General features: G+C 43.8%; 42 protein-coding genes (1 of these 42 cut by a window edge). 31 read left to right on the top strand and 11 right to left on the bottom strand.

Annotation, left to right across the window (positions count from 1 at the left end; all coding sequences use genetic code 11):
- Positions 1 to 3: 3 nt before the first annotated feature.
- The 3 genes from KFK88_RS07935 to KFK88_RS07925 all read left to right on the top strand — a co-directional run bounded on the left by KFK88_RS07935 (position 4) and on the right by KFK88_RS07925 (position 4,357).
- Complete coding sequence (locus tag KFK88_RS07935) at positions 4 to 927, top strand: M23 family metallopeptidase (protein WP_223578387.1); 924 nt, start codon at positions 4 to 6, stop codon at positions 925 to 927.
- Positions 928 to 1,259: 332 nt separating this feature from the next.
- Complete coding sequence (gene secA, locus KFK88_RS07930) at positions 1,260 to 3,974, top strand: preprotein translocase subunit SecA (protein ID WP_223578385.1); 2,715 nt, start codon at positions 1,260 to 1,262, stop codon at positions 3,972 to 3,974.
- Between the two features lie 5 nt (positions 3,975 to 3,979).
- Positions 3,980 to 4,357, top strand: coding sequence for an NUDIX domain-containing protein (locus tag KFK88_RS07925; protein WP_223578383.1), 378 nt, complete (start codon positions 3,980 to 3,982; stop codon positions 4,355 to 4,357).
- On the opposite strand, the gene yacG is transcribed toward KFK88_RS07925, so the two are convergent.
- On the bottom strand, positions 4,358 to 4,558 hold the full coding sequence (yacG, locus tag KFK88_RS07920) for a DNA gyrase inhibitor YacG (protein ID WP_223578382.1): 201 nt from the start codon (positions 4,556 to 4,558) through the stop codon (positions 4,358 to 4,360).
- Between the two features lie 530 nt (positions 4,559 to 5,088).
- Between yacG and KFK88_RS11925 the strand changes: the two genes are divergently transcribed.
- The 7 genes from KFK88_RS11925 to zapD all read left to right on the top strand — a co-directional run bounded on the left by KFK88_RS11925 (position 5,089) and on the right by zapD (position 12,795).
- Positions 5,089 to 5,529 carry a pilin gene (locus KFK88_RS11925; RefSeq protein ID WP_263296390.1) on the top strand — a complete coding sequence of 147 codons (441 nt, stop codon included), beginning with the start codon at positions 5,089 to 5,091 and terminating at the stop codon, positions 5,527 to 5,529.
- Between the two features lie 68 nt (positions 5,530 to 5,597).
- Positions 5,598 to 7,334, top strand: coding sequence for a PglL family O-oligosaccharyltransferase (locus KFK88_RS07905; RefSeq protein WP_223578381.1), 1,737 nt, complete (start codon positions 5,598 to 5,600; stop codon positions 7,332 to 7,334).
- Positions 7,335 to 7,406: 72 nt separating this feature from the next.
- On the top strand, positions 7,407 to 9,119 hold the full coding sequence (gene pilB / locus KFK88_RS07900) for a type IV-A pilus assembly ATPase PilB (RefSeq protein WP_223578380.1): 1,713 nt from the start codon (positions 7,407 to 7,409) through the stop codon (positions 9,117 to 9,119).
- 91 nt (positions 9,120 to 9,210) lie between these two features.
- Positions 9,211 to 10,455, top strand: coding sequence for a type II secretion system F family protein (locus KFK88_RS07895; RefSeq protein ID WP_223578379.1), 1,245 nt, complete (start codon positions 9,211 to 9,213; stop codon positions 10,453 to 10,455).
- Between the two features lie 31 nt (positions 10,456 to 10,486).
- Positions 10,487 to 11,395 (top strand): prepilin peptidase, encoded by a 909-nt coding sequence (locus tag KFK88_RS07890; protein WP_223578378.1) that lies wholly within the window; start codon positions 10,487 to 10,489, stop codon positions 11,393 to 11,395.
- Positions 11,396 to 11,402: 7 nt separating this feature from the next.
- A complete protein-coding gene (gene coaE / locus KFK88_RS07885) occupies positions 11,403 to 12,023 on the top strand; it encodes a dephospho-CoA kinase (RefSeq protein WP_223578377.1) in 621 nt (206 codons plus the stop codon).
- Between the two features lie 4 nt (positions 12,024 to 12,027).
- Positions 12,028 to 12,795, top strand: coding sequence for a cell division protein ZapD (gene zapD, locus KFK88_RS07880; RefSeq protein ID WP_223578375.1), 768 nt, complete (start codon positions 12,028 to 12,030; stop codon positions 12,793 to 12,795).
- 11 nt (positions 12,796 to 12,806) lie between these two features.
- Here zapD and nadC read toward each other — a convergent pair whose 3' ends face one another.
- Positions 12,807 to 13,676: a carboxylating nicotinate-nucleotide diphosphorylase gene (gene nadC / locus KFK88_RS07875; protein ID WP_223578373.1), complete on the bottom strand. Its 870-nt coding sequence runs from the start codon at positions 13,674 to 13,676 to the stop codon at positions 12,807 to 12,809.
- A gap of 119 nt (positions 13,677 to 13,795) precedes the next feature.
- On the opposite strand from nadC, the gene ampD reads away from it, so the two are divergent.
- The 6 genes from ampD to KFK88_RS07845 all read left to right on the top strand — a co-directional run bounded on the left by ampD (position 13,796) and on the right by KFK88_RS07845 (position 22,078).
- Positions 13,796 to 14,359 (top strand): 1,6-anhydro-N-acetylmuramyl-L-alanine amidase AmpD, encoded by a 564-nt coding sequence (ampD, locus tag KFK88_RS07870; protein ID WP_396326652.1) that lies wholly within the window; start codon positions 13,796 to 13,798, stop codon positions 14,357 to 14,359.
- 75 nt (positions 14,360 to 14,434) lie between these two features.
- Positions 14,435 to 15,298 (top strand): regulatory signaling modulator protein AmpE, encoded by an 864-nt coding sequence (gene ampE, locus KFK88_RS07865; RefSeq protein WP_223578368.1) that lies wholly within the window; start codon positions 14,435 to 14,437, stop codon positions 15,296 to 15,298.
- A 205-nt stretch (positions 15,299 to 15,503) separates the two neighbouring features.
- Complete coding sequence (gene aceE / locus KFK88_RS07860; RefSeq protein WP_223578366.1) at positions 15,504 to 18,185, top strand: pyruvate dehydrogenase (acetyl-transferring), homodimeric type; 2,682 nt, start codon at positions 15,504 to 15,506, stop codon at positions 18,183 to 18,185.
- Between the two features lie 15 nt (positions 18,186 to 18,200).
- On the top strand, positions 18,201 to 19,883 hold the full coding sequence (gene aceF / locus KFK88_RS07855; protein WP_223578364.1) for a dihydrolipoyllysine-residue acetyltransferase: 1,683 nt from the start codon (positions 18,201 to 18,203) through the stop codon (positions 19,881 to 19,883).
- 122 nt (positions 19,884 to 20,005) lie between these two features.
- Entirely contained in the window at positions 20,006 to 21,424 is a 1,419-nt protein-coding gene (gene lpdA, locus KFK88_RS07850; protein ID WP_223578363.1) for a dihydrolipoyl dehydrogenase, read from the top strand.
- Between the two features lie 267 nt (positions 21,425 to 21,691).
- On the top strand, positions 21,692 to 22,078 hold the full coding sequence (locus KFK88_RS07845; protein WP_223578362.1) for a hypothetical protein: 387 nt from the start codon (positions 21,692 to 21,694) through the stop codon (positions 22,076 to 22,078).
- 60 nt (positions 22,079 to 22,138) lie between these two features.
- On the opposite strand, the gene KFK88_RS07840 is transcribed toward KFK88_RS07845, so the two are convergent.
- Positions 22,139 to 23,092, bottom strand: a complete 954-nt coding sequence (locus KFK88_RS07840; protein ID WP_223578361.1) for a DMT family transporter — start codon at positions 23,090 to 23,092, stop codon at positions 22,139 to 22,141.
- 223 nt (positions 23,093 to 23,315) lie between these two features.
- On the opposite strand from KFK88_RS07840, the gene KFK88_RS07835 reads away from it, so the two are divergent.
- The 3 genes from KFK88_RS07835 to metE all read left to right on the top strand — a co-directional run bounded on the left by KFK88_RS07835 (position 23,316) and on the right by metE (position 29,219).
- Positions 23,316 to 25,526, top strand: a complete 2,211-nt coding sequence (locus KFK88_RS07835) for a S9 family peptidase (RefSeq protein ID WP_345252445.1) — start codon at positions 23,316 to 23,318, stop codon at positions 25,524 to 25,526.
- Positions 25,527 to 25,660: 134 nt separating this feature from the next.
- Positions 25,661 to 26,734: a PQQ-dependent sugar dehydrogenase gene (locus KFK88_RS07830; RefSeq protein WP_223578359.1), complete on the top strand. Its 1,074-nt coding sequence runs from the start codon at positions 25,661 to 25,663 to the stop codon at positions 26,732 to 26,734.
- A gap of 190 nt (positions 26,735 to 26,924) precedes the next feature.
- Entirely contained in the window at positions 26,925 to 29,219 is a 2,295-nt protein-coding gene (metE, locus tag KFK88_RS07825) for a 5-methyltetrahydropteroyltriglutamate--homocysteine S-methyltransferase (protein WP_223578358.1), read from the top strand.
- 82 nt (positions 29,220 to 29,301) lie between these two features.
- Here the strand turns inward: metE and KFK88_RS07820 are convergent, their stop codons facing one another.
- From KFK88_RS07820 to ttcA, 3 genes are all read right to left on the bottom strand, one after another.
- On the bottom strand, positions 29,302 to 31,404 hold the full coding sequence (locus tag KFK88_RS07820; RefSeq protein WP_223578357.1) for a M13 family metallopeptidase: 2,103 nt from the start codon (positions 31,402 to 31,404) through the stop codon (positions 29,302 to 29,304).
- A gap of 204 nt (positions 31,405 to 31,608) precedes the next feature.
- Positions 31,609 to 32,067 (bottom strand): acyl-CoA thioesterase, encoded by a 459-nt coding sequence (locus tag KFK88_RS07815; protein WP_223578355.1) that lies wholly within the window; start codon positions 32,065 to 32,067, stop codon positions 31,609 to 31,611.
- 139 nt (positions 32,068 to 32,206) lie between these two features.
- The gene (ttcA, locus tag KFK88_RS07810; RefSeq protein WP_223578353.1) at positions 32,207 to 33,124 is read right to left on the bottom strand and encodes a tRNA 2-thiocytidine(32) synthetase TtcA; all 918 of its coding nucleotides are present in this window, start codon (positions 33,122 to 33,124) and stop codon (positions 32,207 to 32,209) included.
- Between the two features lie 278 nt (positions 33,125 to 33,402).
- Here ttcA and KFK88_RS07805 point away from each other — a divergent pair, with 278 nt between their 5' ends.
- The 4 genes from KFK88_RS07805 to KFK88_RS07790 all read left to right on the top strand — a co-directional run bounded on the left by KFK88_RS07805 (position 33,403) and on the right by KFK88_RS07790 (position 38,677).
- A complete protein-coding gene (locus KFK88_RS07805) occupies positions 33,403 to 35,268 on the top strand; it encodes a DUF11 domain-containing protein (RefSeq protein WP_223578351.1) in 1,866 nt (621 codons plus the stop codon).
- 10 nt (positions 35,269 to 35,278) lie between these two features.
- A complete protein-coding gene (locus KFK88_RS07800) occupies positions 35,279 to 35,677 on the top strand; it encodes a hypothetical protein (RefSeq protein ID WP_223578349.1) in 399 nt (132 codons plus the stop codon).
- Positions 35,678 to 35,863: 186 nt separating this feature from the next.
- Positions 35,864 to 37,318, top strand: coding sequence for a DUF11 domain-containing protein (locus KFK88_RS07795; RefSeq protein ID WP_223578347.1), 1,455 nt, complete (start codon positions 35,864 to 35,866; stop codon positions 37,316 to 37,318).
- A 129-nt stretch (positions 37,319 to 37,447) separates the two neighbouring features.
- Positions 37,448 to 38,677 (top strand): nucleoside recognition domain-containing protein, encoded by a 1,230-nt coding sequence (locus KFK88_RS07790; protein ID WP_223578346.1) that lies wholly within the window; start codon positions 37,448 to 37,450, stop codon positions 38,675 to 38,677.
- Here KFK88_RS07790 and KFK88_RS07785 read toward each other — a convergent pair.
- The 4 genes from KFK88_RS07785 to KFK88_RS07770 are packed head-to-tail and all read right to left on the bottom strand — an operon-like array spanning position 38,674 to position 41,958.
- Positions 38,674 to 39,921 (bottom strand): ATP-binding protein, encoded by a 1,248-nt coding sequence (locus KFK88_RS07785; protein WP_223578345.1) that lies wholly within the window; start codon positions 39,919 to 39,921, stop codon positions 38,674 to 38,676. The genes KFK88_RS07790 and KFK88_RS07785 overlap by 4 nt on opposite strands.
- 2 nt (positions 39,922 to 39,923) lie before the next feature.
- Positions 39,924 to 40,628 (bottom strand): response regulator transcription factor, encoded by a 705-nt coding sequence (locus KFK88_RS07780; protein WP_223578344.1) that lies wholly within the window; start codon positions 40,626 to 40,628, stop codon positions 39,924 to 39,926.
- Positions 40,625 to 41,068, bottom strand: a complete 444-nt coding sequence (locus KFK88_RS07775) for a DUF3019 domain-containing protein (RefSeq protein WP_223578343.1) — start codon at positions 41,066 to 41,068, stop codon at positions 40,625 to 40,627. The genes KFK88_RS07780 and KFK88_RS07775 overlap by 4 nt, the downstream gene beginning before the upstream one ends.
- 5 nt (positions 41,069 to 41,073) lie before the next feature.
- Positions 41,074 to 41,958 carry a MipA/OmpV family protein gene (locus KFK88_RS07770; RefSeq protein WP_223578342.1) on the bottom strand — a complete coding sequence of 295 codons (885 nt, stop codon included), beginning with the start codon at positions 41,956 to 41,958 and terminating at the stop codon, positions 41,074 to 41,076.
- Positions 41,959 to 42,212: 254 nt separating this feature from the next.
- On the opposite strand from KFK88_RS07770, the gene KFK88_RS12025 reads away from it, so the two are divergent.
- Positions 42,213 to 47,516 carry a S8 family serine peptidase gene (locus tag KFK88_RS12025; protein WP_317851548.1) on the top strand — a complete coding sequence of 1,768 codons (5,304 nt, stop codon included), beginning with the start codon at positions 42,213 to 42,215 and terminating at the stop codon, positions 47,514 to 47,516.
- A gap of 503 nt (positions 47,517 to 48,019) precedes the next feature.
- Here KFK88_RS12025 and KFK88_RS07750 read toward each other — a convergent pair.
- The gene (locus tag KFK88_RS07750) at positions 48,020 to 48,616 is read right to left on the bottom strand and encodes a class I SAM-dependent methyltransferase (RefSeq protein ID WP_223578341.1); all 597 of its coding nucleotides are present in this window, start codon (positions 48,614 to 48,616) and stop codon (positions 48,020 to 48,022) included.
- 128 nt (positions 48,617 to 48,744) lie between these two features.
- Here KFK88_RS07750 and rlmM point away from each other — a divergent pair, with 128 nt between their 5' ends.
- The 7 genes from rlmM to KFK88_RS07715 form a co-directional block, all read left to right on the top strand.
- Complete coding sequence (gene rlmM / locus KFK88_RS07745; RefSeq protein WP_223578340.1) at positions 48,745 to 49,827, top strand: 23S rRNA (cytidine(2498)-2'-O)-methyltransferase RlmM; 1,083 nt, start codon at positions 48,745 to 48,747, stop codon at positions 49,825 to 49,827.
- Between the two features lie 10 nt (positions 49,828 to 49,837).
- Positions 49,838 to 50,665, top strand: a complete 828-nt coding sequence (gene queF / locus KFK88_RS07740; protein WP_263296389.1) for an NADPH-dependent 7-cyano-7-deazaguanine reductase QueF — start codon at positions 49,838 to 49,840, stop codon at positions 50,663 to 50,665.
- A 276-nt stretch (positions 50,666 to 50,941) separates the two neighbouring features.
- Positions 50,942 to 52,462 (top strand): peptide MFS transporter, encoded by a 1,521-nt coding sequence (locus tag KFK88_RS07735; RefSeq protein WP_223578336.1) that lies wholly within the window; start codon positions 50,942 to 50,944, stop codon positions 52,460 to 52,462.
- Positions 52,463 to 52,596: 134 nt separating this feature from the next.
- Positions 52,597 to 53,247 (top strand): alpha-ketoglutarate-dependent dioxygenase AlkB family protein, encoded by a 651-nt coding sequence (locus tag KFK88_RS07730; protein ID WP_223578334.1) that lies wholly within the window; start codon positions 52,597 to 52,599, stop codon positions 53,245 to 53,247.
- A gap of 60 nt (positions 53,248 to 53,307) precedes the next feature.
- Positions 53,308 to 54,291: a YhdH/YhfP family quinone oxidoreductase gene (locus tag KFK88_RS07725; RefSeq protein WP_223578332.1), complete on the top strand. Its 984-nt coding sequence runs from the start codon at positions 53,308 to 53,310 to the stop codon at positions 54,289 to 54,291.
- Positions 54,292 to 54,305: 14 nt separating this feature from the next.
- Positions 54,306 to 56,996 (top strand): PD-(D/E)XK nuclease family protein, encoded by a 2,691-nt coding sequence (locus tag KFK88_RS07720; RefSeq protein ID WP_223578330.1) that lies wholly within the window; start codon positions 54,306 to 54,308, stop codon positions 56,994 to 56,996.
- A 1-nt stretch (position 56,997) separates the two neighbouring features.
- Positions 56,998 to 57,671, top strand: the beginning of a protein-coding gene (locus tag KFK88_RS07715; protein ID WP_223578328.1) for a UvrD-helicase domain-containing protein. The gene runs 2,731 nt beyond the window's last position; the window shows 674 of its 3,405 coding nt (coding positions 1–674); the start codon lies at positions 56,998 to 57,000; its stop codon lies off the right edge, out of view.

Raw genomic sequence — 57,671 nt, 5'->3', positions numbered from 1 at the left:
ATTATGCGTATTACGATTATTAAAAGTGATCAGAAAGGAATCAAGGCTTTGGAATTAGGACGTTCTAAATTGGTTGTGACGGCGTTGCTGAGTGCTTTCACTCTGCTAGCTGTTATTGCTGCCACTTTTTACACCACTAAGTGGGTGCTTCAACAAGACTTGGTTAGTGAGTCGGCTATTTATAAATGGCAGGCAGAGCTTTCTCAACAAAAAGAAGAGTTAGAGCGTGCAAAAAAGCTGTCTGAAGATAAGGTTCAGGCTTTATCCAGTCGTTTAGCCTCGATGCAAGCTCATATCTTGCGTTTAGATGCTGCTGGCGCGCGTTTAGCGGAAGAAGCTGGTATCACTGATGAGTTTGGCTTTGGGGCAGCTCCTGCGATGGGCGGCCCGACAGAAGATGAAGACGCGAACAAAGCAACTTATCAAGATGTCGCATCATCACTCGATACAATTCAAAGTTCGATTGAAGCTAAAGAACAACAGCTGTTTGCACTGGAGTCATTGCTACTCGATAAGAACATTAGCGCAGAGCAGAAAATCACAGGACGTCCTGTTAATACGGGATGGTTATCGTCACCTTATGGGTACCGAGCTGATCCTTTCACTGGTAAGCGTGCATGGCATGCTGGCATTGATTTTTCTGCTTTAGCAGGCTCAGACGTTGTAGCGACAGCGGCGGGCGTGGTAACAACTGTAGAGCGTAAAGCGGGTTATGGTATTTTTGTTGAGGTAAGTCATGGTGATGGCTACACGACTCGTTATGGTCACAACAAAACCGTTTTAGTGAAAAAAGGCGACTTGGTTGAAAAAGGCGAAACGATTGCCAAAGTCGGTAGCACTGGTCGTTCAACCGGCCCCCATGTCCATTACGAAGTTACTCGTAACGGTAAGCGTGTTAACCCTTGGCGCTACTTAAAGGAATCGTAACGTAAAGATTTAAGCTTCTCTAAATAGTTGATTTAAAACCGAGCCCAGGCTCGGTTTTTTCTTATTCAAGCAGGTGATATTGCTGACTCCTAACTCTCAAATTTGTGATTCGGGGACATAGCCATCCTGCTATTGAAATCTTTCGTCATAGCCCCCATTAGTTGGAAATACTTGCTCGAAATGGCCGATAAGACATTTACAGCTTCTAGAATATCGGTACAATCGAGTGCTTAATGATAATTCCCTAAGCTATTGTTGCCTCAAACAATACCGGCATGACGCTTAAAAAATAGTCAGCAATAGTTTAATAACCTGATAAAAGAACCAATAGCATGAGTTTTCTAAGTAAAATTTTTGGCAGTCGAAATCAACGCACAATCAAACGCATGGGCAAGCAGGTTGAGCGCATTAACCAGCTTGAAGCGGATTTTGAGTCTTTAAGTGATGAGCAAGTCAAAGCGAAGACTGCTGAGTTTAAAGAACGCCTAGAAAAAGGGGAAACTCTTGATAGCTTGCTTCCAGAAGCTTTTGCAGCTGTTCGTGAGGCTAGTAAACGTACATTGGGTATGCGCCACTTTGACGTTCAGTTAATTGGTGGCATGACGTTACACCAAGGGAAAATTGGTGAGATGCGTACCGGTGAGGGTAAAACCTTAGTTGCAACCTTACCGGTATATCTTAATGCCTTAACCGGTAAGGGTGTTCACGTCATTACGGTCAACGACTATCTAGCTCAGCGTGACGCTGAGTGGATGGCGCCTGTGTATGATTTCTTGGGCATGTCGGTTGGCGTCATTCTTTCTGGCCAAACGCATGAGCAAAAGAAAGAAGCTTATGGTTCAGATATTACCTATGGTACCAACAACGAATACGGTTTTGATTACTTGCGCGACAATATGGCGTTTGAGAAAGAGCAACGTGTACAGCGCGAACTAAACTTTGCTGTTATTGATGAGGTTGACTCAATTTTAATTGATGAGGCCCGTACGCCGCTTATTATTTCAGGGCAAGCAGAAGACAGCTCTGAAATGTATCGTGCGATAAACCAGCTTATTCCTAAGCTTGAAGCGCAAGAAAATGAATCGCAGGAAGGTGAAGAAGATACTGGCGACTACACCATCGACGAGAAAGGTAAGCAAGCGAACCTTACTGAGCGAGGCCAAGAACGTATAGAAGAATTGTTACGTCAAACAGGTCTGCTTCCAGAAGGTCAAAGCTTGTACAGCCCTGCCAGTATCATGCTGTTGCACCATGTGAATGCTGCGCTTCGCGCCCACAAGCTATTTAAGAAAGATGTCGACTACGTGGTTAAAGACAATGAAGTGATTATTGTCGATGAGCATACCGGCCGTACTATGCCAGGGCGTCGTTGGTCAGACGGTCTTCACCAAGCGATTGAAGCCAAAGAAGGCGTTAACATCCAAAATGAAAACCAAACGTTAGCTTCGATTACCTTCCAGAATTACTTCCGACTGTACAACAAATTATCTGGTATGACGGGTACAGCTGATACCGAAGCGACAGAACTGCATATGATTTATGGGTTGGAAGTGGTCGTTATTCCGACCAATAAGCCTATGCAGCGTCAGGACTTGCCAGATCTAATTTACTTAAGCAAAGAAGAAAAGTACGCGGCAATTATTGAAGAAATTAAAGAGCTGCAAGCGAAGGGGCAGCCGATCCTGGTCGGTACGGTATCGATTGAGTCCTCGGAATTGATTTCGCGTGCCTTGAAAAAAGCGAAAATCAAACACCAAGTGCTCAACGCAAAGTTTCATGCGAAAGAAGCCGACATTATCGCGCAAGCAGGTCGCGCTGGCTCAGTAACCATTGCCACCAATATGGCGGGGCGTGGTACGGATATTGTCCTTGGTGGTAACTTGCAAGCGGATATTGCTGCGTTAGGTGAAAATCCAAGTGAAGAACAAATAGCGAAAGCTAAAGAAGAGTGGCAGAAACGCCATGACGCCGTATTAGAAGCGGGTGGCTTGGCTATTATCGGTACAGAGCGTCATGAGTCACGCCGTATTGATAACCAGCTGCGAGGCCGTTCTGGCCGTCAGGGCGATCCAGGCTTAAGCCGTTTCTACTTGTCGCTAGAAGATGATTTGATGCGAATTTTTGCTTCAGAGCGTTTGGGCATGATGATGCAGCGATTGGGTTGGGAAGAAGGCGAAGCACTTGAGCATAAAATGGTCTCACGTGCGATTGAAAATGCCCAGCGTAAAGTTGAGCAACGTAACTTTGATATGCGCAAAAATCTGCTTGAATATGATGATGTGGCCAATGATCAGCGCCGTGTGATTTATGAACAGCGTAATGAACTCATGGAATCGGATGATATCCATGAAACGATAGAAGATATGCGTTATGACGTGGTACAGGACGTCATCAGTCAGTATGTTCCACCACAGTCGATTGAGGAAATGTGGGACATACAGGGCTTAGAGCAGCGACTGGATCAAGATTTTGACATTGAGTTGCCGGTCCAGAAGTGGCTTGATGACGATGATAAATTTGCTGAAGAAGAGCTTCGCGAGAAAATCTATCAAGAAATTCAGTCAGCGATGCAAGCTAAGGAAGAGGCTTTACCAGAACCCAAGATGATGCGTCAGCTTGAAAAGCAGGTCATGTTGCAGCATTTGGATATGCACTGGAAAGAGCATCTGGGCAATATGGACCACTTGCGCCAAAGTATTCACTTGCGTAGCTACGCACAGAAAAATCCGAAGCAAGAGTATAAGCGAGAAGCTTTCGAATTGTTCTCTGGTTTACTGGATAACTTGAAGCATGATGTTGTGACGGTATTGTCTAAAGTGAAATTCCGTATGCCTGAAGAAGTTGAAGCTATGGAGCGACAGCAGCGCGATGCCTCAACAATGAATACACAGCATGATTCAGCGTCTGCTATGCCGCAAGACCAAGCCAGCCAAACTCAGCGTCAAGCAGAAACCTTTGTTCGTGAGCAGCCTAAAGTGGGACGAAACGACCCGTGTCCTTGTGGCTCAGGCAAAAAGTTCAAACACTGTCACGGTAAAGCTTCTTAATAAGAATGTCGGTAGTCAATGTAGCGGTCGCTGTCATCAAGATATCTGGCCGCATACTTATTGCGAAACGAGCCGAGCATCAGCATCAAGGCGGGCTGTGGGAATTTCCCGGTGGTAAAATAGAAGATGACGAGTCAGTCGAAAATGCGCTTAGAAGAGAGTGCTTCGAGGAGTTGGACATATTCCCGACACGGATTGAACCGCTCACTATTATTGAGCACCAATATACTGATAAGTCGGTGCGGTTGAAGGTTTGTTTAATTACTGATTATCTGGGTGTTCCTATGGGAAAAGAAGGGCAACCTCTGGTTTGGTGCCCCATTTCATCACTAAATAACTACGATTTCCCAAAAGCAAATCAAGCCATTCTAGGGTTAATCTAACTACTGACTTTCCTCTTTCGCCAGCTCACTAACCGTATGAGGATCCATTTGCTGACCAGCAATTTTGTGTCCTTCGCTGGCCCACTCTCCTAAATCGATCAGTTTACAACGATTACTACAAAACGGTTTAAAGTCATTGCTCGAAGTCCAAGCTACGGATTTTGAGCAGGTCGGGCACTTAACGATCATTGTTTCAGACATGAGTAATTTTGTTTTACGCTATTGATTTAGGGAGGATACTGATTCTAGGACAAGAAATCGACCCAATATGAATATTTTACGACATTGTAAAATAAGTGCTCGCCCTGACTCTAACTTTTTAGTTAATAAAGTTTCTTATAAAACAATAGGTTAAGGTTTTTTTAAGGCCTAAAGCAGTTTATATCGATAAAAAACTCAACCGTAAGAGTGACAAAAAGTGTCAATTTGAACGCTAATTGGTTGATTTTTTGTACTAAAATACGAGAAAAAGGATGCAAGCTCGCATATAAATGTGACTTAAGTCATTGTTTTAATAGGTGTGTCGAGAAATTTTACAATCGTTAGTTGCTATCTTTGAATTCCACAGTTATATTTGACTACAGAATTTGTTCAAACGGATTCGTTCAATACTGAACGGCTTGTGCAACTAAGCAAATCAACCACTTGAGGGAACGCTTAGTAAAACAATAAATTCTTGTGAGAGCAAATTTTGTGACTAATTTTTTGCAAAATGTATAGGAGAGAGTCTCATGCAAACTAAAAAACAAGCGGGTTTCACCCTGATCGAATTAATGATCGTAGTTGCGATCGTAGGTATCTTGGCTGCAGTAGCTATTCCAGCTTACCAAGATTACATCAAGCGTTCTAAGATCTCTGAAGCAATGGCAACAGCTGGAGCTTGTAAAACATCTGTGGCAGAATACGCTGCAGCAAATAACGCCCTACCTGGATCAGCCACAAGTGCTGGATGTTCAGGTGGTTCGCAATATGTTGACTCGTTAACTGTTGCTGCTGGTGGAGTTATCAGTGTAGAGATCAATGATGCTGAAGTTGGTGATGGTTCTAACGGCACTATCGTTTTAAGCCCTGTTGACTCATCTGGCGCAGCAGCTTCTGGTGCGGATATCTTTGGTTGGAACTGTACTAATACTCTTGAAAATAGTGGTTTAGCACCTGCCAGCTGTCGTTAATATTAACTAAGAAAAAAAGCGAGCCTATGCTCGCTTTTTTTATGTGTACGATTAGAAGCTCTAAAATTATGATATTAATAAATAAAATAGTATTTGCAGCCTTTTGTGTGTTTTTTTTGCTTGTATGTCATATTTTATACACTAGTCATGGAGTGGTAGGGTTAGGGTTGCAGCAAAACAATTTCACTTGGATGTTTGTTGGTGTATCTCTAAGTTTAAGTTGTTTCGTTATCTCAAAACAAAAGAAAATAGTGATTCCTGATTTTTGGTGGAAGGGAACTGCATTTATACTGCTAGCTCTTCTGCCTTTTGCATTTGCCAATAAAGACTATGTAAGTGAAGGCTACTTACTGCCACTCGGGCTTGTAATAACCTGGTTTTTTATACTTGGAATAATCCAGTTTGACTTAGTTCGACTTAAGCCGGATAGATTAATTATCCTAATATTATGTTGCATAACGGTTGAAATACTCTGGGGAGGGGCGCAAACTTTTCACGCGGTAATGGTTAACAGTACCCATGAACAACTAATGATAGACCCAGCAGCTTTAGGGGTGTTTAATCAAAGAAATACTTTCGGAAGCTTTTTAGCAACGGGGCTAGCGCTAAGTTTATACATCTTTTCAAGGTATAAACATGACAAGTCTAGCTTTGAAAGAGTTAGCTATGTTTGGCATTTAGCCCTTGCAAGTTTAGCTGTTTTTACTTTAGTTTTTAGTAACTCTAGGGCCGCATACCTCGGAGCTCTTCTAGGTGTGATTTTTGTGATGCCGTATGCTCTGAAAAAAGATAAAGTAAAATGCTTGTTGTGGTTAGCTTCAGCATTTACCGGGTTAATTATAGCCCTAATTTTGTTAAATCATACTGGACGAGTAGAGAAAGAGTTAGCTGATGGGGGCGCCAGAGTAGGAATGTATATTACCAGCTTGCAAGCTATGCTCGATGCTCCGATATTTGGACATGGACTCGGAAGTTTTCAAAGAGTTTTTCTAGAAAAATTTGCTGAGCTGTATCATAGTGGCCAGTTACCTGAAGGAAGTGGGCATGGGAACTTAGTGCACCCGCATAACGAGTTGCTTTTGTGGGGGTTAGAGGGTGGCTTAACAGCCGCTCTTTCCTTGGTGGGTTTAGCTTGCATATGCGTGAGTGCTTTGTGGGGTAAGGGGCTTAGGTTCTTCAGCTCAATTGGAGTTTTACTCCCTATCGTTCTACATTCTATGGTTGAAATGCCTTTCTATCAGTCAGCTTTACATCTGGTGGTGCTGGCAATCCTTTTTGTTTGCTTTCTATATACCAAAGATAAGCAAAACGTTAAACAGAAAGTGATATACTGCATCCCCTCAAAACTAAGTTTTATGCCAGTTATCGGGGGGCTGTTAGGTTCTCTTTTTCTTACTATTTTGAGTTTGAACATTCTGTCGCTAAATAAGCTTAATGCTTTTTTAAAAGACCAGAATAGGGAAGTATCAGATATTCAAAATGTTTACTTGAAAATCGGTTGGGAAAACACTTATAACTATATTTATTTTGCTAGTATTTCGCAGATTGGAATAAAAAGTGGTCAAGCAGAACTAAGCCAACCTTATATTGAATGGGCAACTCAAAGTATCAGGCTTGCACCAAAATCAGATTATTACATATCTTTAATTTATGCCTATGAAAACACTGGACAAATAAAGGAGGCTTTTAAGACTGCTGATAGATTAGGTTATTACTACCCTTCAAGTAGAATAAAAAGATGGCTGGAAAGCTTCTATAAACACATGGAGTCAAAGGGATATAAAAAGTCATTATATACGGATTGATTGACATTGGTATTGATTTAATCAACTATATAAACTCATGTATTTAATATAGCTCTCCCAAGGAAGTATTTGATGGCATTAGTAGAAACAGGCTTAACTGGTTTGGCACATATGCTTGTAGCAGAAGGCTTGATCCAGAAAGAAAAAGTTAAAGAAGCGATCAAGCTTGCGAAAGAAGAGAAAGTTGGTTTAATTGACTGGCTTGTGAGCTCTGGTGCTATTAAAGGTGCGGATGCTGTAAAAGCCCAAGGTGTGAACTTTGGTGCCCCTTATTTTGATGCATCTTCAATAAACCCTGACAACTTACCGAAAGATATTATTGATCTAAACATGATGCGAAAGCATCGCGTTCTACCTTTATATAAGCGGGGCACACGTTTATTTGTAGGTGTGTCTGACGCAACTAACTTAAAAAGTTTAGAAGAGGTTAGGTTTCAAACCAACTGCTCCATCGAAGCTGTCCTTGTCGAACCATCGAAGCTTGATTCTCTAGTTAATAAGCTTATTGACGAGAAGGAAAGTGAGTCCCTATCGGACTTCGATGACGCTGATTTAGACAACATTGATCTCGATGCGGTTGATCCTGAAGAATCGGATGATGTAGGTGCTGGTGCAGATAAAGATGATGCACCAGTAGTTAAGTTCGTTAAGAAAATGCTGGTTGAGGCGATCAGGAAAGGCGCATCGGATTTACACTTCGAGCCTTACGAGAAGAAGTATCGTGTAAGGTTTCGTATTGACGGTCTTTTGCATGAGGTGGCGAGCCCTCCAATTCAGCTTTCTGCAAGAATCTCAGCCCGTCTGAAAGTACTCTCAAACCTTGATATTTCAGAGCGCCGTGTTCCGCAAGATGGTCGTGTTAAACTTAAATTATCAAAAACAAAAGCTATCGACTTTCGTGTGAATACGTTACCGACACTTTTTGGTGAAAAGATTGTAATGCGTATTCTTGACCCTACAAGTGCGATGTTAGGGGTCGATGCGCTGGGTTTTGAAGCACAGCAGAAAAAGTATTTCATGGAAGCCATTAACAAACCGCAAGGGATGGTGTTGGTTACAGGACCTACTGGCTCGGGTAAAACCGTAACACTTTATACCGGCGTTAATATTCTTAATGATGAGCATAAAAATATTTCTACCGCTGAAGATCCTGTTGAAATCAACTTAGCTGGTGTTAACCAGGTAAACGTTAATATAAAGGCTGGTTTGACGTTTGCTTCAGCGTTAAGAGCATTCTTACGTCAGGATCCCGATATTGTACTGGTAGGTGAAATTCGAGACTTGGAAACTGCTGAAATTGCAATTAAGGCATCCCAAACAGGCCACTTAGTATTATCGACGCTCCATACAAACTCGGCTCCAGAAACATTGACACGTCTCGTCAATATGGGGGTTGCACCGTTTAATATTGCTACAACTGTGAATATCGTAGTAGCACAGCGGCTGGCAAGACGCTTATGTGAACACTGCAAGAAGCCGTCAGAACTACCTGACGAAGCGTTATTGGAGGAAGGTTTCCTTCAAGAAGAGCTGAACGAACTCACAGTTTATGAACCTGTCGGTTGCGATAAATGTACATTAGGTTATAAAGGGCGTGTGGGCTTATTCCAAGTTATGCCTGTTTCAGATGCGATGGGGCGCATTATCATGGAAGGAGGTAATGCAATTGATATCGCAGATCAGGCGAGAAAAGAAAACATTCCAGACCTGCGCAGAGCTGGTCTTAATAAGATTAAATTAGGGGCCACCAGTTTAGAAGAAGTAAACCGTGTAACTCAAGATTAAAGGCAAGACTACGAAGTAGTTGTTGTATTTATTGGGGCAATTAACTTTTATTTGCTATATTGGTAGGACTAAGGGCGAAAGGTAGCACATCATGGCGACTGCGGTAAAAAAACGTAAAGCAACCAAACAAAAAAAACAAAAAGTTTTTCAGTGGAAAGGTGTCAATAAGCAAGGTCAGAAAGTTAAGGGCTCAATGCCCGCAGTTGGTCCTGACGAAGTTAAGGCGTCGCTGCGGAAGCAGGGGATCACGCCAAAAGCCGTTAATGCTGATTTATTTGCTTCTATAGGTGGTGGCAAAAAACCGATTAAGCCTGTTGATATTGCTGTTTTCCTTCGACAATTAGCGACAATGATGAAAGCGGGTGTTCCACTTGTACAGTCGTTCGATATCATTGGTAAAGGTCATGAAAACGCTAGTGTTCAAGAGCTTGTCCTGAAAATCAAGGAAGACGTTGAGGCAGGTAATCCCTTCGCTACGGCACTTCGCGGCCATCCCAAATATTTCGATGAGCTGGTCTGCGACTTGATCCATGCTGGTGAACAGTCAGGTACATTGGAGCAGATGCTGGACCGTATTGCGACCTATAAAGAAAAATCTGAGGCTCTAAAATCCAAGATTAAAAAAGCAATGATGTATCCGACAGCGGTTATTGTGGTATCGCTTGCGGTAACAGCCGTACTATTGATTTACGTGGTACCGATGTTTAAAGACCTGTTCTCGGGTGCGGGAGCGGACTTACCTGCATTAACAGGAATGGTTGTTGGCGCTTCAGAAAATGTACAAGCCAATTGGTATATCTATTTAGGGATCTTGATTGCAATTGTGGTCGGTTTTGTTCAAGCAAACAAGCATTCCCCCCAATTTCGAGAGGCAAAAGATAGATTTTTACTAAAAGTTCCTATATTTGGACCATTAGTGCAAAAAGCAGCGGTGGCCCGTTATGCTCGAACTTTGGCAACGACCTTTGCTGCCGGTGTACCGCTTGTGGACGCTTTAGACTCTGCTGCTGGCGCTTCAGGTAATACGGTATACAAAAAGGCGATTTTAAAGATTAAAGAAGATGTTACCAGCGGTTTGCAAATAAATATGGCGATGACGTCTACGGGAGTATTCCCTAATATGGTAAACCAAATGGTTGCAATTGGTGAAGAGTCAGGTGCGGTTGACACCATGTTATCAAAAGTGGCTGATATTTATGAAGCTGAGGTTGATGATGCTGTTGACGGTCTGAGCTCTTTGATTGAGCCATTCGTTATTGTATTCATTGGTGGTCTGGTTGGTACAATTATTGTTGCGATGTATCTTCCAATCTTTAAACTCGGTGATGCATTCTAATCTTAGTAATAAAGAAGAAAAATAAAACTCTATGATTGAACTATTGTCAAATAACCTGCCTTTATTGGCAGGTTTTGTTTTTATACTGGGCTTGCTTTTTGGTAGCTTCTTTAATGTTGTAATTCATCGGTTACCAAAGATTCTCAATAGAGAGTGGCGTTCAACAGCTTCAGAAATCTTGAAGGAAGCGAAGTGTGATGTCAGCTGCCCGAAAGAAGACTTACCTGAGAAATATAGCTTAGTAACACCACGCTCGGCTTGTCCTAAGTGTGGGCACAAAATCACGGCGCTTGAAAATATTCCTATTTTTAGTTGGTTGTTTCTCAAAGGGAAGTGCCTCTCTTGCAAAACATCCATATCCATTCGCTATCCATTTGTGGAACTGCTGACTGCGATAACATTCGCTACTTGCGCTTGGGTATTTGGCTTTAACTGGTTACTACTTTTTGCACTGATATTTACTTCCTTCCTGATTGTAGGAAGCTTTATTGATTATGATCATAAAATACTTCCCGATCAGTTAACCTTGCCCTTGGTATGGATTGGCATAAGTACTTTCCTATTTTTACAGCCTTCAGAAATCCAGCACAGTTTTGCTCCAGATCTAGAGTCTTCGGTGATTGGAGCCCTCTGTGGCTATCTGGTCTTATGGTCAATCTATTGGCTGTTTAAAATTTTGACTGGAAAAGAGGGCATGGGGCATGGTGACTTTAAACTTTTGGCTGCCATTGGTGCTTTTGTAGGCTTTAAAATGCTGCCCCTTGTTATAATCTTGTCGACCGTAACGGGTGCTGTGTTAGGCATCATTGCCATGATTATTAATAAAAAAGGCCGCGACTACACCATTCCGTTTGGCCCATTTCTGGCAATTGCAGGCTGGATTACCTTAATCTGGGGGCAACCATTGACCGAGCTCTATCTCAACTTATTGGCTCCTTAATCTACACATGACTTTGCACTTTGTACTGACCGGTGGTGTTGCTAGTGGCAAGTCCGCTGTTAGTCGTTTTTTTGCAGAGCTTGGTGTTAGAGTTATCGATGCTGATATTGTCGCGAGAGAGGTCGTTGAGCTCGGCTCTGAGGGTTTACAGGCAATCACACAATACTTTGGTGAGGACGTATTGCTCGATGACGGCTCATTGGATAGGAAAGCATTAAGAGATATCGTTTTTTCTGACGATTCTAAAAGGCACTGGTTAAATCAATTGCTGCACCCAATGATTAGAGACAAAATGCTACAAGCAAGGTCAGCCGCTGAAAGCTGCGGAGAACCTTATACAATCAGCGTCATTCCTCTTTACTTTGAAACGATTCATGGAACTGATGAGGCTCAGAATTATCAAAGAGTGCTCGTTGTTGATGCGGACGAAGGTAAGCAATTATCGCGTTTAATGCAAAGAGATGATACCGACATCCATCGTGCGAAAGCCTTGATGGTGAGTCAAGCTAGTCGTTCTGAGCGTTTATCCATAGCCGATGACGTTATTGCTAACAATTCAGATTTGCAATCACTAAAACAACAAGTTATAAACTTAGACAAGCATTATCGTGAATTAGCAAGGAGCTAACTCCATGAGTGACGCTGTTGAGTCTATTCTGTATGAGCACCCCCTGAGCGAGCAGGTGAGAACCTACTTGCGCTTAGAACAACTGTTTGCGATTCAGTTACACTTACGTGACCAAGAGTCTACTTTCTGTCATGTGGGCGCGTTGCGTAATTTGTGGGAAATTCTAGACTGCCTTGACCGTGGAGACATCAAGGGTGAGTTAATCAAAGAGCTGGAAGCGCAAAGGATACATTTCGAACAGCTTGAAGAAAGTCCTTATATTGATGGCTTAAAGCTCAAGCGTTTTTTAGAACAACTCAACCAATTACTTGACTGGCTCGGGCGTTATCAGGGCAAGTTTGGTGCAAAACTTCGCTCAGACCGATTTATTGATATGCTCAAAAACCGTATTCGCATGCCGGGCGGAACCTGTAGCTTTGATCTCCCTGAGTTGCATCAGTTTCTGAATAAGTCGACCCAGTACCGCCAAGACTGTTTGAAAACCTGGTTTGCTCACCTCGACGGTCTAGGCCAGTGTATCAAGATCCTTTTGCGTTTGTTCCGGGAAAATGGAGCATTTGAAACCGTTAGCTGCAAACAAGGCGTGTTTCAAAGCAGCTTGTCTAACAGGTCAAACCCGCAGCTGCTGAGGGTCATGTTGCCAAGTCAGTCGGCATACTTTCCAGAGATTAGCGGCTCTAAACACTATTTTAGTATTCGGTTTATAGAAAAGTTAGAGGACCAATTAAAGCCAGTCTCAAATGACTTCGATTTTGAACTGGCGATTTGCTGATTAAGCCCCTATTACATTTCCAAGCGAAGTGACAAATCTACAGCCTTAACATGCTTCGTTAAAGCGCCTACCGATATAAAATCAACGCCTGTATCTGCAATATCACGCAAAGTGTCGATAGTGACATTACCAGAAGCTTCAATTTTCGCAGTATGCGAGTGCATTTGGTTGATTGCAACACCTGTCCGCATGTCATCGATACTAAAATTGTCTAGCATAATCACATCTGCACCCGCGTCTAAAGCTTGATCTAACTGGGCAAAGGTTTCGACTTCGACTTCGACCAGAGTGTCAGGGTGGTTGCGGCGAGCGGTCTTAACCGCGTTTTCAATGGAGCCTGTAGACACAATATGGTTTTCTTTAATTAAAAACGCGTCAAATAACCCCATACGGTGGTTTTTTCCACCGCCGCAATAGACAGCATACTTTTGGGCTAGGCGCATTAGTGGGATGGTTTTACGGGTGTCTAGTAGCTGGCAGTCGGTTCCTTTCAGCTCACGCACATAACGAGCAGTTATGGTGGCAGTTCCGGACAGAGTTTGTAAAAAGTTCATCGCGCTGCGTTCGGCGGTAAGGATATTACGTGCGTTGCCTTCTATTTCACAGAGTGTATCGTTTGCGGACATTTTATCACCATCTTGGCACTTCCAAGATAACTTGATGGCTGGGTCAAGCGCTTCGAACACAGCGTTAAACCAGTCAATACCACAAACCACGCAATCTTCACGGGTGATTAATCGTCCTTTAGCAGCTTTGTCAGCTTCAATGAGCTCTGCTGTGACATCAACACCTTCAAGGCTACCTAAATCTTCTTCAAGAGCTTTTTGTACTTGGTACTGGATGTTTTGTTGAAGTTTGGCTTGATAAGGAATGTCGATCATACTTGGGTCCGTAAATTTTCGCGTAAAGTGTCAGCATCATATTCTGCTCAATCTGTGGTATTGTAATCTCAAAAAACCGGTTTAGGAATAGCATGCCGTCCGCTAAGCAGGAATATTATATAAATTTACACACTGGCTTGATTGAAAATGCTCGTCAAGCTCCGTGTACTCATTTTGACGAGCGCGAGGGTGATGCCAATGGTATCGTGGATATTAGCTTGTTGGTCATTCACAACATCAGCTTACCGCCCAAAGAATTTGGTGGACCCTATATCGATCAGTTATTTGGTGGTTGTCTTAGTCCTGATGATCATCCTTTTTTTCAAGAAATCGCTGGTATTCGAGTGTCGAGTCATCTGCTAATTCGGCGTGATGGAGAAGTGGTGCAATATGTACCCCTGCATAAACGCGCCTGGCACGCTGGAGCATCAAGTTTCGATGGACGAGAGAAGTGTAATGATTTTTCCATAGGTATCGAACTTGAGGGAGCGGACGACATTCCTTATGAGGAAGTTCAGTATCAAGTGTTGTTGAAATTGACGAAATTAATTTTAAGAGCCTATCCAGATATTACTCTTCAACGTATTGCGGGGCATTCTGATATCGCTCCTGGCCGCAAAACAGACCCTGGCCCAGCCTTCGATTGGCAGCACTATCGTAAATTATTGAATAAGAATGTTTGATGGTCTGCTTTATCCTTTTCTCTTATGGTATAACTGTACTGAAATAGTTCCTTTTTAATTGATCAGGGTGGGGATATGGCGTTATTAGCCTTAGTTATTGCAATACTGATTGAGCGTTATTATCACGGTAACCAGTCGGTGGCTCGCGATAAATTAAGTAGCGACAACTGGTATTTCGGTTACTTACGTTTTCTAGATAAAACCTTTGGTGACAAGAGCTGGTACAAGTCTTGGCTCAAAGAAGTTTTTGAAGTCTTGTTACCGGCCGTACTCGTTTTTGTGCTGTTCAAGTTATTCGATGACGGCTTTATTGCTTCTGTTATCGTGCTCGCCCTAATGGTTCTAGTTCTAGTCCACGCTTTCGGTCCTCAATTACCCAGTAAGCAACTCCAAGGCTACTTCAATGCTATGGAAAATGATGACCAACAGGCGGCTTATGAGTATGCCAAAACCTATACTGGAAAAGAATCGGATGACCAAGAGCAGATGGTTAAGGATGTTACCAATAGCATTTTCTACAATATTGAAAGTCAATATTTCAGTGTTGCTATTTGGTTTGTGATTCTTGGGCCAGCAGGGGCATTGTTGTATCGCATGCTGTTGTGGCAGCAACAAGACGGCAAGCTGGGTACATTCGGCAGTAAAGTCCACTACGCCATGGAGTGGTTTGCTTTTCGCCTATCGGCACTCACTTACCTCCTCGCGGGCGATATGGCAAACGGCATAGAGAATAGCAAAGGACAATTCTTTGACCTTGAGATCAGCGGTCGTGATCTACTTAATACGGTAGCAACTGCAAGTATGGGAGCTTACATTGACGATGAAGACGCTGGTGCTTGCGCTTCTAACCATTGTGCAATCAGTTTATCGCAACGTGCTGGTGTGATCTTATTTGCTGTGATTGCCGTGGCTACGTTCCTCGGTTGGACCTTCGTTTAAACGCTAGTCGACACTAATTAACCTTTGTTAAATAATTTAAAGGTATATCATAAGGTCTGACCACTTTGCGATATTGCCTGTTTTTTGCCCTGTACGGTATCTTTTTATTGAGCTTTTGACTAAGATGTTGCCTTTGTGAATTATACTAATTCTGTTTAACATGTGTTAATTAAATGCACGTGGCTGTCAAAAGGCGATAACTAATATGTCTGATAACGATTTAAAACGAACCGCAGCAGCTCAGGATGTCGATCCCATAGAAACTCAAGAATGGATTGATGCGTTGGATGCGGTGATGGCTGAGGAAGGTGTGGAGCGTGCACACTTCCTTTTAGAAAAGTTAGTAGCAAAAGCACGCAGAGCAGGCGCTAACTTACCGTTCGATTTAACCACGGCATACCTTAATACCATCCCTCCATCGCAAGAAGCGCATATGCCTGGTGATCAGGAAATGGAGCGTCGTTTACGAGCAATCATTCGCTGGAACGCGATCGCTATCGTGTTACAAGCATCGAACAAAGAATTAGAACTCGGTGGTCACTTATCAAGCTTTGCATCAAGTGCAACACTGTATGACGTAGGTTTTAACCACTTCTTCAAAGGCAACAATGAAGATAAAGGCGACTTAATTTACTATCAGGGACACTCGTCTCCGGGTATTTATGCTCGTGCCTTCTTGGAAGGCCGCTTAACTGAAGATCAGTTGAGTAATTTCCGCCAAGAGGTTGACGGTAAAGGCTTATCATCTTATCCGCATCCTTGGTTGATGCCTGAGTTCTGGCAGTTCCCAACCGTATCTATGGGTTTAGGTCCGATCCAAGCAATCTACCAAGCTCGTTTCTTAAAGTACCTAGAAAATCGTGGCTTGGCTGACACCAAAGGTCGTAAGGTGTGGGCTTTCCTAGGTGATGGTGAGATGGATGAGCCGGAATCTTTGGGTGCGATCAGCCTCGCTGGGCGTGAGAAGTTGGATAATCTTATTTTTGTTATCAACTGTAACTTACAGCGCTTGGATGGCCCTGTCCGTGGTAACGGTAAAATCATTCAAGAGTTGGAAGGCGAATTCCGTGGCTCTGGTTGGAATGTCTTAAAAGTTATCTGGGGTCGTTACTGGGATCCGCTATTGGCTCGTGACACAGAAGGTCGCTTGCGTAAAGTGATGGAAGAAACCGTCGACGGTGAGTACCAGAATTGTAAGGCCAAAGGTGGCGCCTATACTCGCGAACACTTCTTCGGCAAAGATCCTAAGTTAAAAGAAATGGTAGCTAACATGTCTGACGAAGACATTTGGCGTTTGAACCGTGGTGGACACGATCCGCACAAGGTTTACGCTGCTTACCACCGTGCGGTCAATACCGAAGGTCAACCAACCGTTATTTTAGCCAAAACGGTCAAAGGTTACGGTATGGGTAATTCTGGTGAAGGTAAAAACGCTGCTCACCAGGTAAAGAAGATGAACTTAGAAGCGTTGAAGCATTTCCGCGACCGCTTTAATGTACCAATTCCAGACGACAAGTTAGAAGACGTTCCTTTCTATCACCCCGGTGAAGACAGCGAAGAAATTAAGTACCTGCAAGAGCGTCGCGAAAAACTTGGCGGCCATTTGCCGACCCGTCGCCCTGAGTCGGATAGTCTTGATATTCCATCATTAGATGCATTTGAACCACTGCTAAAGTCGAGTGGTGATCGAGAAATTTCGACAACCATGGCCTTTGTTCGTGGCTTGAACGTCTTGTTAAAGGACAAAAGCTTAAAAGAGCGAATCGTACCAATTATTCCTGACGAGGCGCGTACTTTTGGTATGGAAGGTATGTTCCGTCAAATCGGAATTTACTCATCAGTTGGTCAGCTTTACGATCCAGTAGACTCAGACCAAATCATGTACTATCGCGAAGATAAGAAAGGTCAGATACTTGAAGAGGGCATCAACGAAGCTGGCGCTATGTCGTCGTGGATTGCCGCTGCGACCAGTTATTCAAGCAATAACCTGCCAATGATTCCATTCTATATCTTCTACTCGATGTTTGGTTTCCAGCGTATTGGTGACTTGGCTTGGGCTGCTGGTGACATGCAGGCGCGTGGCTTCTTAATTGGTGCGACTTCTGGCCGTACAACATTGAACGGTGAGGGCTTACAGCACCAAGACGGTCATAACCACTTGATCGCAGCAACCGTTCCAAACTGCGTTAGCTACGATCCGACCTACGCATATGAAGTGGCGGTCATCGTACGCGAAGGTATGCGTCGAATGTACAAAGACCAAGAAAATGTTTTCTACTACATTTCGACCTTGAACGAAAATTACGTTCATCCTGAGATGCCAGAAGATGCAGAAGAAGGCATCATCAAAGGTATGTATCAACTGAAAGCGAACAAATCGCGCAAGAAAGCGCCACGCGTTCAGTTGATGGGAAGTGGTTCGATTTTGCGTGAAGTAGAACATGCTGCTGAGTTGCTTGAAGAAGACTTCGGTGTACTTTCGGACATCTGGTCAGTACCAAGTTTCACAGAGCTTCGTCGTGAAGGCTTAGCGGTTGAGCGTGAAAACATGCTGCACCCAGACAAGAAAGCTAAAAAGTCTTACGTTGAGAAGTGCCTTGAAAAGCAAAAAGGCCCAGCAATCGCTGCAACGGATTACATGAAGTCATTCGCCGATCAGATTCGTCCATTTGTACCAATGAGCTATACCGTATTAGGTACAGACGGTTTTGGACGCTCTGATAGCCGTGAAAATTTACGTCGCTTCTTTGAAGTGGATCGTTACTACATCGTTGTCGCTGCACTTAAAGCGCTTGCAGATGAAGGTGAGATCGATGTTAAAGAAGTGAATAAAGCGATTAAGCGTTATAACATTGACGCTGATAAAGCTGACCCTGCAACCCTATAATTGGAGGAGTTTCCCTTGGCAAATGTAACGCAAGTAAAAGTCCCCGATATTGGCGATGCCAGTGGGGTTGATGTTATTGAGGTGTTGGTTAATGTCGGTGATGAAATTGATGTTGATGACAGCTTAATCGTATTAGAAACCGACAAAGCGACCATGGAAGTGCCGTCTAGCGAAGCAGGTGTGGTCAAGTCGATCGAGTTAAAAGTTGGCGATAAAGTGTCAGAAGGCGATTTGATTCTACAGCTCGAAGCAAGCCAAGCTTCTGGTGATGACGCCTCTGAAGATTCAGCAGATAGTAACGAATCTAACGAAACTGAACAGACTTCAGAAGGTTCGTCCACAGAAGACTCATCACAGCAAGCATCTTCTGAAGCGCCAAGTAAGAAGAAGTCATCAGGCGGTAGTCGTACAGAAGCGATTACTATCCCTGATATTGGTGACTCAGAAGGCGTTGACGTTATTGAGGTCAGCGTTAAAGAAGGTGATGAGGTAGAGCAAGACGACAGCTTAATTGTTCTCGAAACTGAGAAGGCGACGATGGAAGTTCCGTCGCCATTCGCCGGTACCATTGAGTCGATAACCGTAAAAGTGGGTGACAAAGTCAGCCAGGGTGATCAGATTGGCTCGATGAAAGTTACAGATGATGCTGATGATGGCTCAGAGGATGAGTCAAGCGGTGACTCTTCAGGGCAGCAGGTTGAGAAAGAAACCAGTGTCAAAGACGAGCCGATGCCAAAGTCAGACTATAAGCCTGCGCCAGTAACCGTAGAGCCTTATGAGCGACGCGAAGGCGAAGTGATTCATGCTAGTCCAGCAGTTCGTCGCTTGGCGCGTGAGTTTGGTGCAGACTTGTCGAAAGTTAAAGGGTCTGGACGTAAAAACCGAATCTTGAAAGAAGATGTGCAATCTTATATCAAGTTCGAACTATCACGTCCAAAAGCCACAGCAAATACTGGCGCAGCTGCATCAGCTGACTTACCAGAGATTGACTTCACTAAGTTTGGTGAAGTGGAAGAAAAGTCACTGTCGCGCATCCAGAAAATTAGCAGCGTGACCTTGCAGCGTAACTGGAACTTGATTCCGCATGTGACGCAGCATGATGAAGCGGATATTACAGAGTTAGATAACTTCCGTAAGTCGATGAAGGAAGAGGCTGCTAAGGAAGGAGTACGTCTAACACCATTGGCATTTATTATGAAAGCCTTGGTCGCGAGTCTCAAAGCGTTCCCTACGTTTAACTCATCGCTGGCAGCGGATGGCGAAACCTTAATATTGAAAAAATACTTCAATATTGGTGTCGCGGTCGATACGCCAGACGGTTTGGTGGTGCCAGTGATTCGTGACGTCGATAAAAAGTCCGTCTACGAACTGGCAACTGAGTTGGGTGAAATGTCAGAAAAAGCTCGTGACAAAAAGCTCACTGCGAAAGATATGCAGGGCAGCTCAATGACGATATCGTCTCTGGGAGGTATTGGTGGTACTTCGTTTACGCCAATCGTTAATTGGCCAGATGTTGCGATTCTAGGCTTGTCACGGAATCAGGTTAAGCCGGTATGGAATGGTAAGGACTTTGAGCCGCGCATGATGTTGCCAATGTCGTTGTCGTACGACCACCGTGTGATTGATGGCGCTGTGGCAGCAAGGTTTATTGTTCATCTGGGCAAAATGTTAGCGGATATTCGTCGAACGATTCTATAGCGCGCTCGGTGTTATATTGAATTGTTTGATGATTTTTCGGCCAAATTAGGTAAAATACGCGCAAAATAAGCGCTTAAGATTTAAGAGTTGATACTCTAAATTCAGATAGAAAAGAGGAACTCATGAGTAATTTACACGCTCAAGTCGTAGTTTTAGGTAGTGGCCCAGGCGGCTACAACGCAGCTTTCCGTGCCGCTGACTTAGGTATGGATGTTATCTTGATTGAAAAGTATGACACGCTTGGTGGTGTTTGCTTAAACGTAGGCTGTATCCCTTCAAAAGCTTTGTTACACACTGCAAAAGTGATTGATGAAGCGGAAGAAATGTCTGCTCACGGTGTTAGCTTTGGTAAGCCAAAGTTCGACATCGATAAAATTCGCGATTACAAAGATGGCGTAATTAAGCAATTGACTGGCGGTTTGGCTGGTATGGCGAAAGGCCGTAAAGTTAAAACGGTCCAAGGTTACGGTAAGTTTACTGGTGCTAACGAGATTGAAGTTGAGCATGATGGTAAAAAGCAAAAAGTCACCTTTGATAACGCTATCATCGCAGCAGGTTCGCGTGTAGTTGATTTGCCATTCTTGCCTGAAGACGACCGTATCGTAGATTCGACCGGTGCTTTAGAACTACGTGAAGTTCCTAAGCACATGTTGGTTATCGGTGGTGGTATTATTGGTCTTGAAATGGCGACAGTCTATCGTGCACTAGGTGCTAAGATTACTGTGGTTGAGATGGCTGATCAGATGATTCCTGCGGCTGATAAAGACGTGGTGAAAGTACTTGAGAAGTATGTCAAAGGTAAGTACGAAAACATCTTGATGGAAACAAGCGTGACTAAAGTTGACGCTAAGAAAGATGGCTTGTACGTGACTTTTGAAGGTAAAAACGCTCCAGAAAAGCCACAAAAATTCGACATGATTTTGTCGGCAGTGGGTCGCCGCCCTAACGGTGACTTAATTGATGCTGATAAAGCAGGCGTTGAAGTGACAGAGCGTGGTTTCATCAACACTGATAAGCAGATGCGTACCAATGTACCGCACATCTATGCGATCGGTGATATTGTTGGACAACCTATGCTAGCGCACAAAGCAACAGCTGAGTCGCACGTAGCAGCAGAAGTGATTGCTGGTAAGAAGCATTATTTCGATCCACTAACGATTCCTTCAGTTGCTTACACTGATCCAGAAGTCGCATGGGTTGGCTTGACTGAAAAAGAAGCCAAAGAGCAAGGCGTTGATTACGGCGTGGGTAAATTCCCATGGGCTGCATCAGGTCGTGCGATTGGCGTTGACCGTAAAGAAGGCTTCACTAAGTTGTTGTTTGATAAGAAAAACAACCGCGTAATCGGTGGTGCAATCGTCGGTGTTAACGCTGGTGAGTTGATTGCAGAAGTTGGTTTGGCGATTGAAATGGGCTGTGATGCTGAAGACATCGGCTTAACCATTCATGCGCACCCAACGCTTTCTGAGTCAGTGAGCTTTGCGGCAGAGGTTTATGAAGGTGTTTGTACTGACCTTCCTCCTCAGCGCAAAAAGAAATAAAGAAGCAAATCTTTTTTCGCATTAGCGTTGTTATTGGCGTGCTCAAGTGCTCATGTATTTGATATAAACTCCGCATTTCCGCGCGCCAACGCCTAGCTACTACGAAAAAATCTAAGCTTACAGATTAGGTTTTTAGGTTTATCGTGTATAAAGAAAGCCAAAATCTTAATTTCTAGTTTGGTTCAAATACAATCAAACTAAACTTTTAAAGCCTCCTTTTGGAGGCTTTTGTGTACCGGTAATAATAAATGATAAAGGGAAAATACGATGAGAATTATAGTTCTATCCATTTTGTTGGCGATCTTTTTAAGCGCTTGTAATACCAGCCGTCCATTAACCAACCTCAACGATCACAATATTGAGTATTTAGTTGATAATGGTGAGACCCTAGAAGATGTTAAGTTGAGCATTCTACGAGCTGGTCAGTCTCTGGGTTGGGAGATGACTCCACTCAAACCCGGCTTGATTCGAGGCAAACTTAATTTGCGTGCTCATACAGCTGTAGTGAAAATTCCGTATAGCATGCAGAGTTACAGTATCATTTATGTTGATAGCGTTAACTTGGATTATGATGGAAAAAATATTCATCGAAGCTACCCACGTTGGGTGAATAATCTGAAAGTCAAAATTGATGACTTTATCGCTAGTCGATAAAAAATATAACCTTGTAAGAAAGGCTCTTTAGGGGAGCCTTTTTTGTGTCTAAAATAGAATTTACGGTGATGGTGATTTTTTGATGATTTTAGACTTCTTCTTGCCCGCTACAGCCGTTGTTGCTGAGCCTAAAACGACCATAATAGAGCCTACAATGCTCAGTGCGTTCATCGGCTCGTCTGGTAAGTAATCAGGAAAGAAGTAAGCGACCACTTTCATCGACATAATCGTGACTAATGGTGTTAGCGCTAATATCGCACTAACTCGAGTTGCTTCCCAGTGGGCCAGTGCCTCAGCAAAAGCGCCATAGGCGACGATAGTGTTTAAGCAGCAGAATATTAATAACACCCAACCTAATGTATCGAGCGATATGACCTGACTGGGGGTACTCCATGGCACCAGCATAAGGGTGCTGGTGATGTAAATAATAAACATGATTTGGTTTGATGTGAATGTGTTTAGCAGTTGTTTTTGAGCGAGTGCATAGGCAGCCCAAGTTACAGCAGCCAACAGCATCCAAAACAAACCAACTGTATAAGCGCCGTCTAAATTGCTTATGATCTCAGTGAAGCGCATGTTGAAAAACAGTATCAGACCTACCACAAACGAACTAAATCCAAGCCACTGCCACTTATTAAAGCTTTCTTTGAAAACAATCAGACCTCCCAGAAGCATAAACATGGGGGCAGTCTGAATCATCACTTGCGCACTGCTAGGCGTGATTTTCTCTACGCCGAACAAATAGAACACATAGTTCGCACATAAACCAAATATGGCGATGAGCATCAGAATGCCGATCAGTCCTTTAAGTTCTCTAAAATTTGGAATGCGTTTACGCACAGCCATATACACGAAGACAAAAATGGCGGCGACTGCGAAGCGGTACCAGGTTACCGTTACAGCATCCATTTGTAACAACACACCTTTTAAGGCGATAGGAAGTAATCCCCACAAGAAGACTGTGGTGAGCGATAAAGTAAGGCCCAATTGCCAGCGACCGGATACAGTATGCATAGTGACTCTCGAACTGACATAAAGTCCGCATTATGTAATAAATAGCTCACTGAAACTAGCCATTATTGGTACTCAAGTCGAAAAAAGGGTGTGGCGCTACGTTGATTGTTAGGACGGTAAATTCTATGATGCGTTATCGAGAAAATATGGGGAATATAAGGTTATGAGTTATGTTAAGTCCTTACTGGCATGTGCTGCCGTGGGTTTGGCTGGAGCAGGTGTGATGAGTAGTGCAAAAGCAGATGAACAATCCGCAACCAAACTAACCGTAGAGCGTATTTATGCGGATCCATCGTTAACTGGGCCAGCGCCACGCTCAGTAAAGTTATCGCCGGATGGTAAGCGTGTCACTTTCTTAAAGGGCAAGGAAGACGAGCAAGAGCGCTTAGACTTGTGGGAATATAACTTAGCGGATAAACAGTCTCGCATGCTGGTCGATTCGGCTGACTTAATGCCGGGTGAAGAAAACTTATCAGCCGAGGAGAAGGCGCGTCGCGAGCGCATGCGTTTGTTTGCAAAAGGTATTATTAGCTATTACTGGGGCGACGATGGCGAGACGTTATTATTCCCTCTGGGTGGTGATATCTTTGTTTACGATTTAAGTAAGTCCGGCAGTGATGCTACTAAGCAGCTGACAAAAACTGATGCTTATGAAACCGATGTCAAGCTCTCTCCAGATGGTAAAAGCGTGTCCTTTATTCGCGATCAAGATATCTTTACAGTCGATATCGAAACAGGTAAAGAACGTCAGCTAACGATGGATGGCGAAGGTCCTATCAAAAACGGTATGGCTGAGTTCGTGGCGCAGGAAGAAATGGGCCGTCTGACGGGTTACTGGTGGTCACCTAACAGCAAAAAAATTGCCTACTTAAAGGTCGACGAGTCACCGGTCAACATTGAAAAGCGTTATGAAATAAATGCTGAAGACTTTGAAGTCTTTGAGCAACGTTATCCAAGCACCGGTACTGACAATGTATTGATCAAGCTCGGTGTACTGGACTTAGAGTCTGGCGAAACAACTTGGGTAGATACTTCTCCACAAGAGATTGGTGAAGAAACCGATATTTATATCCCACGAGTTAAATGGTTACGCGATTCAAAACGTGTTTCATTCCAATGGCAAAGCCGTGATCAGCAGACGTTAAAATTGATGTTCGCTGACGCCGAAACTGGTAAGTCGCATGAAGTTTTAACGGAAACATCGGATACCTGGATTAACCTCACCAAAGATCTGTATTTCTTAAAGCGTCACAATGCGTTTGTATGGAGTTCTGAGCGAAGCGGTTATCGTCACCTGTATCTTTATGACTTGAAGGGTAACCTAATTAACCAGCTTACAGATGGTGAGTGGGTCGTCGATAGCTTGTATGGCGTCGATGAAGATAAAGGGTTAGTTTACTTTGATGCCAACAAAGAAACGCCTCTGGAACAACATTTGTATTCAGTGCCGATGAATGGCGAAGGTGGAATCAAGAAAATTACAGATAAAGCAGGTGTACATAACGTTAGTTTCTCAAAGAACATGTCGCTATTCGTTGATTACTTTTCCTCAGTTGAACAACCACCTCAGGTCAGTTTGAGAAAAGCTGATGGTGAGTTAGTCACTTGGCTTGAGCAGAATAAACTGGACGGCGATCATCCTTACTTCAAGTATTACCAGCAAGCGGCTAAGCCTGAGTTCGGCACGATTGAAGCTGAAGATGGCCAGGTTATGCACTACCGCCTGTACAAGCCGACTAATATGGTCAAAGGCAAGAAGTATCCAGTAGTAGTAGATGTTTATGGAGGGCCGCATGCACAACGTGTGACCAACACTTGGGGCGCTCGCAATACCTATTGGCACCATATGATGGCTGACCGCGGGTTTGTGATTTTCTCATTGGATAATCGTGGCTCATGGAATCGTGGTAAGAAGTTTGAAGATCCGATTTATCGTAAATTGGGTGATGTCGAAGTTGTGGACCAGGTCAAAGGCGTGGATTTCCTGAAAACATTAGACTTCGTTGACCCAGAGCGCATCGGCATGTTTGGTTGGTCTTATGGTGGTTACATGACCATCATGAGCATGTTTAAAGAGCCTGATGTGTTTAAAGTCGGCGTGTCAGTAGCGCCCGTGACGGACTGGTACTTATATGACACTCATTACACAGAGCGTTATTTAGATCACCCTGAGAATAATAAAGAAGGTTATGAGCAGAGTAATGTCTTCCCGTATCTTGATGGATTAAAGGGAGAATTGATGATTATCCACGGCATGGCTGATGACAATGTGTTATTTACCAATAGCACTAAGCTGTTCAAAGCCCTGCAGGATGCTAATAAGCCCTTTGATATGATGAATTATCCGGGCAGTAAGCACTCCATTTGGGGACAAAAAACAAGGACCCATGTGTTTAATACGATTACCGACTATTTCGAGAAGTACTTGAAGTAAACAAGTCATCATTTAAAGCGACCTCCGGGTCGCTTTTTTTTTGCCGAATCACTACTCAGGCTAAAGACGCAAGATTTGCTATTTGTATGTCACACGTTTTATTCTGTGTGGAAGCAAAGTTTACGGAGTTAATCATGAAATTTGTAGCGGCACTAAGTTTAATGATAGCCAGCACATTACAAGCGGCTGAAGTTCCAGAGAAGTTTACTATCGACCTTTACGCTCCTGAAGTGGAAGGAGCTCGTCAGATGGCACTGTCAGACTCTGGTGTGCTCTACGTCGGCACGCGTAAAGCGGGTAAAGTATACGCAGTAGAAGACACTGATGGCGATTTTAAAGCTGACAAGGTTTACACCATCATCGAAGATTTATACATGCCGAGTGGTATTGCGTATAAAGATGGTGATTTGTACGTGGCAGAAGTCGATAAAATTTTGAGATTTAAGGATATCGACAAGCACTACAAGGATCCTAAGGAACCAGAAGTGGTGTACGACGACTTGCCGGACGACAGTCATCACGGCTGGAAATACATTAAGTTTGGCCCTGATGGCAAGCTGTACATTCCAATCGGTGTACCCTGCAACGTTTGTGATGATGAAGGCTATGGCTTAATTATTCGCATTGATGTGGATGCTGAAGAGATCGAAAGAGAAGTCGTGGCGACAGGTGTTCGTAATAGCGTTGGTTTTGATTGGCACCCTGAAACGAAAGAGTTGTGGTTTACGGACAATGGTCGTGATTGGCTAGGAGACGACGAACCAGCTTGCGAATTAAACCGAGTGACGGAGTTAGGTGAGTTCTTTGGCTTCCCGTATGTGCATGGCGACGACTTTATGGATCCTGCTTTTGGCGACAAATTAGGTGACCACGAATTTACCAAACCAGCTTGGGAGTTTCAGGCGCACGTTGCGCCGCTTGGTATGCTTTATTACACCGGTGATATGTTCCCTGAAGCGTACAAAAATACCATGTTGGTTACGCAACACGGTTCTTGGAACCGCAGCACTAAGGTCGGCTATAAGGTGGTGCATTTGACACTGGACGGGCAGAAGGTTGAGTCTCAAAGTGATTTCGTGACGGGGTGGTTAATCGACGGTGAAGTGAAAGGTCGCCCCAATGATGTTATCCAAATGCCAGACGGTTCGGTTCTAATTTCTGATGACGGCTTTGGCAAGATCTACAGAGTGACTTACTCAGCAGAGTAGGCATAAATGTGAGACTGTTATTGTTTACTAAATGTGAAGGAAATTAGTTTACAAATAAGGTTGCTTTTATAAGATAAATAACGATAATAGCCATTTAGACGTCTAAACATCTTTTTTTTTTGATGTTGTATTGGATTTTGAAAGAGCCTACGGGCTCTTTCTCTTTGAGAATTAAGCTGAGGATGTAAAAATGGCACAGTCACACTTATTAGGATTACCGCGTATTGGTGCAAAACGCGAACTGAAATTTGCACTGGAAAAGTACTGGAGAGGCGAGATTTCGCAAGAAGAGTTACAACAGGTTGCTCGCTCTATTCGTCAACAAAACTGGTCTTCTGCTTTAGATAAAGGTATTGATTGGTTAACGGTAGGCGACTTTTCATTCTATGATCAGGTTTTGGATACCTCTATTTTACTGGGTGTCACTCCTGAGCGCTTCGAAGACGGGCAGGCGGATAATCTCTTAGATAACTACTTCCGCATTGCGCGTGGTTCAGCCCCGCAAGGTTCTCAGGTTCAGCCGAGCGAAATGACCAAGTGGTTTAACACTAACTATCACTATATTGTTCCTGAGTTTACCCAAGACCAACGGTTCTCGTTGAACTTGGATCTCCTTCTACCACAGATTGAGCAGGCTAAAGAGTTGTCTAGCAAGGTTAAGGTGCAGCTAATAGGCCCAGTAACTTACTTGTGGTTAGGCAAGTCACGTGAGCAAGTTGACTTTGACAAGTTAAGTCTATTGCCACAGTTAGTAAAAACTTATCAACAGCTGTTGAACAATTTGGAACAACAAGGCATCGAGTGGGTACAAATTGAAGAGCCTATTTTAGCCTTAGACTTAGATGATGTTTGGTTGAATGCGATAACCCAAGCCTACACTGAACTTGGCACTGATGCTGGCCTCAAGCTGTTACTAACAACTTACTTCGGGCACGTCACGGATAAGTTGGATCGTATTGCTGAATTACCACTGGACGGCTTACATCTTGACGTAGTGAGCGGTGGTGTTGAGCAGTTAGCCGAAGTGGCACATAACTGGCCTAAGTCGAAAGTGTTATCCGTGGGCATCGTCAATGGCCGCAATGTTTGGCGCAATGATCTAAAAAGCAGTGTAAATACTTTGCTACAAAGTAAAGAGCGTTATGGTGACAACCTTTGGGTGTCGAGCAGTTGCTCACTGCTACACAGCCCAGTGGATCTAAATAGTGAACAAAAACTCGATAATGAATTACAGTCTTGGCTGGCATTTGCTGAGCAAAAAGTGCAAGAAATTGCTGATCTGAGTAAAGCCTTAACGCAAGGACAGGAAGCTATCAAGGAATCACTAAAGGTGAGTGATGAGGCTGTTGCTTCGAAAAAAGCATCGTCGCGTGTCCACAATTCAGATGTCCAAGAATGTGTCTCAGCGATTAGCGATGCACAGCGCCAGCGTCAGTCAGAGTTTGCACTGAGAAAAGTAGCCCAGCGCGAACACTTCCAGTTCCCGCCACTCGCGACGACGACCATTGGCTCGTTCCCACAAACAGATTCGATTCGACAAGCTCGTCGTGCTTTTAAAGCGCAAGATATTGATGAACAGCAGTACACACAAGCTATTCAGAAAGAAATTCAACAAGCCATCCACGAGCAAGAAGCTATCGGCTTAGATGTCTTAGTGCATGGAGAAGCTGAGCGTAACGACATGGTCGAGTATTTTGGTGAGCAGCTAAACGGATTTGCTTTTACACAGTTTGGCTGGGTGCAAAGCTACGGCAGTCGCTGTGTGAAACCGCCAATTATTTACGGTGATGTATCGCGTAAACAAGCGATTACCGTTGAGTGGTCTAAATATGCGCAGTCGCTGTCTGAGAAGAAGGTAAAGGGCATGTTAACAGGGCCAACCACGATTCTAGCTTGGTCGTTTGAGCGCGAGGATTTACCAGCACCACAAATCGCCGATCAGATTGCGTTAGCGCTGCGTGATGAGGTCTTGGACTTAGAAAAAAATGGTATCGATGTCATTCAGATCGATGAACCCGCTTTCAGAGAATTGCTACCTCTACGTAAAAGCGAACAGCCACAATATCTTGAGTGGTCAGTAAATGCCTTTAGGTTGTCTGCAGCGGGTGTTGCTGATACCACGCAAATCCATACTCACATGTGTTATTCCGAGTTTAACGAAATCATTGATTCAATCGCACGCTTGGATGCTGACGTGATTACGATTGAGTCGTCGCGTTCGGATATGGAGCTGCTTCAAACTTTTAATGACTTCAAATATCCAAATGAAATTGGCCCTGGCGTTTATGATATTCATTCGCCACGAATTCCAACTAAGGAAGAAGTCAGTGATTTGATCGAGCAGGCGGCGAAACATATCCCTGTTGATCAGTTGTGGGTCAACCCCGACTGTGGTCTAAAAACACGAAACTGGGATCAAGTGCGTCCTGCTCTGAAAAATCTTGTGGATGCTGCTGTTGAGGCACGTCAGAAGTTATCGGCTTAATTTCGGGGAATACTTATTGGCAAAAAAAAGCCAGAGCGTTTGCTCTGGCTTTTTTACTGTTCGGTTCTAAACGAAGTTAGAACTACCAGATTTTAACGCGCTTTTCTGGCGCTAAGTACATCTCATCCGTCGGCTCAACGTTAAACGCTTCGTAGAATTCAGGCATGTTACGTACTGTACCGTTTGCACGGAATTCGCTTGGCGAGTGTGGATCCGTGTCAATGCGCTTACGAAGTTCCGCATCACGATATTTACGACGCCATACTTGTGCCCAACCGTAGAATACACGCTGGTCTCCAGTCATACCATCGATGACAGGAGCTTTTTCACCGTCTTTAGAGATTTGGTAAGCTTTATAAGCGATGGTTAAACCACCTAAGTCACCAATGTTCTCACCTTGGGTGAATTCACCGTTAACGTGGACACCGTCAAGAACCGTGAAGTTATTGTACTGCGCTACTAGCTTATCCGTACGCTTCTCGAATTCTTTAAGATCGTCTTCAGTCCACCAGTTACGAAGTTTTCCGTCCCCGTCGTACTGAGCACCTGAGTCATCAAAACCGTGGCCCATTTCGTGACCGATAACCGCACCGATACCACCATAGTTCACCGCATCATCAGCCTCCATATTAAAGAATGGAGGTTGAAGGATTGCCGCAGGGAACACGATCTCGTTCATCACTGGGTTGTAATAAGCGTTAACCGTTTGCGGTGTCATGAACCATTCTGTGCGGTCGATAGGCTGACCTAACTTTTCACGGTTTTTCTTAACTTGCATTAAAGCTGCACGTTTCATGTTGCCATAAAGATCGTCATCTTTAATCACTAGGTCAGAGTAATCTTTCCACTTGTCTGGATAACCGATTTTAGGCGTGAATTTGCTCAGCTTATCAAGCGCTTGCTTCTTAGTATCTTCACTCATCCACTCGAGCTCTTTAATACCTTGAGCGTATGCGCGTCGTAGGTTTTCGACTAATTCAACCATGCGCTCTTTGGCTTCAGGCTTGAAGTGCTTCTTAACGTAGATTTTGCCTACGACTTCGCCGAGTGTGCCGTTAATCACATTAACACCACGTTTCCAGCGAGGTTCTTGCTCTTCAACACCACTCAATACGCCCTGATAGAAGCGGAAGTTTTCTTTATCCATGGCTTCGTTCAAGAAGCTAGCACTATTCGTAATCACGTGCCATTTGAAGTAAGTTTTCCAATCTTCAAGCGGGACGTCTTTAAACATATCGTTTAACGCAGCAAAGTAGTCAGGCTGACCGATAATCACATTATCAATGTCGCTCAACATAGCGTCTTTTTGCCAACGATCCCAATCAAGGTTAGACAAGGTGTTTTGTAAATCAGCGAAGCTCATTTTATTGTAACGAGCCACAGGGTTACGTAACTTTTCTTTTGGCCAGTGCTTCTGTGCGATAGCCGTTTCAAGCCCCATAACGGTAGTGGCTTTTTCTTCGCCGCCTTCAACGCCTGCAAGCTCAAACATTTTCGCGATGTGCTCAACGTACTGATCACGAACCTTTTGACTCTTCTCGTCTTCTTTTAGGTAAGAGTCACGGCTTGGTAGGCCTAAACCGCTTTGGTTCATTTGCGTGATATAGTTATCAGGCTCTTTCGCGTCGACATACACGTAAGTGCTGAATGGTGATGTTGATACCATTTGCGCATACGCGAGGTACTCAGACAAATCCGATAGATTTTCGATTGAGTCAATGCGCTCTAGTTCTGGCTTAAGAGGTGAAGTACCAAGTTCTTCAAGCTTATCGGTGTTCATGTAGCTCTCGAACAAATCACCAACTTGCTGCTCTTCAGTGCCGTCTTCGGCTTTTGTTTGAGCCGCTTCTTCGATGATGGCGCGAACGTCTTTCTTCGCTTGTTCGGCTAATTTAGTAAAAGAGCCGTAATTTGATTTATCTGCAGGGATTTCAAACTCTTTAAGCCACTTGCCGTTAACGTGACGGAACAAGTCGTCTTGAGGACGTACGGACTTATCAATGTATTTAGTTTCGATCCCCGAAATGAGCTTTTGCTCAGATTGTTGTTTATCTGATGCTTCAACCGTTGCTTGCTCACTGCTTTGTGCTGTGGCAGTTTCAGTCGTTTGTTCTTCTTGAGGCTTCTCAGAATTACAAGCGGCTAAAACGGCTAAGCATACTGAGCTTATAATCAGTTTTTTCATAGTGACACCCGTTATATTTGTTAAGTTAGAGTTTTGTCAGCCAAACATACTACCAGAATTAAGGGACAGGGGAAGTGTTGCAGGTCAGCTAAACGTTACAGAATATGTCGAGTTGTATCGGCTTGTGGGGTTGGCTAGTGGAGCAAAAAAGGGGAATAGGGCGGTGGTAAGCACGCGCCCTAGTAGAGCGATTCATTCAGAGCACTAGCTTAGCTCAGGCTGTAACGTCAAAATCTTGTCCAATATCTCGCCCTCGACTGCGACTTTTTGGTTGGTGCGGTAATCAATCATCACAATTTTACAATGGCCTAGGGTAGTTACAGTCTTCTGCTTGTCACTAAAAGCTTGATACTCCATCACAAAGCCAAACTCATTAAGCTCACTGATTTTCGTACCTATATGTAAGGTGTCTGGGTATGTCACTGGACGACGGTAGCGGCAGTAAATATCGCCAAGGATTGGTCCAACAGGGGAGGTTTTGATATTTGCTTCCATGCCCATCGCCTCCATGTAAGCGATACGGGCACTCTCGAAATAACGGATGTAGCTGACGTTGTTCACATGCTGAAAAGCATCCATTTCGCCCCAAGCAACGCGTATAGGCAGGAGCACTGGAAAGTCTTGTTTAAATTGCTCAAGTGTTTCTGCAGGATTTGCTTTCATAGATTTTAATAAGATGGTTGTTAACTCATCCGACCATCTTAACAAGGATTGAATTCTAGGCGAATAGTTTTCTTCTATTGAATGCTGACGAATTAGAGTGGCGTCTCAAGAGAAGAGGACTCTCCTGAGACTGTGATGGTTAACCGATATTGACGAACTGGATGCTGTTTGAAGATGTGGCTTCTTCGTCATGTTCATCATCTTGTTGCGGCGGCGTAAAGTCAGGTGCGTCGAATAAGGTGTCGCCACCTGCTTTTTGACTTAATACGTCTTGAGATAGTCCTTGGAAGTCATAAAGTTCCGTATCTGCTAAGTGCGATGGTGCGACGTTACTCATGGCTTTGAATATGGTTTCAACACGACCAGGATACTTTCTATCCCAGTCCTGTAGCATCATCTTGATGTTCTGGCGTTGAAGGTTTTCCTGTGAACCGCATAAGTTACAAGGAATGATGGGAAATTGCTTCGCTTGAGCGAACTGAGCAATGTCTTTTTCTTTACAGTAAGCCAAAGGACGAATAACAATATGCTTGCCATCATCACTTTTTAGCTTCGGTGGCATAGATTTCATCGAGCCCCCAAAGAACATATTAAGAAACAGTGTCTCAATCATATCGTCGCGGTGATGACCCAAAGCAATTTTGGTAATACCGTTACGTTCTGCCCAACCGTAAATCACACCACGACGGAGGCGAGAGCAAAGCCCGCAGGTTGTTTTACCTTCTGGAATAACACGTTTAACAACGCTGTAGGTATCTTCTTCAATAATTTCAAAGGGAATATCAAGAGTCGAAAGGTAGTTCGGTAGAACCTCTTCTGGGAATCCCGGTTGCTTTTGATCGAGATTAACAGCAATTAACTCAAACCTTACTGGTGCACTTTTTTGAAGGTTCATCAAAATATCCAGTAAGGTGTATGAATCTTTGCCGCCAGACAAACAGACCATAACCTTATCGCCATCTTCGATCATGGAAAAGTCCATGATGGCTTTTCCGACATTTCGGCGAAGTCTTTTTTGGAGCTTGTTAAATTCGAGTTTAGAGCGTTTTTCGGTCATGGCTTTACACTGTCTTTCTCATGGGTGGGGATTATATCTAAATTCTTTGTAGGTGACTAACAAAAAGGAGGGTGTTGAGAGCTTGATGCAAATGTGCATTGCATGGGTTGTTTTTAATGCATACATGAATTGTTTTAATGTGGGCTTGAGATAAATCTCTAAAATCATGTTGTTAATCAGGGTTTTATTATGATATTTATAGTACGTGCGCATCTTGAGTCTTTTCTCAGGTATTAGATTAATTGATGGTTGGAACTTTGGGGTGGTTGTTGAAGTTTATGAATAATCGAATGTTTAAGTCGGTTTTATTGCTTGGTTTTCTCAGTTTTCTGATTTCAAGCGTTAATGCAGCAACAGTCGAATTCCAGGTTAATTGGCCACAGTGGGCCCAAGAAAACCGAATTGAGTTCTATAATACCGCGGTGGATGCCGCTGATCGTGATGGTGACGGCAATACTACTGAAATTATTAATAGCAATTTAGTCACTACGCGTTATGGCGGAGAGAACGCTATTTGTGTTCCGGGCTTCTGTACCCTGCCGGCTGTCGCTAATACATCATTCACACAAAACTATGTATTCAATAACGTTCCCTCAGGTAACTACCGAATTGTTATGTATGACGCTTTCGGTGATGGTTGGAATGGTGGTGGTAGCCTGACGGTGTTGGTGAATGGTACGAGTATTGGCACCGTAACCAATACCGGCTCTGTGGTTTCAACCAACGTCTTTGCTATCAGTGATACCCCAACAGGGACCACCGCTCAAACATGCTCAGACGCAAACCTAACCAATGCTTGGGCTAACCTAGGTTCTTCTCCGACAGCGACTGCTGGTGCGATTCCTGTCAGTATTAGCACTTCGGCCACTGGGCCAGCGGGGTGGATATTCACTGCAGATTCCATGAATACTATTAATGCATGGAGTTCTGCTGCAATACAAGGCCGACAGTCGTTAGGAGTTCTATTTGAATGGGATCCAACGCCTGGAGCCAATGGTTCAGAACCCGTTTACCAGGCGATAAACACCGATGGAACGGCTAATGATCTTGACCCAGGCGGTGTCGGCACCATGAATATTAGTTTTGGTGGGCGGACTGTTAATAACGCCATTGTCCACCTCGATCGTGTTGGGGGGATTGGAGCAGGCGTATCAAACTCCGCGCGTTTTGGGGTCAACACAGCAGGTGTCACGTTAGGTCGTTTGGCAGGAGTCAGCCACTTTAGAACGTTTACCAACAATACTTTGCAGCGAAATATGCTGGTGGTATCAGCAAATACTGAATCTTCAACTAACACAGCCAACGGTACCGCGGCAGGTTCTGTAGTCTATCAAGGAGCATACTCAACGTTGAGCTTAGGGTTGGATGGTATTGGTTTAGAGGGTGCTGGCGGTGATGGTATGGAGATGGTTGTCTGTGTACCTCAGGCTGATTTATCGCTGACAAAAACGGTCAACGACAATTCACCAAATGTCGGTGAGAATGTGACTTTTACGTTGACTGTAACCAACAATGGCCCTGACGCCACCAACAACATCCAAGTCCGAGATATTTTACCCGCGGAGTTAGACTTCGTTTCTTCTACAGCAAGCCAAGGAAGCTATAACTCAGGCTCTGGTATTTGGGCGGTAGGTACTCTTGCGAATGGCAGCTCAGCCACTCTGAATATCGTTGTGAGTGCCAATACCGCTGGTGTTATTACCAACCAAGCAGAAATTATTAATGCTGATCGAATCGATCCTGACTCGGAGTTTCGTAGTAGCTTCGCTACCGATGATTTAGGCGATGGTATTGCTGATGATGATGAAGCTTCAGTTGATATCAATGCTGGAGTTGTTGATGTTGAGGTAACGAAAACCTCACTTAACGATTTTATCCCTGGCGGATCCGATACTTATACTATCCTTGTCACTAATGCCGGTCCAAGTGATGCTACCGGACTGACAGTGAGTGATAACCTTCCCTCTGGGGTAACTTTGAGTGGAAGCTGGACTTGTACGCCATCGGCTGGCTCAAGTTGTGGTAGCGCCAGTGGAGGTTCAGCGGGAGGTACTAGCGTATCAGTGACGGTTTCGGTGGTTGCTGGGGGACAGGTAACGTTAACGGTCCCTGTCCAATACAGCGCTGATCCAACGGATTATTAAGGAGTAGATTATGATTAAAGTGATAGGATTCATGTGTTTGCTAATGTCTAGTGTGGTTGGAGCTTCCCTAACTGAAGAACCAGTAGAACGGGAAGACACCAAACTTGTATTATTACAGGCTACGTCGGTGTTGGGTGAAACTCAGGTTGGACTCGTAGTAACTTTTATTGAAACCACACTAGGGGTAAACCTCAACGAAAATGCTGCGAAAGCAGACTCAAAGGCTTATAAATATAAGTCAAATAAATGGATCACTCCTGTGCAACAGCAGCTCATTGCAGATACTCTGCCTATCAATTATGAAGTCCGCGTGACTTTTCCTATCGATACAGCAGACTTTAAGCCGAGACCAGGCGAAGGTGGTGGTAACGGTTCGCTGAAAGGATCAGGCAAAACTAAACGTAAATAACCGCTTCTACACGTCAATGCGATGCTGGAGCATACCGTTCTGCCCAGCATTCACAGACTCTTCACGCACTCTTCAATAGCATAACTTTTACTGGCAATTTAAAGGGTTAGTTATATAATTGCCTAAATTTTGTGCTGTATTTGGCACATCCTTAAAAGAGAAGCCTTAATGAGTCTAGGGGCAACAATGCAAAAACGTGCTTGTGCAATTCGTGGGAACGATAAAAAATCTATAAGAAGCAATGATTTAAACTATTCTGGCAACATTCGATTCTTTCAAGATACACTCAAAAGTGTGGCGGTGGTATCTGGGGCTGTATTTTTGTTAGCAACAACAGCTCAGGCTGAAGAGCCCTATAATGTTGATATTGACGGTACAGACGCTTGGACAGGAAGTAATGTCACGAATTTCTTGGATGTTGACAGTAGCATTTCAACAGAGGCTTCTGCCCTACAGCTGCAAGTCAATGCGACTGTTGGTAGTGCGAATGGTACAGCTGTTTACGCTGCAACAAACGCCAATGGTGATGAAGAAATTAACGTTAACATTGCGGCGCAAACGGGGCAAAGAGCTGAGATAATTTGGACATTTAGCCCGACGGTTTTTCCCTTAGGCGTTAATAACCCCTCCTTTAGCTTAAGAGATGTTGACTCAAATACGTCGGGCTTCTTGGAAAACCCTCCTGGTTCAGCCAATGAGTTCTGTGATCGTATCGAGGTCAGGGCATTCGACACCAGCGGAGCGACGGTGAACCCGAGTAACTTTTCGGTTTCTACAGTTACTGCGCCAACGACTTTTGCTGCTATACCTGCATCAGGCGGTACACCGGCAAACAGCTTTGTGATTGAAGGGAATGCAAACGACACCGCTGGTACTTCTGAGGCGTTGATCGCTTTGACAGCAAATGGCATTCGCTCAATCCGCGTGGTCTATGAGGAGTGTGAAACCGCTGATACGGATCGTCCAGGTGCGATTGGTATTGTTAATGGTTTTGGTGGTTTCTCGGTGACAACTACGGATCTAGCCGTCAGTAAGCAATGGCAAAACGCAGCAGTGGGTGACCAAGCCACTGTAACCGTTTCAGGAGGTACAGTTACCACTTTGCCATCAGTAAATTCTACAGCTAACTCTCCAAATGAAACCGACAGTGGCGTTGCGCGTGAGATTATTTCTGGAGTTGATTATACGATTTCTGAGACATTGGATGCGGGTAATACCTTCTCGTATATCAGTAGCTTATCTTGTACTGGAACAGGTGATAGTGATGTGTCAGATGGTGTTTTGACACCGACGGCCACGGACACTTCAATCGTCTGTACTTATTTAAATCGTTTACCAGAAGCGGATGTCAGTGTTACGAAAACCGATGGTGATCTGCAGTTTGAACCAGGCTCGACAGTCACTTACCAGATTGTGGTGGTCAATAATGGGCCTGAATCAGCAGATGGATTGTTGGTGACTGATACCCTACCTGTAGGGCTAACTGCTGCAACATGGACATGCACAGCAGCTTCCGGTGCAGCTTGTGCAAATGCAAGCGGTAGCGGCGATCTTGCTGAGACAGTTCCAAGCTTACCGAACGGAGGCAGTGTGACATTTAATATCACAGGGACTTTTAGTAACGATCCGAATAACTACTAAGAAATTATTGATTCAACATAAAGGCGTCTTTTTAGGCGCCTTTTTTGTTACAGAACATATCGAAAGAAGAATTTACAGGGTCGATAAATTTGGGTAAGTTGAGGGCAAGAATAAAGGACTCGAAAACTTATGCTAAACATCATATGGCTGTTCTTTTTTGTCATAGCCTTTGCGCTATCATTATTTGATTGGGTATTCGCCGGAAACCAAGCCGCATTTCCAGATCTTGTAAAGTCGTTGTTTGACATGGCGAAGCTAAGCGTCACCATTTCCATAGGCTTAATTGGAGTTTTAGCTTTTTGGTTAGGCTTGCTAAAAATTGCTGAACAAAGTGGTCTGGTTAACAAGCTTGCTCGTTTGCTGGCGCCACTCTTTCGTAAGCTCATGCCTGAAGTACCCAGTGGCCACCCTGCGCTAGGTAGCATTAGTATGAATATGGCCGCTAATATGTTGGGCTTGGATAATGCGGCAACGCCAATGGGCATTCGTGCCATGGAGCAACTTCAGGAGTTGAATCCTGTAAAAAACACGGCCTCGAATGCGCAAATTTTATTTCTCGTACTAAACACTTCTGCGGTTACGATTATACCCATCACCGTTATGTTATATCGTGCGCAAATGGGAGCGTCAGATCCAGCAGCGATTTTCCTGCCAATACTTTTAGCAACAAGCGCTTCTACCTTTGTCGGATTGTTAGCCGTATCTATAGTGCAGAAACTGTCGATATTTAATCGTGTTATTGGTTTGTATTTTCTAGTGTTTGCGTCATTAGTAGGGGGGCTAATCTGGGCTTTATTATCATTACCTGCAGAGCAAATGTCAGAAATTAGTTCTGCTGTTGGTAATTTTTTACTGATGGCGTCGATTGTGCTGATTCTATTGCACGGCTGGAAGCGAAAAGTTCCTGTTTATGAAGAGTTTGTAGAAGGTGCTAAAGAAGGTTTCAAAGTCGCAGTGACCATTATCCCTTACCTCGTTGCCATGCTCACAGCCATAGGCGCGTTAAGAGCATCAGGCGCATTGGATGCCTTTGCTTCAGGACTCAGTTGGCTCTTTGGTTCCTTAGGTTTGGATACGCGTTTTGTCGAGGCCATCCCAACGGCATTGATGAAGCCCTTCAGTGGTAGCGGCGCTAGAGCCATGATGCTAGAAACGATGGAGTCACAAGGCGTAGACTCGCTTGTCGGTTATATGGTCGCGACCATTCAAGGCAGTACAGAAACAACGTTTTATGTGCTAACCGTGTACTTTGGCGCGGTAGGCATTAAGAAAATTCGTCATGCGTTGTCTTGTGGTTTGTTGGCCGACTTAGCAGGCGTCACAGCTGCAATTATATTGAGTTATTGGTTCTTTGCCTAAGCTTGATTTGGCCAGCGTAGTTCCATCTTTGCACCTCCCAGTTTATTAGACTGAGAGATGATGAAGTCGCCTTCATGCCAAATAGCAACTTTACGGACAATATAAAGGCCTAGTCCAAAGCCTTTGTGGTTTTGCTCCTTAACGTTTTTACGACTAAAGGGCTGCATCAACTGTGATGCGTTGTCACCGACCCCAGGCCCATCGTCTTCAACAGAAAGAACACAGGTATTATCATCTAACTGGAAGTCAAGGCTGATGGTGTTTTGGGAAAAGCGCAATGCATTTGTTAAGAGATTTTGGACGGCAATAGACAATGATGCTTTATCGAAGTAGACCAAGACATCATCGCTGCGGCACTCTATCGTCGTTTTTTCTTCGTAAATAGAAAATTTATCATGAATGTCCTGCAAAAACTGTTTGATCGAGTATTCAGCACGATGAATGGTATCGGTTTCGTTTTCTACTTTGGCAAACGATAAATAGTCGCTGACCAAAGACTCGATTTCTGAAATATCACTTTGCAACCGTTCTTTCTGAGAGGGTTTGATATTGGGCGAAATGATTTCAAGCATAAATTTCATTCGTGCCAGGGGGGTGCGAATTTCATGAGAAATGGTTCTCGACAGATCTTTGTTCATCTGAATGAAATTTAAAATCTTATTCGACATGGCGTAAAAAGAATGAGCCAAAGGGTAGATATTCGAAGACTCTTTTACGGTTCGCTTCATCGGCTGTGGTTTTCGGCCAAACTCAGCAGCATCTTGTTGCAGCTTCTGTAAATCTCTAAATATTGGTCTCATCATTAGCAGTAATAAACAAGCCAAACTGCTATAGAACAACGGAATAATGTAAGGCGCTATGCTCGATTCTTTATCAACGGTATCGAAAGGCCCAAACTGAGTTAGCATGTCGGATGATGCAGCTTTTTTGTAGTAGTAAGTCTGTTTCAAGTCGTTTTCAACCGCGATTACATTTCCTTGCTCCAGAAGTGATTGAATGTCTTCTGGAAGGGCTAAACTATTGTTGTGAACTGTTCTGAACAAAGGAAGTTCAGGTTGATTGGCCGCAGCGGAGGCTGCAGAAGAGTCTGAGGCGACGGCAAACCCTTTAAAAAAATAATCAATGTCGACTTGATAACTTTGAGTGGGTTGTGAAACTGCACTGTAGATATGGTTAAATGACCAAACCAATAGCGCTGCCGCTAAAACGATGAGCGCGTAAAATCTAAAGAATTGAAATTTCATGTTTAGCGAGTCGCTTTAGTGTAGGTGAACAGATAGCCTTTTCCCCAAACGGTTCTAATAACAAGGCCTGGAATCTCAAAGCTTTCTAGTTTGCTACGTAGCCTGCTAGTTCTAGCGTCAACCGTTCTGTCTAACCCGTTATATTCACGGCCGATAATGGACTGGAATAAAAACTCGCGGGACAAGAGCTTCCCTTGGTTCTGAGCGAACACCCATAGCAATTCAAAATCTTGGCTTGTGAGGTCTAATAGCTGTTTATCGACAGTCGCGGTTTTGTTCTTTTTATCCAACACCATGTCAGAGATGGTGATCGTATCTTGCGAGACATGGGCCTGGGTTTTACGCAGGTTAGCCCGTATTCTTGCCAGTAAAACATTAGGTTCTACAGGTTTCACAATATAATCAATGGCGCCTAGCTCGAGCCCTTTGATCTGGTCTTCATCGTCACTAAGCGCTGTTAAGAAAATGATGGGGCATAAAAACTTTTCTTCCAACGTTTCTTTAAGATTAAAGCCATCAATGTCGGGTAGCATGACATCGCAGAGAATTAAATCGTAAGCAGCATTATCGTCAAGGTTATGAATATCTAGCCCTTTAGCGATATGCGTTAGTTGATATCCTTGCGCATGCAAATATTCTTGAATCAATTCGGCTAACGGTAAGTCGTCTTCTATTAGGAGTATGTGGCAATCTATGACGTCGTTCATAAAATACCTATACCATAGTGACGGCGAGCACGTTTTTTGACTGGCTGAAAGATACTCAGTGAAAAAGTATCGGAAGCAAGCACTGTATCTGTAGCCCGATCTTTTGCCACCAATTCTAAACTGGATTTGACGTTAATTGTGACATCAAGGCTGACCTGTTTAATTTCTTTGTCACACCACAAAGGCTCAGTATTTGAAACATCATAGATGCAAATGTCATGATGTTTTGTACTTGTAAATAAGATGGTAACTTTCTGCTGACAATGTTCGCCTTTTTCTTTAATCACACAAATAGAGGGGGTAATGGTGAGCTGGGTTTCTTGCTTGTTTTCAGGCTTTTTTTTGGGTTGCCATGGATTACTTTGTTTGGCAACAATTGGACTGCTCTCCAACAATACGCAGAGTAGAATGCTGTAAGATGTCAGTCCTAATTTTTTCATGATAATTAGAACGTATACTTAATCCCGAAGAAATAAGTATCGGTGTGTTGCGTATCTATGATCATACTGTCAGTGATTTCATCCGATAAAAAAGTACGTTTAAAAAGTAATTGCCATGACCAGTTATTATCGATGGCATACTCCGAGTTGAGTGAGAAAAGATAATTGGTTCCAGATGAGTTCGGCTGGTATCTAAAAAAGGGATTAACGCTCTCGAGACCTGTGGTGCCGTAATAATAATTCAGGAGTTTTTTACTTTTATGGTTTGCACCTGTACTAAGATAGAGCGACCATTGGTCAGTCAGCATGAAGTTTTTGGAAACATGAAAATCAACTTCGTAACCATAATGTACGTCAGTGATATCATGATAGTACCCAGCACGAAGAGCATAGCCTGCAATGGTGTAGTTGGCAGCAACCCCTCCTAGATACGAAATGTCGCGCTCGACATTGGGCGGAGGAGGAAGTCTTGGGTTACGTAGCGGCGGCTGAATACCTAATGCGGAAAAGACACCAAAGTCATCCAGTTTGACATAAATACCGTCTTCGTTAAGTCGACCAACAAGGTCAATATAAAAATCTTGATCCTCATAAAGGCTATACCCCATAGTCGTATTTTCTAAGAAAAAATTGTCGCCGTAGTAGCTGATTCGGGGTAGTAGGTATAGATCGTAGTCATCAACGTTGCCGATAATACTTTCAACTTGACCATAACCTAGACTGACAGAAATATGCCATTCACCAACATCTCTCTGCTCGGAATTGTCTTTATCTTCTAACTCTGTTAGCTCTGGATCTGTATCAATACTTTCGATGGTCACTTCAGCAGCTCGAGACGAAGCAACTGATACCATCAAAAGAAAAGTTAGTGTTAAAGACAAATAGTTCATTTTTTTAACCCTAAAAATAGGGGCGTAACTCACCTAAGTATATATTGAATTTAGTCTAGCAACGGCTTATGGGGTTGTCCAACCAGTAACCATTATTCGTACAAATTCGTACAAAGTCGCTCGAACTTATTGATAGCTGGTGGCGCGTACAAATTCGTACAAATCAATGCTCATGAATAAGTTTATCTATGTGATATACCTTTCTCCGCTTAAAAAAAGTAATCATATGTTATAGGAGTCTAATCGTGAAAATTATGACGATAGCTTCAGTTGTTGCGGCAGCGGTTTATTCCGCGGGTGTGACAGCAGCTGTAAGCGGGGTAGGTACCAATGCTTACCAAATTAAACCAATCAATATAAGTCCAGAGGCCGCTAAAGCGAGAGTGGAGTCTGCTCAGCAAACACAGCCTAGTCCACTGCGGGAAGGTTATGGCGGTAATATCAAGCTGTCACCAAAAGTTAAGTTCAAGCCGGAGGATAGTCTTTCTGGGCGACACAACTACATTATTCAATTAAAAGATGCACCTGCGGCCTTATACACCGGTGATGCCAATGGTCAGGGAGCTACAAAGCAGCTATTTACTAACCAAAAGTTAGGACCAAGAAGCTCTAGCTTGAAGTCTAACCCTGCTGTAGTTTCTTACACTAATAAACTTAAGAACAAACAGAGTGCCTTTGTTAGCAAAGCAGGTTCTGTCGGGGTTAGTTTACACATCAAGCAGCAACACCAAGTCGCTATTAATGCTGTTGTTGCGGAAATGACACAAGAAGAAGCTGAGCGTTTATCTAAGCTTAGCGAAGTGGCTTACATCTCTCGTGATGTTAATCATGAATTACTGATGGATGTTGCACCTGAACGCACCAATACGCCTAGCGTATGGGCTGACACTAGTTTTGCTGGTAGCCCTAACGGCATTAAAGGTGAAGGCATGTTGATTGGTGTGATTGACACCGGTATCAATTCACAACATCCATCGTTCGCACCTACTGGTGATGATGGTTACACAGTACAAAACCCTCTGGGCTCTGGTAATTACTTGCATGACTGTGAAGTCGACGAGTTTGCGTATTTATGTAATGACAAGTTAATCGGTGTATGGTCGACATCAAACATTACTAAAGCATTTAGTGATCCAGAGTTTGAACAGTCTCGACCGGCTAATGGTGAGGATTACCAAGGACATGGTTCGCATACAGCAAGTATTGCAGCAGGTAATGTGCTATATGATGTTCCTTATAAAATTCCGGCACTTGCCTATACTCATGAAGGTATTGATACAGGTTATACGATTCCACAAATTTCAGGTATCGCGCCTCATGCCAATATCATCTCTTATCAAGTATGTTACCCCGGTAACTCTGGTGATAAGTGGGTAGGTTGCCCTAGTAGCGGTACCATCGAGGCAGTAGAGCAGGCTATTCTTGATGGTGTTGATGTCATTAACTACTCGATTTCAGGTGGTTACGACTCACACAATGACCCTGTAGAGCAGGCATTCTTGTCAGCCCATGAAGCAGGCATTAATGTTGCTGCATCTGCGGGTAATGCTGGTGCGCATCAATCTGTCAACCATGTTTCACCATGGTTACTTTCAGTTGCTTCAAGCCAACACGGGCGCACATTTTCTGTGCCAACCCGCCAGCGACTTGATGGGCTAACCTATAATGGAGCTTCAGTTCCGTCAGCCAGCCAAACAGACGTTAACGGTATCTTGTCAGAGCCTGTGACTGGCCCCATGGTTTTAGCAGCCAATTATGGCGACTCCTTGTGCTCTACACCTTTTGCCGCAGGCACATTTGCAAGCGATGCTATAGTGTTCTGTGAGCGTGGTGATAACCCTTTGATTGAAAAGTCTGCAAATGTCGCTGCGGGTGGTGCTGCGGGTGCTGTTATCTATAATACTGCAACTTCCTCTTCCGACTTTTACAATAACTTGCCTCATGAAATCCCTACTGTCCAAATGGATCAGTACGATGGTCAAGCGATGGTTGATTGGCTTAATGATGCTGACGGCCACTTTGGTACTATTTTGGCAACAGACACAACCCAGTCTATTTCTGAGACGTATCAAGATGCGATGTCTTCTTTCAGCTCAAAAGGACATGCGTTCTTAGAAGAGTATCGTGAGTCGACAGCGCCTTCGATTACTGCTCCAGGCTCTGATATTTACTCTGCGTATTCAGAAGACCAACCCTTCACTCAATATGCAAGTCCTTCAGAGTTTATTTCGATTAGCGGTACGTCAATGTCGAGTCCTCATATAGCAGGGGCTCTAGCATTGATCAAACAAGCGCATCCAGACTGGACGCCATCTGAAGTGATGTCGGCTATTCAGTTAACTGCAAATGATGAAGTCGGTGACCGCTTTGGCCGTCCTGATATGACTAATCCTTGGTTCTATGGATCAGGTATTGCACAAGTGGACAAAGCTATCCATTCTGGCTTGATTATGAACGTTCCTGTTGAGGATTATACTACTGCGAACCCTCATCAGGGTGGTAATCTCGGCGCGTTGAACACACCAAACATGGTTGATTCAGCGTGTTATCAGTCGTGCAGTTGGGTGCGTGAAGTCACGGCTACTGTTGACGGTACTTGGAACGTTTCCACAGAGACGTCTGAGTACAGTGTTCAACTGGAAGCTTCGCCAAGCACTTTCTCATTAAAGGCTGGAGAAACACAGCGTATTATTATCAAAGGCTCATGGGTTGATTCTCAGAACTCTTATCAGTCGCCACGAGGCTTGAGCGTATTTGGTAAGGTCAATTTAACGCATGATAACCCGTCGGTCCCTGTCGCTAGCATGAATGTTGAGTTTGAACTGGATAGCGGTGAGCTGCCTGAAACAGTCGAGTACAATGTGTTTTCTGAGAGTAGTAGCCATACTATCAATGATCTAGCATTCGGGAACGCACCAGCGTTAACCGCTACAGCTTACCAGCCAGTATTAGCAGATATTGAAAACATTGAGTTGGAAGAGCGTGATTCTGGGCAGGGCTCCAATTTGTTTGAAGCCGACCAGTCTCTGGAGAAAGTTCATGTGACATGGGTTTCTGTGCCTGAAAATGCAAAACGATTCATTGCTGAAGTGGTTGAAAGTGGTGCTCCAATAAACCCGAATGAACGTACAAATCCTCAAGGTAACTTGGGTATGTATGTGGGTATTGATGCTAATAAAGACGGTGTGATTGATTATGATAGCGAAGCTATCTGTAAATCAGTCATCAGCTCTTATGAGCTAATGGATTGGTGCAATATTCCAAACCCTCAAGCTGGCGACTACTGGGTGGTGTGGCAAGAACATAACTACAACAACGGTGCGCATTTGGGCTATGACAATGCTATTTTCAAGCATAAAGTCGCGACAGCCGTTGTGATGGATGATGTTGCCAATAACCTAACGGTCGAAGCTCCAGTTAGTAGTGATGATCAATCTTTCTCAAGCGTCACACTTCACCTTGATGACTCAGATAGTGTTGAAGGAGACAGATATTACTCAGCTATTGAGTTTGGTACAGATCCTAACAACCCTAGCAACATTGGTTTAATTTCGACTAACTTTGTGCGTCAAAAAGATGCGAACAACATGGTTGCTAGTCAAACAGGTGCTGTAGTGGGCGATGTTATTGATTACACAGTGACGGTAAGCGCCAACCTTAGTGGGGCCGAGCGTAACTTCAATCTTCATGCAGAAATTCCAGAAGGGTTGGAGTTGGTTCCTGGGAGTGTTGAGTTAGCTGATAACCATTTTGTGAGCGCAGAAGTGACTCAAGAGTCTAATGCTTTCACCGTGTTAGGTGTTCAACCTGATAGCCGTGATCGTGACCGTGAGTACATTATCACAAACTCGTTGACGGATGCTGCGTGTCGTACCCCTGTTGGTGATGGTAGTTACGTTAACCTCTATGAGTATGGTATTACTCCATTAGAAAACGCACCTGCAAGTAACCGCGAGTCAGGCCTGCAGTTAACGCTTAATGAAATCTATCAAGATAATCGCTCTGCATCAGGTGAGCGCTATGCCTTGTATAATTACCAAGAAGGTAATGTTTTTAACAGTGATAGCCTCTATATCTGGGGTAATGGCATGGTAGATTTACATGGCGCAGCACCAGGATTCTTTGGTGCTTACGGTAACATGGCGTTCAATGAAAACTACAAAGCACCATCGTTTGCCAACATGGGGGTCTTTTGGTACGGCCTAGCTGGCTTCGGTAGTCAAGGTATGGAGTTCGGTGCGCCTTACATTGATACGGGCGTTGAAGAAGAAGCTGCAGGTATAAGCTTTGTACAGCTAGTCGATGAAAATCAACAACCAACTCACGTTTTGATCGAGTGGGATAACCTTCAGCATGTACAGGGTGAGAACTGCAGTTTCCGTGGTTGTGAGTCTTTTGGACCTAACCCGGCTTCAACAACATCGGTGGATGCGCAGCTTATATTAGCTCGTGATTATAGCTCTGCAACAGGGGCTTTCGAGATGGTCTATGCTTATGACAATCTTAACTTTGGTAACTTCACTGGTAATGGTTCTCCGTTCCAAGCGAGTAGTACCGTTGAGAAGGTCGCAACAGCCGGTGTCCATGGTGGTGCCAGTCCTTGGGCGGGTAAACCAATTGATGGTTTCATTAATCAGAGCATCATTCCTGGTTACGATAGTATTGGTGGTTTAGATGTCTTCTTGCAAGATAATATGGCAGTTTGTTTTGACTATAACGGCCCGGAAGTGACAGAGTTTGAAGTTGCTTTCCAGCTTAAAGTTTTGCCACAAGCGATCGGCCAAGAGTTTGTTGTAGCAGCTAATCTAGATTTGGGTGGCGTCGGTACTAAAGTATTGACTGCGGATCTTAATGCTCCGTCAAACATCACCTTATTTAGCATTGGTGATCAGCAGATGGTAGAAGAGGGTACGATTGAGGATATCCAAGTGGCTTATATGGATAACAACAATGTATCAAATACCATCACCGTGACAGGCGAAGGCATTACAGCTGAAGTGCATGGTCATGATAATGGCTCAACGTTTGATATTACCGCTAACGAGAACTTCAGTGGGACGACTGAAGTGACGGTGACAGTGGCTGATGATAACCAACCGACAGATCAAGCGAGTACGACTTTTTTAGTCACGGTATCGCCAGTGAATGATTCACCTGTTGCGATGGTTGCTGCTGAAGAAATCACCATCACTGAAGGTGATGAGTTAAACCTTGATGCGTCATCAAGCTATGACCCAGATGGTGATAACTTAACCTTTAGCTGGAGTGGTGAAGGTACCATTACGGACGCTACGGCAGCTGCGACAACAGTCACAGACTTAGCCGAAGGCTCTTACACCTTCACAGTGATTGTAAGCGACGGCACCACAGAGTCAGAGAAAGAGGTCGATGTTGAAGTCGAAGCTCAAGCCACTTCAGGCGGCGGAGACGGCTCTGAGGGTGGTGATGGCACCGACTCTGGTGATAACGGTGCAGACGGTGGTTCTGGCGGTGGTAGCGCGGGTTGGCTATTGTTATTGCTACTAGGTTTATACTCTCGTCAACGTTTTAACAAGTAACAGTTAGGTTAGTCATAAAACCATTAAAGCCCAAGTTTTTACTTGGGCTTTTTTTTCGCAGTAAATGGTCACAGGTACCTTCGAAAGTAAAACCAGTTCACAATTTCAAGTATGTAGAACATACCCAGTAAGTAACTACTTACCTGTGAAAAAACTTCAAAAATGACTTGATTTTTTTGAGCAGTACAAGTTGTTACATGACAAAATCATTCAAAGAAATCCACAATTGCCATATAAGCCTTAATTTACAAGGGATTGAGCTTGTTTAGAGAATAAACAGGTGACTTTTAGACTATATTTGTCATGCTAACTTATTGATTTATAAGGTTAAAGAGTGTTTTTGTTTAAAAAATGAACAATTTGTTAAAGGCTACCTGATTTTATGGGGTTTGAGCAGGTTTAAGCAATTTTTCCCCAAAGTTATCCACAGGAAATGTGTAAACTTTTTGACGCTTAGATGACAAAGTTACAGCTGTATAGAAAATAGACGGCTAATGTGACAACTACTCTTCTTTGATGGCACTAGCAACGGTATAAGCAGGTCCTTGTTTATGTTTCTTATAGTTACCGAAAACTTCTTTAAAAGCTCGTTTCATAAAGTCTCGCAAACCCGTAATGGTCACAACATAGAATCGACCACCCGGTTGGAGCCTTTGATAAGCATCATGCAAGAAAATGTACAGGAGCTCATTCCCCACTTTGGCAGGGATGTTAGAGACGATAACATTAAAGTTTTTTTCTGGAACATCGCTAAAGCCGTTGCTGAGGCGAGCGCTTGCATTCGGTGTTTGGTTTTTCTTAGCGTTTTTATTGGCGTAGTCTACGGCAACATAATCTTTATCGACCATAAGAGTCGTGCCTTGGGGCGCCATTTTAGCCATGGTGAGACCAAGAACACCGTAACCGCAGCCCAAGTCTAGACAATTATCGCTTGGCGCAACGTCAAGGTACTTCAATAGCATGATAGAGCCATCGTCAATCGCGCGCGGAGAAAAAATGCCCCAAGTTGTGTCAAATGTCATTGGGAAGCCGTTGAGAGTATCTTCAACGTGTAAGTCTTTTTTCAGGTCTGCGATCTGCGATTTGCTGTAATGAGCCATATTGTTTCTGTATCTTGGGCGAAATTATTGAAAAGTGGCGCTATTTTAGCACTGGCAGGGGTAAATCCCTAATCAAAGCTTATGCTACATGTTAGAATTCAAGCATCGAAAATCGTCTATGTTGATTTATGCAACAAACTCCTTTTATCTTTTTTTGTCGGCCCGGTTTTGAGTCCGATTGTGCTGCAGAAGTGCAGGCCATCGCCAATGCTCACGAATTAGCTGGCTACGCCAACGCACAAACTGATGCCGGCTATGTTCGCTTTTATTTGTTTGATGATGCGAGTAGCGAGGCATTTTTTGACCTATTAGATTTGTCCGACATTATATTCGCGCGCCAATGGTTCTGGGCCAAAGCTGAATTAGAAGAATTGCCATTAGAGGACCGCATCACTCCAATTCTAGACGTTTGCGCTGATGTGGCTATGGCTAAAAGCCTGCTAGTTGAGCATTTGGATAGTGATGAGGGGCGTGAGCTTTCCAAGTTCTGTAAGAAGTTCTCAACGCCTCTTACCATAGCCTTGGAAAAGCAAGGGCTAGTTCATGATGACAGTGAGTTTAGATTGCATACTCTATTTCTTGCCACCGATCATTGTGTGCTCGGTTACTCTCCTGCTGAACGTTCAAGTGAACTCAAAGGCGGCATTCTAAGGCTTAAAGCGCCGAAGAATGCCCCCAGCCGTTCAAGTCTGAAGTTAGATGAGGCGATACAAGTTTTAATGTCCAACCGACAGCAACGGGATGCTTTTCGTTTGGGAAATACGGGCGTTGATTTAGGTGCAGCGCCGGGCGGCTGGACATTTCAGTTGGTTGAGCGTGGATTGCAAGTATCAGCAATTGATAATGGCCCTATGGATAAGAAACTCATGGCAACCGAGCACGTTGAGCATTATCAAGAGAATGCCTTCACGTGGTTGCCGGAAAAGCCTGTCAACGTATTGGTCTGTGATATGGTAGAAAAGCCATCATTGGTGGCGAATCTTATGGCCGAATGGCTTGAAGGGGGGCATACTCAGCATGCTATTTTCAATTTAAAGCTCCCCATGAAAAAGCGCTTTCAAGAAGTGGCGGATTGTATTGGGCTCGTATGCGATAGATTAGAAGATGCAGAGAAGTCCTACTTTTGGCAAGCGAAACATCTTTATCATGACCGTGAAGAAATTACGGTGTATTTTCGATTAAAGTCGAAAGTGGCGCAGAATCATTCTTGAGGTGAATCGAATGGCTAACAACGAAATACCTTTAGGTAAGGATACTGAGTATCCTGAGAAATATGATAAAAGTTTGCTTTTTCCTGTAGCACGGCAAATAAAGCGTGAAGAGTTAGGCTTATCCAATGACTTGCCTTTCCAGGGTTCCGATTATTGGAATGCCTATGAAATGTCGTGGCTCAACCCAAAAGGCAAGCCACAAGTGGCTATTGGCGTGTTCGAGTTTCCTCATGATTCAGTCAATATCATCGAATCAAAGTCTTTCAAGCTCTACCTAAACTCTTACAACCAAACACGTTTTGAAAGCTGGGAACTAGTACAGCAGCGCTTAGTCGAGGATTTAACAGAGGCTGCACAAGGGCAGGTGCAAGTGCAGTTGTATCATCCTGAGGAGTTTCGTTTAGAGTGTCCAGTGTCTGAGCTGGAGGGTTTACTACTGGATGATCTGGATATCGAAATCGAGCAGTACGACTATCAACCTGAGTTGCTTCAACTCTCGACGAGTGGTGATGATGTCGAAGAAGCGCTTCACAGTCATTTACTTAAGAGTAATTGCCTGATCACGAATCAGCCGGACTGGGCCAGTGTGCAGATTGAGTACAAAGGCAAAGCCATCGACCATGAGTCCTTGCTTAAGTACTTGGTGTCTTTTCGCACCCACAACGAATTCCACGAGCAGTGTGTTGAGCGTATTTTTAATGACATTATGCGTATTTGTCAGCCAAAAACGCTCACTGTTTATGCGCGCTATACACGCCGGGGTGGGTTAGATATTAATCCTTTCAGAACAAACAGTGCTCGAAGTTTGCCTAGTAATATAAGACTTAGCCGCCAATAAATAAGTCACAAATCTGAAGCTCTTACCGGCTTGTAGGGTTACGATTTCGCTGGAAAAAGAACTGGACGAATCAAAGTCATTATATAACAATGTGGTGTCTTATTTTGGGCCAAATGTGTTGCTAAAAATAAATTATTAACATAATCAGCGACTTATCTTGTAATTATTTCGACAATAGATCGAAAGTCACGGCTGGGTAATCGCATTAAATCACTATGATCTATCACTCTATTGTCAGAGTAAGCATAAGATTTTGAGTAATTAAAGGGTATATCAATGACAGATCAAACAAAAGACAAGTCCTTTTTTGGGCATCCCAAAGGTCTTCAGACCTTGTTTATGACTGAGATGTGGGAGCGCATGAGTTATTACGGTATGCGTGGTATTTTGGTTTTATTTATGACGGCTTTGCTACAAGAGGGTGGTTTAGGGCTTACTACAGTTACTGCAACTGCTATTTATGGCTTGTATACCAGTTCTGTATATTTCATGGGTTTACCAGGCGGTTGGATCGCTGACCGATTAATCGGTGGTAAAAAGGCTATTTGGTATGGCGGTATCGTCATTATGTGTGGTCACATAGTGCTAGCGATTCCAAACGAAAGCTCTTTCTTTATCGGATTGATTCTGGTTGCATTGGGTACGGGTCTTCTAAAACCAAATATCACTGCGGTTGTTGGTCAACTTTATGGTAGTGAAGATGAGCGCCGTGACGCTGGTTACGCGATCTACTACATGGGCATCAATATTGGCTCATTAATTGGTTATTTTGTTTGCGGATATCTAATGGAAAGTGCTGGTTGGCACTATGCGTTCGGTGCTGCTGCAGTAGGTATGGGCTTAGGTTTAATCCAGTTCTACATCACTCACAGAAACTTACCAGAAGTTAGTGATAAGCCATCAGTTCAGATTTCAGACAGCGCTCGTAAGAAAAGCTGGTCAATCATTGGTCTTTTCCTAGTTGCTTTAGCGGTTGTCACTGGTTTAACGTTGGTTGGAACCATTTCAATTGATGCAGTGAGTCTAGCTGAGAAAACAGCTATCACACTAAGTGCGCTTTTTATCATTTATTTTGCATTTATCTACTTCTTCGGTAACTTAGATCGAACTGAAAAGAAGGGTATGTGGGCGCTATTACTGATTTGTATTGCTTCTGCATGTTTCTGGTCAGGTTTTGAGCAAGCAGGCTCTTCTTTAAATCTATTCGCTCGAGATTACACAGACAGAATGATTAGCACTTTTGAGATCCCAACAGCGTGGTTCCAAAGTGTGAACTCTTTCTTTATTATCGTGCTGACTCCTTTTTTTGCTGCTTTCTGGGTTAAATTAGGTAAGCGAATGGTAACGCCAGGCTACGGCCTTAAAACTGCTTTTGGTTTGATAATCATGGGTAGTGGTTTCGTTGTAATGGTATTCGCTGCACACATCGCAGCCGGTGGTGGTAAGTCTGCAGCATTCTTCTTGATCTTGACTTATTTCTTGCACACCGTGGGTGAGCTTTGCTTAAGCCCTATCGCGTTAAGTGCTGTGAGTAAGTTGTCACCTCGCCGTTATATGGGCCAGATGATGGGCTTATTCATCTTTACGTATTCTATCGGCAGTATTATTGCAGGTTTATTGGCAGGCGGCTTCGACCCTGACAATGTTTCTGAAATGCCAAGCTTGTTCCAGTTCATCGCGACCTTCAGTATTGGTGTTGGTGCGGTTGTTCTCCTAATCGGTATGTTTAGTAGAAAGTGGGAACAAGAAGTGGTTGAAAGAAAAGACACCTTAGAAGAAGCGAGAGATGAAAAGTAATCTAATATAGATTTTCTCTTATTCTATAAGATGAGAACGAGAGGCCAACCATTCATTTGGTTGGCCTCTTTTTTATTGGCGCAAATTAAATTAAGCTCAAGAAAGCAAGCCTGAAAAATTAATGATACGATTTTATGCAACAAATTGGTTTAAACCTGAATCAACACATTGAAACCTTTATCTTAGCTTCAGCCGATGAGGGGAAGCCTGCTAGTGGTGTGGTTCAGCTTCATGCAGATTTTATGGATTACGATCTGTCCATTGAGTTATTTGATAATCTAAGGAAAACAGTCCAGTGGGAGCAGGAGTCACTATGGATTGCGGGGCAGGAGCGCAAAGTACCGAGGCTAGTGGCTTGGTATGGTGATTCTGACGCTGATTATCGCTATTCTGGTAAGCTCCATAAGCCGTTGCCTTGGATTCAACCGTTATTAGAACTCAGGCAGCGTATCGAAATAGTGGTTGGTAGTGATTTCAATAGTGTGCTTTGTAATTTGTATCGGGATGGTCAAGATAGCATGGGATGGCATGCTGATGATGAAAAAGAGCTTGGAGCAGAGCCAGTGATTGCGTCATTAAGTTTAGGGCAACCTCGAGCATTCCATCTCAAACACAAAACAAACCCCAAATTGAGACACAAAATGACGCTAACTTCTGGTAGTCTATTGGTCATGAAAGGAGCGACTCAGCAGCATTGGCTGCATCAAGTTCCTAAAGAAGCCAATATTACACAGCCGAGGATTAATTTAACGTTTCGCAATGTTATTGGCTCATCTGTAAAGTAATATGCCCGCTAACCCTATTGACAGGGAGCGAGTTCATGAATAGCAATTTAAGGAGTCTACGTGTCTTTTTTAGCCTGCCGTGTATTCAAAGATTCAGAGGTACAACACCAACTTGTTCAGATGGACACCGATGAATTAAGCTCTGGTGATACTTTAATTAAGGTTGATTATTCTAGTATTAATTACAAGGATGCACTGGCGGCAAGTGGCCGTGGCGCTATCATGAAAACCTTTCCATTAAATGCAGGAATTGATTTGGCAGGTACTGTTGTTGAGTCAGCTAACTCTGAGCTTAAAGAAGGTGATGCGGTTATTGTTAATGGTTGCGGTTTGGGTGAAAGCTTTGATGGTGGTCTAGCGCAATACGCTTGTGTAGACAGTTCTTTTGTGATGAAACAACCTGCGAGCTATTCAAGCCGTGATTCGATGATCATTGGTACTGCAGGCTTTACTGCCGCATTGGCGATTCATCGCATGGAAGTGAACGGGCAAACACCGGATAAAGGGCCTATCGTAGTGACTGGAGCAAGCGGCGGGGTGGGCAGCTTTGCGATTAACCTACTCAGTAAAAAAGGCTATGAAACCATAGCCATTACCAGCCAATCAACCATGCACGATTACCTTAAAGACCTCGGAGCCACTGACATTAAGACCTTAAGTGACTTAGAGCTTAGCGATAAACCATTAGCTAAAGGTATTTATGGTGGCTTAATCGATAGCATCGGTGGTGAAACGTTAAGCAAACTGATGGCTAATGTTGACCTATGGGGCAATATCGCCTGTATTGGTTTAGCACAAAGTCCAAAGCTCCAAGCCACAGTCATTCCGCTCATTTTACGAGGTGTTAGCTTGTTGGGCGTCAGCTCAACGAATTGCCCTATGGATTTAAGAGAAACCTTATGGAACCAGTTTGGCAATGAATCACCTTTACCAGATTTTGAAAAAATACTGAGTAAAGAGATTGCGTTAAAAGATGTATCACCATACTTTGATGAACTTATTGATAATAAACATCGCGGTCGCCTATTGGTGAACTGTCAGTAACATTTAGGAATTCTATGGATTTTAGTGGATTTGATCCCGAGAACTCATTAATCATTACCGCTAGCCGGCGTCAGTCGCGCTTCATTCGTGAAAGGTATGCGGCTTATCAGTTTGCAAGCGGTTATGAGGTATGGCCGAGCATAAAAGTGATGCCATGGAGTGCTTTTGTTGACTATTGCTGGGGGCTTGCCTTGGATGCCGGTGCGACACTGCCAACAAGACTTGGCTCTGAACAATGTCAATATTTATGGCAGCGTTTAGTATCATCCTCGGAGGCTGTTGAGTCACTACTGAATACGAAGCAGACGCAACACTTGAGTTTTGATGCATGGCGAATCTGTCAGCAATGGCAAATTCGTGAACTAGAGGTCATGCCGGGAGACCAAGACCAAGAGATTTTCGCTGATTGGTTAAAGCAGTTTAAGCATCAGCTCGATGACTCTGGCTGGATCGACTCGCATCAACAGGCCAATGTGTTACTTGATCATGTCACGCTCTTTGCACTTGAGCTACCCCAAAACATGCTGACCTACGGTTTTGAGCAACCGACACCACAGCAACAATCCCTACTGTCTAAGTTAGGTGAGTCAAAGTCGCTCACTGAATGGTCATTGATGGCAAAAGCTGAGGTTGAAGTGAAGCTGTATTCGTTAGCTGAACCTGAAGATGAGTTATTAGCAGCGGTGCGCTGGGCAAAAGACAAGCTACAAAAAGACGAGCACCTGAATCTCGCTATCGTTGTTCCTGATTTGGAGCAAAAGCGTGGCGTGATTGAGCGAATTATCTATCGAGAGTTTTACGCCAAAAACTTGAGTGAGGGAGACGAAGTAACTCATCCACTTCATGATTTTTCAATCGATGAGGCGTTACTTAAACAACCTCAGGTTGCGGTTGTAATGGATTATTTTACCTTCTATCACCGCAGCATCACAAAGAGTCAGCTACAGCATTTATTATTATCGCCTTATCTTTATCACGAACAACAGCAGCATTGGTCAGCCACTAAATTCGAGTTACTCATTAGGAAATCGACCAAGCAGTATTACAGCCAAGAAGACTTACTGAAGTTAACCCGCTTTCATCAGGTTGACTTACCTTGGCTGAAAACTATGGAACTCAGTCAAAAAGAAACACCTCAGTCGACTGATTTAAAAGAGCATATTAAGTTTGTTCTTGAATCATTGGCAACGTTGCACTGGACGGGTTATCACAGCCTATCCAGTAGAGAGTATCAGGTACAGCAGACGTTTATTGAAGCGATTAAGTCGACCGAGAAGTTACAAAAAGTTCTAGCCAAGTCCATGACATTTGGTACTGCTGTGCAGTTACTCAAAGAGCAATTAGAACTTCAAAACTTCCATCAACAACAACCCAAGGCCCCGTTACAGGTTATGGGGTTATTAGAAGCGATTGGCGTAACGCATGATGCGGTATGGCTGGTTGGGGCGACCGATCAAGCCTTGCCACAGAAAGCAACGCCTAATCCATTTCTGTCGAAAACGTTGCACCAAAAACATGAGTTACCAGGCTCCTCACATAAACGAGAGCTTGAGTATGCGGGTTCCTTATTGAGGTCTCTATTGGCCAATCCTGAGCTGGTGATAAGCTATGCTGAGTATGATGGTGAGCAGGAACAAATGATTAGTCCTTTGCTGCAACATTTGTTACCTGAACATCATGTAGAGCGGTTGTACCTCGAAGCTACACTGCCTTGGGGCTTCGAAGATAAACCTAATAGTCAGTCGCTGGAGTACTTTACGGATCATCAAGGATTGCCGCTTGAGTCACACTATGCGGTTAAAGGGGGCACAGGATTACTGCGCATGCAGGCTGCGTCACCTTTTGATGCCTACTTGCGGTATCGACTCAATATTGAGCCTTTTGAGGTTGACGGTGTCGGTGTTTCGTTTATGGATCGAGGAAACCTGTTTCACCAGGTGATGCAGCTCATATGGGAGCGCTTGAAATCACAAAGTGCATTGCTCGAGCTCTCTCCAGCGGATCAGTCTGAGCTAGTCGACTCAACAACACAGTTTGTGTTATCGGAAGCTGCTCGAAAAATATATCTATTACAGAATGCATCGTTTTTTACTATTGAAAAAGCTCGATTAGAAGCATTGGTTACGGAGTCACTTGAGCTCGATAAAAAGAGAACGCCTTTTAAGGTTGTGGCCACGGAAACGTCACGCCAAGTTGAGCTGGCGGGATTAACTTTTAGTATTATTATTGACCGCATCGATGAACTTGAAGATGGAAGTAAGTTAATCATTGATTATAAAACTGGGCAGCCAACATTAGTTTCCCTATTTCGTGATCCTGTTGCGGAGCCTCAATTACTGTTGTATGCCATTTCAGAGCGTCAGCTTAATCATGAAGCTGGAGAGCACGAGGTTGCTGGGATTGTTTTTATGCAGGCGCATCTTAAAGAATGTAAATACATTGGTATTACCAATGAGAGTGATGTCCTAGAAGGCGTAAAAGCACTTAAGGATATTAAAAACAATCCGTACGCTGACAGTTTTAATGAGGCCATCAACGAGTGGAAAGTGATGCTGGAAGTTATTGCCGAAGACTTCAAAAAAGGTAATGCCGAATTGACCGAATACTCAGGCAATTTCGCGGAGCATTTAGCCGTGAGTCGCTGGTCACAGCGAGAGCTTGATTTGGAAGCCCTAGTCAACTCTAACAATGTGGGCGAGGGCTAGTATGGAGCAGCAAAACCAACACCAAAACAAGTCGATGCTTCCACCTGATCAGGATGTTCGTACAACAGCAATCCGTGCTGACGAGTCCTTTATTGTGCAGGCCCCAGCAGGTGCGGGTAAAACCAGCCTGTTAACGCAACGAATTTTAAACTTACTGTCGACGGTAGAATCCCCAGAAGAAGTGGTTGCGATTACTTTTACTCGAAAAGCGGCTGCCGAAATGCGTCATCGATTAATCGAATCACTTTTGTCGGCAAAGAAGGAAGAGCCAGAAGAAACACATCAAAAGGTTACCTGGCAGCTCGCACGTCTAGTTTTACAAAGAGATCAGGAGTTGGGCTGGGATTTGTTGCAGAATAGTCATCGCTTGAGAATCATGACGATTGATTCTTTATCCAGCATGATCGCCAATCAAATGCCTATTTTGAGTCACTTGGGTGGTTCCTTATCCATTGCAGATCAGCCGCAGGAAGCTTATCAAAGAGCAGCTGAATCGATATTGAACTATTTGGATGATGACGATTATGGGCCGCACATTTTAACGCTATTGGCCCACCTTGATAATCAGGTAGAGAAGCTGATTGGCTTGTTAGCTCAAATGCTCGGTAAGCGAGACCAGTGGTTGCGCTTATTAGGTGCGGGTGAATTGGATATCGATATTTTAGAAGACGGTAT

Origin of the sequence: Kangiella taiwanensis (genome assembly GCF_020005165.1) — a bacterium.
Classification (GTDB): domain Bacteria; phylum Pseudomonadota; class Gammaproteobacteria; order Enterobacterales; family Kangiellaceae; genus Kangiella; species Kangiella taiwanensis.
Note: the sequence above shows the minus strand (reverse complement) of the source record. Positions and strands in the feature narration are given on the sequence as shown.

Excerpts from the sequence above, each read along its gene's own strand:
- KFK88_RS07935 (WP_223578387.1), top strand. The coding sequence starts at position 4 with ATGCGTATTACGATTATTAAAAGTGATCAGAAAGGAATCAAGGCTTTG.
- secA (WP_223578385.1), top strand. The coding sequence starts at position 1,260 with ATGAGTTTTCTAAGTAAAATTTTTGGCAGTCGAAATCAACGCACAATC.
- KFK88_RS07925 (WP_223578383.1), top strand. The coding sequence starts at position 3,980 with ATGTCGGTAGTCAATGTAGCGGTCGCTGTCATCAAGATATCTGGCCGC.
- yacG (WP_223578382.1), bottom strand. The coding sequence starts at position 4,558 with ATGTCTGAAACAATGATCGTTAAGTGCCCGACCTGCTCAAAATCCGTA.
- KFK88_RS11925 (WP_263296390.1), top strand. The coding sequence starts at position 5,089 with ATGCAAACTAAAAAACAAGCGGGTTTCACCCTGATCGAATTAATGATC.
- KFK88_RS07905 (WP_223578381.1), top strand. The coding sequence starts at position 5,598 with ATGATATTAATAAATAAAATAGTATTTGCAGCCTTTTGTGTGTTTTTT.
- pilB (WP_223578380.1), top strand. The coding sequence starts at position 7,407 with ATGGCATTAGTAGAAACAGGCTTAACTGGTTTGGCACATATGCTTGTA.
- KFK88_RS07895 (WP_223578379.1), top strand. The coding sequence starts at position 9,211 with ATGGCGACTGCGGTAAAAAAACGTAAAGCAACCAAACAAAAAAAACAA.
- KFK88_RS07890 (WP_223578378.1), top strand. The coding sequence starts at position 10,487 with ATGATTGAACTATTGTCAAATAACCTGCCTTTATTGGCAGGTTTTGTT.
- coaE (WP_223578377.1), top strand. The coding sequence starts at position 11,403 with ATGACTTTGCACTTTGTACTGACCGGTGGTGTTGCTAGTGGCAAGTCC.
- zapD (WP_223578375.1), top strand. The coding sequence starts at position 12,028 with ATGAGTGACGCTGTTGAGTCTATTCTGTATGAGCACCCCCTGAGCGAG.
- nadC (WP_223578373.1), bottom strand. The coding sequence starts at position 13,676 with ATGATCGACATTCCTTATCAAGCCAAACTTCAACAAAACATCCAGTAC.
- ampE (WP_223578368.1), top strand. The coding sequence starts at position 14,435 with ATGGCGTTATTAGCCTTAGTTATTGCAATACTGATTGAGCGTTATTAT.
- aceE (WP_223578366.1), top strand. The coding sequence starts at position 15,504 with ATGTCTGATAACGATTTAAAACGAACCGCAGCAGCTCAGGATGTCGAT.
- lpdA (WP_223578363.1), top strand. The coding sequence starts at position 20,006 with ATGAGTAATTTACACGCTCAAGTCGTAGTTTTAGGTAGTGGCCCAGGC.
- KFK88_RS07845 (WP_223578362.1), top strand. The coding sequence starts at position 21,692 with ATGAGAATTATAGTTCTATCCATTTTGTTGGCGATCTTTTTAAGCGCT.
- KFK88_RS07840 (WP_223578361.1), bottom strand. The coding sequence starts at position 23,092 with ATGCATACTGTATCCGGTCGCTGGCAATTGGGCCTTACTTTATCGCTC.
- KFK88_RS07835 (WP_345252445.1), top strand. The coding sequence starts at position 23,316 with ATGAGTAGTGCAAAAGCAGATGAACAATCCGCAACCAAACTAACCGTA.
- KFK88_RS07830 (WP_223578359.1), top strand. The coding sequence starts at position 25,661 with ATGAAATTTGTAGCGGCACTAAGTTTAATGATAGCCAGCACATTACAA.
- metE (WP_223578358.1), top strand. The coding sequence starts at position 26,925 with ATGGCACAGTCACACTTATTAGGATTACCGCGTATTGGTGCAAAACGC.
- KFK88_RS07820 (WP_223578357.1), bottom strand. The coding sequence starts at position 31,404 with ATGAAAAAACTGATTATAAGCTCAGTATGCTTAGCCGTTTTAGCCGCT.
- KFK88_RS07815 (WP_223578355.1), bottom strand. The coding sequence starts at position 32,067 with ATGAAAGCAAATCCTGCAGAAACACTTGAGCAATTTAAACAAGACTTT.
- ttcA (WP_223578353.1), bottom strand. The coding sequence starts at position 33,124 with ATGACCGAAAAACGCTCTAAACTCGAATTTAACAAGCTCCAAAAAAGA.
- KFK88_RS07805 (WP_223578351.1), top strand. The coding sequence starts at position 33,403 with ATGAATAATCGAATGTTTAAGTCGGTTTTATTGCTTGGTTTTCTCAGT.
- KFK88_RS07800 (WP_223578349.1), top strand. The coding sequence starts at position 35,279 with ATGATTAAAGTGATAGGATTCATGTGTTTGCTAATGTCTAGTGTGGTT.
- KFK88_RS07795 (WP_223578347.1), top strand. The coding sequence starts at position 35,864 with ATGCAAAAACGTGCTTGTGCAATTCGTGGGAACGATAAAAAATCTATA.
- KFK88_RS07790 (WP_223578346.1), top strand. The coding sequence starts at position 37,448 with ATGCTAAACATCATATGGCTGTTCTTTTTTGTCATAGCCTTTGCGCTA.
- KFK88_RS07785 (WP_223578345.1), bottom strand. The coding sequence starts at position 39,921 with ATGAAATTTCAATTCTTTAGATTTTACGCGCTCATCGTTTTAGCGGCA.
- KFK88_RS07780 (WP_223578344.1), bottom strand. The coding sequence starts at position 40,628 with ATGAACGACGTCATAGATTGCCACATACTCCTAATAGAAGACGACTTA.
- KFK88_RS07775 (WP_223578343.1), bottom strand. The coding sequence starts at position 41,068 with ATGAAAAAATTAGGACTGACATCTTACAGCATTCTACTCTGCGTATTG.
- KFK88_RS07770 (WP_223578342.1), bottom strand. The coding sequence starts at position 41,958 with ATGAACTATTTGTCTTTAACACTAACTTTTCTTTTGATGGTATCAGTT.
- KFK88_RS12025 (WP_317851548.1), top strand. The coding sequence starts at position 42,213 with ATGACGATAGCTTCAGTTGTTGCGGCAGCGGTTTATTCCGCGGGTGTG.
- KFK88_RS07750 (WP_223578341.1), bottom strand. The coding sequence starts at position 48,616 with ATGGCTCATTACAGCAAATCGCAGATCGCAGACCTGAAAAAAGACTTA.
- rlmM (WP_223578340.1), top strand. The coding sequence starts at position 48,745 with ATGCAACAAACTCCTTTTATCTTTTTTTGTCGGCCCGGTTTTGAGTCC.
- queF (WP_263296389.1), top strand. The coding sequence starts at position 49,838 with ATGGCTAACAACGAAATACCTTTAGGTAAGGATACTGAGTATCCTGAG.
- KFK88_RS07735 (WP_223578336.1), top strand. The coding sequence starts at position 50,942 with ATGACAGATCAAACAAAAGACAAGTCCTTTTTTGGGCATCCCAAAGGT.
- KFK88_RS07730 (WP_223578334.1), top strand. The coding sequence starts at position 52,597 with ATGCAACAAATTGGTTTAAACCTGAATCAACACATTGAAACCTTTATC.
- KFK88_RS07720 (WP_223578330.1), top strand. The coding sequence starts at position 54,306 with ATGGATTTTAGTGGATTTGATCCCGAGAACTCATTAATCATTACCGCT.